Annotated in this window: 36 protein-coding genes and 4 pseudogenes; 20 read left to right on the top strand and 20 right to left on the bottom strand. The window is 59.1% G+C overall.

The window, feature by feature from the left end; genetic code table 11:
* Positions 1-986: IS701 family transposase (locus tag FNJ47_RS13635; RefSeq protein ID WP_163153790.1), on the bottom strand; the 986-nt coding region annotated here is incomplete at its 3' end.
* A 696-nt stretch (positions 987-1,682) separates the two neighbouring features.
* On the opposite strand from FNJ47_RS13635, the gene FNJ47_RS13630 reads away from it, so the two are divergent.
* From FNJ47_RS13630 to FNJ47_RS13620, 3 genes are all read left to right on the top strand, one after another.
* Positions 1,683-1,988, top strand: a complete 306-nt coding sequence (locus tag FNJ47_RS13630; RefSeq protein WP_128970668.1) for a DNA -binding domain-containing protein — start codon at positions 1,683-1,685, stop codon at positions 1,986-1,988.
* Between the two features lie 502 nt (positions 1,989-2,490).
* A complete protein-coding gene (locus FNJ47_RS13625; protein WP_163153788.1) occupies positions 2,491-3,129 on the top strand; it encodes a hypothetical protein in 639 nt (212 codons plus the stop codon).
* A gap of 115 nt (positions 3,130-3,244) precedes the next feature.
* Positions 3,245-4,366, top strand: coding sequence for a type III polyketide synthase (locus FNJ47_RS13620; RefSeq protein WP_163153786.1), 1,122 nt, complete (start codon positions 3,245-3,247; stop codon positions 4,364-4,366).
* A gap of 156 nt (positions 4,367-4,522) precedes the next feature.
* On the opposite strand, the gene FNJ47_RS13615 is transcribed toward FNJ47_RS13620, so the two are convergent.
* The 4 genes and pseudogenes from FNJ47_RS13615 to FNJ47_RS13600 form a co-directional block, all read right to left on the bottom strand.
* A complete protein-coding gene (locus FNJ47_RS13615; protein ID WP_163153784.1) occupies positions 4,523-4,843 on the bottom strand; it encodes an HU family DNA-binding protein in 321 nt (106 codons plus the stop codon).
* A 323-nt stretch (positions 4,844-5,166) separates the two neighbouring features.
* Positions 5,167-6,621, bottom strand: coding sequence for a GntP family permease (locus tag FNJ47_RS13610; protein WP_163153782.1), 1,455 nt, complete (start codon positions 6,619-6,621; stop codon positions 5,167-5,169).
* Between the two features lie 4 nt (positions 6,622-6,625).
* Positions 6,626-7,668, bottom strand: a pseudogene (locus FNJ47_RS13605) (patatin-like phospholipase family protein).
* Positions 7,669-8,334: 666 nt separating this feature from the next.
* Entirely contained in the window at positions 8,335-8,835 is a 501-nt protein-coding gene (locus tag FNJ47_RS13600; protein ID WP_074128601.1) for a DUF1269 domain-containing protein, read from the bottom strand.
* A 626-nt stretch (positions 8,836-9,461) separates the two neighbouring features.
* Here FNJ47_RS13600 and FNJ47_RS13595 point away from each other — a divergent pair.
* The 3 genes and pseudogenes from FNJ47_RS13595 (at position 9,462) to FNJ47_RS54670 (ending at position 12,282) form a co-directional block, all read left to right on the top strand.
* Entirely contained in the window at positions 9,462-11,456 is a 1,995-nt protein-coding gene (locus FNJ47_RS13595; RefSeq protein ID WP_163153780.1) for a methyl-accepting chemotaxis protein, read from the top strand.
* A gap of 299 nt (positions 11,457-11,755) precedes the next feature.
* A pseudogene (locus FNJ47_RS54675) lies at positions 11,756-11,995 on the top strand (ATP-binding cassette domain-containing protein); the annotation flags it as partial.
* Positions 11,996-12,039: 44 nt separating this feature from the next.
* The gene (locus FNJ47_RS54670; protein WP_430649376.1) at positions 12,040-12,282 is read left to right on the top strand and encodes a hypothetical protein; all 243 of its coding nucleotides are present in this window, start codon (positions 12,040-12,042) and stop codon (positions 12,280-12,282) included.
* Between the two features lie 532 nt (positions 12,283-12,814).
* Here the strand turns inward: FNJ47_RS54670 and FNJ47_RS13585 are convergent.
* The 4 genes from FNJ47_RS13585 to FNJ47_RS13570 all read right to left on the bottom strand — a co-directional run bounded on the left by FNJ47_RS13585 (position 12,815) and on the right by FNJ47_RS13570 (position 16,492).
* Entirely contained in the window at positions 12,815-13,582 is a 768-nt protein-coding gene (locus FNJ47_RS13585) for an amino acid ABC transporter ATP-binding protein (protein WP_283811242.1), read from the bottom strand.
* A 53-nt stretch (positions 13,583-13,635) separates the two neighbouring features.
* On the bottom strand, positions 13,636-14,331 hold the full coding sequence (locus FNJ47_RS13580; RefSeq protein ID WP_050420749.1) for an amino acid ABC transporter permease: 696 nt from the start codon (positions 14,329-14,331) through the stop codon (positions 13,636-13,638).
* Positions 14,328-15,119 (bottom strand): amino acid ABC transporter permease, encoded by a 792-nt coding sequence (locus FNJ47_RS13575; protein ID WP_163153778.1) that lies wholly within the window; start codon positions 15,117-15,119, stop codon positions 14,328-14,330. The genes FNJ47_RS13580 and FNJ47_RS13575 overlap by 4 nt, the downstream gene beginning before the upstream one ends.
* A 212-nt stretch (positions 15,120-15,331) precedes the next feature.
* Entirely contained in the window at positions 15,332-16,492 is a 1,161-nt protein-coding gene (locus FNJ47_RS13570; RefSeq protein ID WP_128970666.1) for an aminotransferase class V-fold PLP-dependent enzyme, read from the bottom strand.
* 205 nt (positions 16,493-16,697) lie between these two features.
* On the opposite strand from FNJ47_RS13570, the gene FNJ47_RS13565 reads away from it, so the two are divergent.
* Positions 16,698-17,495 (top strand): IclR family transcriptional regulator, encoded by a 798-nt coding sequence (locus tag FNJ47_RS13565; protein WP_050420810.1) that lies wholly within the window; start codon positions 16,698-16,700, stop codon positions 17,493-17,495.
* 677 nt (positions 17,496-18,172) lie between these two features.
* On the opposite strand, the gene FNJ47_RS51185 is transcribed toward FNJ47_RS13565, so the two are convergent.
* Positions 18,173-18,421, bottom strand: coding sequence for a hypothetical protein (locus tag FNJ47_RS51185; RefSeq protein WP_235999865.1), 249 nt, complete (start codon positions 18,419-18,421; stop codon positions 18,173-18,175).
* A gap of 163 nt (positions 18,422-18,584) precedes the next feature.
* On the opposite strand from FNJ47_RS51185, the gene FNJ47_RS50490 reads away from it, so the two are divergent.
* From FNJ47_RS50490 to FNJ47_RS51180, 5 genes and pseudogenes are all read left to right on the top strand, one after another.
* Positions 18,585-19,106 carry a hypothetical protein gene (locus FNJ47_RS50490; RefSeq protein WP_235999864.1) on the top strand — a complete coding sequence of 174 codons (522 nt, stop codon included), beginning with the start codon at positions 18,585-18,587 and terminating at the stop codon, positions 19,104-19,106.
* A 606-nt stretch (positions 19,107-19,712) separates the two neighbouring features.
* Positions 19,713-20,891: a hypothetical protein gene (locus tag FNJ47_RS13555; protein WP_163153776.1), complete on the top strand. Its 1,179-nt coding sequence runs from the start codon at positions 19,713-19,715 to the stop codon at positions 20,889-20,891.
* 343 nt (positions 20,892-21,234) lie between these two features.
* On the top strand, positions 21,235-21,432 hold the full coding sequence (locus tag FNJ47_RS13550; RefSeq protein ID WP_163153774.1) for a hypothetical protein: 198 nt from the start codon (positions 21,235-21,237) through the stop codon (positions 21,430-21,432).
* A gap of 356 nt (positions 21,433-21,788) precedes the next feature.
* Positions 21,789-22,223 (top strand): SET domain-containing protein-lysine N-methyltransferase, encoded by a 435-nt coding sequence (locus FNJ47_RS13545; RefSeq protein WP_163153772.1) that lies wholly within the window; start codon positions 21,789-21,791, stop codon positions 22,221-22,223.
* Positions 22,224-22,521: 298 nt separating this feature from the next.
* A pseudogene (locus FNJ47_RS51180) lies at positions 22,522-22,749 on the top strand (transposase); the annotation flags it as partial.
* Positions 22,750-22,817: 68 nt separating this feature from the next.
* Here the strand turns inward: FNJ47_RS51180 and FNJ47_RS13535 are convergent.
* Positions 22,818-26,231 (bottom strand): autotransporter outer membrane beta-barrel domain-containing protein, encoded by a 3,414-nt coding sequence (locus tag FNJ47_RS13535; protein ID WP_235999863.1) that lies wholly within the window; start codon positions 26,229-26,231, stop codon positions 22,818-22,820.
* Between the two features lie 853 nt (positions 26,232-27,084).
* Between FNJ47_RS13535 and FNJ47_RS13530 the strand changes: the two genes are divergently transcribed.
* Complete coding sequence (locus tag FNJ47_RS13530; protein ID WP_163153769.1) at positions 27,085-27,600, top strand: MFS transporter; 516 nt, start codon at positions 27,085-27,087, stop codon at positions 27,598-27,600.
* A gap of 608 nt (positions 27,601-28,208) precedes the next feature.
* On the opposite strand, the gene FNJ47_RS51175 is transcribed toward FNJ47_RS13530, so the two are convergent.
* The 4 genes from FNJ47_RS51175 to FNJ47_RS13515 form a co-directional block, all read right to left on the bottom strand.
* Positions 28,209-28,325 carry a hypothetical protein gene (locus FNJ47_RS51175; protein WP_235999867.1) on the bottom strand — a complete coding sequence of 39 codons (117 nt, stop codon included), beginning with the start codon at positions 28,323-28,325 and terminating at the stop codon, positions 28,209-28,211.
* 967 nt (positions 28,326-29,292) lie between these two features.
* Entirely contained in the window at positions 29,293-30,600 is a 1,308-nt protein-coding gene (locus FNJ47_RS13525; protein ID WP_163153767.1) for a type II toxin-antitoxin system HipA family toxin, read from the bottom strand.
* Complete coding sequence (locus tag FNJ47_RS13520) at positions 30,600-30,854, bottom strand: helix-turn-helix domain-containing protein (protein WP_163153765.1); 255 nt, start codon at positions 30,852-30,854, stop codon at positions 30,600-30,602. Before FNJ47_RS13520 ends, FNJ47_RS13525 begins: the two co-directional genes overlap by 1 nt.
* Positions 30,855-31,094: 240 nt before the next feature.
* Positions 31,095-31,277: a hypothetical protein gene (locus FNJ47_RS13515; RefSeq protein WP_163153763.1), complete on the bottom strand. Its 183-nt coding sequence runs from the start codon at positions 31,275-31,277 to the stop codon at positions 31,095-31,097.
* 873 nt (positions 31,278-32,150) lie between these two features.
* On the opposite strand from FNJ47_RS13515, the gene FNJ47_RS13510 reads away from it, so the two are divergent.
* Positions 32,151-32,363, top strand: a complete 213-nt coding sequence (locus tag FNJ47_RS13510) for a hypothetical protein (RefSeq protein ID WP_163153761.1) — start codon at positions 32,151-32,153, stop codon at positions 32,361-32,363.
* 693 nt (positions 32,364-33,056) lie between these two features.
* Positions 33,057-34,388 carry an MFS transporter gene (locus FNJ47_RS13505; RefSeq protein ID WP_163153796.1) on the top strand — a complete coding sequence of 444 codons (1,332 nt, stop codon included), beginning with the start codon at positions 33,057-33,059 and terminating at the stop codon, positions 34,386-34,388.
* Between the two features lie 803 nt (positions 34,389-35,191).
* Here FNJ47_RS13505 and FNJ47_RS51170 read toward each other — a convergent pair.
* Entirely contained in the window at positions 35,192-35,566 is a 375-nt protein-coding gene (locus tag FNJ47_RS51170; RefSeq protein WP_235999862.1) for a hypothetical protein, read from the bottom strand.
* 100 nt (positions 35,567-35,666) lie between these two features.
* Positions 35,667-36,326, bottom strand: coding sequence for a hypothetical protein (locus tag FNJ47_RS13500; protein ID WP_235999861.1), 660 nt, complete (start codon positions 36,324-36,326; stop codon positions 35,667-35,669).
* Between the two features lie 346 nt (positions 36,327-36,672).
* On the opposite strand from FNJ47_RS13500, the gene FNJ47_RS13495 reads away from it, so the two are divergent.
* From FNJ47_RS13495 to FNJ47_RS13485, 3 genes are read left to right on the top strand one after another with little or no spacing between them, the layout of a single operon-like run.
* Positions 36,673-36,927 carry a hypothetical protein gene (locus tag FNJ47_RS13495; protein WP_163153759.1) on the top strand — a complete coding sequence of 85 codons (255 nt, stop codon included), beginning with the start codon at positions 36,673-36,675 and terminating at the stop codon, positions 36,925-36,927.
* Positions 36,924-39,260 (top strand): SbcC/MukB-like Walker B domain-containing protein, encoded by a 2,337-nt coding sequence (locus FNJ47_RS13490; protein ID WP_163153757.1) that lies wholly within the window; start codon positions 36,924-36,926, stop codon positions 39,258-39,260. Before FNJ47_RS13495 ends, FNJ47_RS13490 begins: the two co-directional genes overlap by 4 nt.
* Before the next feature lie 2 nt (positions 39,261-39,262).
* Positions 39,263-40,432, top strand: coding sequence for a Wadjet anti-phage system protein JetD domain-containing protein (locus FNJ47_RS13485; RefSeq protein ID WP_163153755.1), 1,170 nt, complete (start codon positions 39,263-39,265; stop codon positions 40,430-40,432).
* A 690-nt stretch (positions 40,433-41,122) separates the two neighbouring features.
* Here FNJ47_RS13485 and FNJ47_RS13480 read toward each other — a convergent pair.
* The 3 genes from FNJ47_RS13480 to FNJ47_RS13470 form a co-directional block, all read right to left on the bottom strand.
* A complete protein-coding gene (locus FNJ47_RS13480; RefSeq protein WP_235999860.1) occupies positions 41,123-42,928 on the bottom strand; it encodes an ABC transporter ATP-binding protein in 1,806 nt (601 codons plus the stop codon).
* A 796-nt stretch (positions 42,929-43,724) separates the two neighbouring features.
* Positions 43,725-44,054: a Ulp1 family isopeptidase gene (locus FNJ47_RS13475; RefSeq protein ID WP_165445674.1), complete on the bottom strand. Its 330-nt coding sequence runs from the start codon at positions 44,052-44,054 to the stop codon at positions 43,725-43,727.
* A 97-nt stretch (positions 44,055-44,151) separates the two neighbouring features.
* Positions 44,152-44,358: a hypothetical protein gene (locus tag FNJ47_RS13470; RefSeq protein WP_050420731.1), complete on the bottom strand. Its 207-nt coding sequence runs from the start codon at positions 44,356-44,358 to the stop codon at positions 44,152-44,154.
* 444 nt (positions 44,359-44,802) lie between these two features.
* On the opposite strand from FNJ47_RS13470, the gene FNJ47_RS13465 reads away from it, so the two are divergent.
* Both FNJ47_RS13465 and FNJ47_RS51165 read left to right on the top strand, forming a co-directional pair.
* On the top strand, positions 44,803-45,603 hold the full coding sequence (locus FNJ47_RS13465; RefSeq protein ID WP_163153747.1) for an ATP-binding cassette domain-containing protein: 801 nt from the start codon (positions 44,803-44,805) through the stop codon (positions 45,601-45,603).
* Positions 45,600-45,771 (top strand): annotated as a pseudogene (locus FNJ47_RS51165) (ABC transporter permease); the annotation flags it as partial. The gene FNJ47_RS13465 and the pseudogene FNJ47_RS51165, both read left to right, overlap by 4 nt.

Below are 45,771 nucleotides of genomic sequence, written 5' to 3'. Positions count from 1 at the left end.
CCTTTCGGCCATTCGATCAGCAACCACTCCTGCGCTCGCCGGGTGGTTTGCCAATAATCACGATGCGCGGCACGAACCCGCACGCGGGCAAAGCGCGAGGTCAGCTTTTCGTTCGTTCCTTGCCGCCACGTTATGGTGCGCCAAGCTTGGGCCGGCAGGCCGATCGCGAGCGCTTTGACGGCGGCTGGCTGATGCTGACGGTTGCGGCGCATCAGTTTTGGTGGACGGCCGCGGCCCGACCATGGCTTCGGCGGCAAGGGACCGGTGCCGGGCGCCCATACCGTCGTGCTCGACAGAAGACCGGCCACATAGGTCAATCCCAGCGCCGTGATCTCGGTGCGCAGGTCGCTGTTGTTGCCATAGCCAGCGTCCATCAGCACGACACCGCGCGGAAGGCCGCTCGCACAGGCCCACCGCAACTGCTCCAGCGCGATCTCCGGCTTGGTCTGGAAGCCGACTTCGGCAGGAATGCCCACCTTGCGCCGCCGATCGCGGCCCTCAGTCCATTCCTTCGGAAGATAAAGGCGGTAAGCGACAGGCAAGCTGGCGTGGTGGTTGGCAATCGACAGCGACACCGCCACCTGGCAATTATCCTGCTTGCCGAGCTGCCCGCAATATTGCCGTGCAACTCCAACCGAATGTCGCCCCTGCTTGGGAAATCCGGTGTCATCGATGATCCAGGCTTCGATGGGGCCCTGGCGTTCAATCGCCGGCAGGACCATCTCGCGTACCTTGCCCAGCACCTTCTCATCCGACCAGGCGCCGCTGCCGATGAAATGCAGCAGCGATTGATGCTGGGCCGCCGTCCGCTCCGGAGCCGTCACCGCCGCCATCGGCTCCACGCTCTTGCGACCGCCACAGGCCATCAGGCCGACGCAATAGTCGCGCAGCGGCGCCTTCCGATCAGCATGACCGATGACACTGGCAAGCCCTTCCAAATACGCCTCAAATCGCTTCTCGCTCGTCTTCGTGCCACGCCCGCTCATGTCGGCCTCATCGGCTAATGGTCCATGCTGCAACCATCATTGATTCTAGCCGGCGGTTTTGTGACTCAGTCAGACTAGCGCGCTGTCGGGGAAACAGGCCTCCCCAGCACTGCCTTCACGCAGGATGGAGCAAGCCGCCCCTGCGTCCGACAGGGCTGAGGCAGTATTCCCAGCGCTCGGCGAGACTTTTGATGCGTCTTTGTCCGTTGATCTTCCTCCGGCTTGTCAGCGGCGAATTTGAGGCTTCACGACGCTCGCGCTCGCGAACCTCTCGGCACTGCCCGCAAGCATCGGGTTGGCTTTGCGATCGCCCACCAGTCTTCCATCAACTCGAACCAAATATATCGCATGCTGTTCTCGGCAATGTTGCGACGATCATTTCTGCCGGGTCGGCGCCGGGACGGCGCCAGACCTTGCCCGCGAGTTTCACTCCCTTTCATTTCGTTGATTTCCCAGCCTCGAGAATCATCACATGTATCTCAAGCTCATGATCGATGGCATGCCGCGTCGGCCATTCAGTGCAGTGACAATAGGGGTGTAACAGTGAAGCGTTTCGGATGTCGTTGCGTAAAGCGAATCACCTGATGTGCTTTAGGCATCACCAAAACTATTCCACAATCGGAGGATACTGCGACTGCGCACCAAGCTCGCGACGATCCCCTTCGTTGCCCCTAAAGCTGCCCGGGAGACCCATCAGTGCAGGAACCGCTGCTCGATTTGACCGTCGATGACGTTGCACCGTCGGGCGCGAGTCTGACCGTCTATGACGAGGAGCACTTGGCTACATACTGGCGGCTGCTTGACGCTGATGCTGAGGGTACAGATTGGCGCGAGGTAGCGCGCGTTGTTCTTCACGTTGACCCTGCTCACGACTGGGATCGGGCGCGTCGCGCTTTTGACAGTCATCTCGCTCGGGCAAAGTGGATAGCAGATGACGGTTATCGGCAGCTTCTTCGCAGTGGCGCTCGGAGCCAGACGAGTGTATCAACTCGCAACCCATGACGCGTCAAGCCGGCTGAACCGCAACATCGGCCTTTAAAGGCCTAACCCAATCAATTGAGCTCCAATAAGAAGAACGGTCGCTGTCCCCTAGGTTCGCCCTAGCACGGATTGGAATGCCCTTACTGTGAGCCCTTGCGGCCTGCACTAGGCACCTGTTCCGGCGGCGTTGCGGATGACTGGATCCTGACAGGCTCGCGGCTCGTGGCGGGCATCGCCAAAATACTTCACGACGACCCGAGCCGATTTGGTTCGACTATCAGCTACGCGAAATCCCGTCAGTGTATCCGACGTCTACCAGGTATATCGACGATGGCAACACGGCTTGCCGCGACAAACTCATATGAGTCCGCACAGAAGAAGACGGGCCATTCATTCGCTGAGGCGGACACGTTATTTCAAGTCACCTACTAACCTTATCAATTGATCAAGAAGACAGACGCATGGCATGCATCCGCGTCTGTGAACCCCTCAAGAACGTTGAGCTCGGATTGGGTCGAGAAGAATGAAACTGCTGCTCCTGGGCACGATAGGCGTCATCTTGCTGGTCGCGGCTGTCGGCAGTCTGGCCGTGCGGCTCCGCGAGCGAAGCGGTTCTGATATCGGCCTCAATCGCGGCGATGGCCGTCGATGCTGGGAATTCGTCGACGCCGGAGATGTGGTCCGTGCGCCACCTCCTGCCCTGACGTGTCCTGGTGCAACAGGAAGTCCGCTCGGCGGTGAAATCGGCTTCCCCTGGCAGATCGCTAAGTCGGTGTCTGGAATCGCGATGAACGGCAACTGCGCCAGTCCCGAAGGCTCTAACGCTAGATTCATTGTGCCGGGCCTTCTGGCTGCACGCAAAATTGTTACCCGCGGCCCCGTTGAGGACCCGCTCGGTTACGCCTGGAATGACGTCCTGCTCTACGCAAAAGGCGCCACTGCGGCTGCCCGCAATAAATATCAGACCTGCGACCTTGCGACTCCGCTGCCGCTCGTCAACGCCAGCGACGGCCAACAGCGCTGTCCAGCAGGCGTGGACATAAAGGCTTCTTTTCTGCCCAGCTGGCCGTCAGCGCTGAGTACGATTGCGTGCTCATGGGCCCTCCGATCGATGGCTTTTGCTCAATCGGAAGCGCAGGCTTTTCAACGAGCTGCCTCGTAGGAACTGCCCGCGTTGGGCAGAACATCAATGTCGGCTTGGTCCACGCGAAATAACGGCTGGATGTCGCGGGCGTCCTTGTTCGGTGTAAATCCATGTCGAGCGACAAGAGTCACTGATGTCCAGAATTTTGGCTGTTGGGACGGCTTTGCCACCGTTTCGGTTCTCTCAGGCCGACCTCAAGGCTCTAGCGGGTCACCACTTTGTCTCCAGAATGGAGAAGCTGAGGAGATATCTTACCGTATTCGATCATGCGCTGGTCGATCAGCGCTTCTTTTGCGTTCCGCCCGAATGGCTTCTCGACGAGCATCGCATAAGTGAGACCAACCAGATATATTTGGATTGGGCGAAGGAGCTCGCGTGCAAAGCGACGGTGAACTGTCTCGACCGGGCTGGCGTTAAGCCCGAGCAAGTCGATCGGGTTTTGTTCGTCTCGACGACAGGGATAGCGACGCCTAGTCTCGACGTGGACCTGATCTTCAAGGTCGGGTTGCGACCAGATGTGGGACGGACGCCGATTTTTGGCCTCGGATGCGCTGGGGGAGCATCAGGAGTTAGTTTAGCAGGAGCCCTTTGCCGAGCAACGAACGAACGCATTCTCCTCGTTGCTGTGGAGCTGACTTCCCTTACATTCCAACCGAATGATCTCACGCCAAAGAACGTTGTCGCCTCAAGCCTCTTTGGAGATGGTGCTGCCGCGTTATTAATCGCGCCAGCTGAAAGCGGTTCTGGCAAGCTGGATATCGTGAGAAGTACGAGTTTGCTTCACCCGGCCTCGACTTCTCTAATGGGCTGGCATTTTGGCGACGCGGGATTTGAAGTCGTGGTGTCCGAGCGCATTCCGTCAATGATTAGGGAATTGATGCCACGTGCAATGAACTCGTTGCTCGCGGAGGCTGGCATCCTTCCTGGCCAAGTAAGGAGCTTTATCTTTCATCCTGGCGGCAGAAAAGTATTGGAAGTTTGTGAGCGGGGCCTTGGCAGGCCCTCTGAGAGCTTTTTTTCCAGCTATGAGACACTTCGACTTCATGGAAATATGTCCAGCGCAACTGTGCTATTCGTGCTGGAACGCGTGCTGGCGCATGAGGAGCAAGCGCCTGGATCATACGGCATCTTAGGCGCCTTCGGACCAGGGTTCTCAGCCGAACTGACGCTACTGAAATGGGCTGACACGGAAGCAGCACAGCCAAAGCCCGCCCACCTCGAGCAGCCGGGCAACCAATTGAAGTGGGTTGCCTAGTCGTGATCGGCATCACCAAACTGATCGCTTAGTACTGTCGAGCGCCCGCGTGGCCGAGATGCTGCCGCTGATCAGCTCTGTTCCACGGCACCCAGCGGCGTCCGCGAGACCGCTTGCAGTTACAGCATCGCTGCTGCACCGATCCGGCTCTCCCTCTTAGGTAACCTCAGACGGCGAGTTGATCAATATCGAATCTTCGCCACGGTTTAATCGCTCATGCACTGCCCTGCTGGCCTTGAAGACCGGAAAGCGCTTTTGCTCGATTTTCAGGTACTCGCCCGTTCTTGGATTACGGCCTGTGCGAGCCTGCCGATGGCTGACCGAAAATACTCCGAATCCCCTCAACTCGACCCGGCCACCGCGCGCCAATCCCTCGACGATCTCATCGAGGATTGCGCTCACAATATTGTTGACGGCGCTTTGATAAAGATGCGGGTAGTTCTCGGCAATACGTTGAACGAGCGTGGACTTGATCATTGACACCCCCTGTTGCCATTTGGGAAGTCGCCATTTGCTCGAAAGCATTGGCAACCGTCAAGATAACCCTATGCCGGCACTGAGCAAGGAATGTCATCGCGCGACGAAGAACCAGCGTTTGCTAGCTGCCTCGCAGACGAGCACGACATGTCCTCGACCTACGTCTGATCGGCACACGGACATTCAATGCCGCCCCCAAAAATCCATAACGTTGCGCGGCGGCGGGGCGCCTGTTGCGACGATCCCACTATCGACTGCATGCTCAAGCCATTTGCCAGCAACGCTGCATGTCTTTGTGTTGGTCAGACCCCGGCGCGGGTTAACTAAAACGATCCGAGCACCGAACCCAACGCGATAACGATGGCCAAGGCGATGATCGGCCCAACGATATTGGCCATCACCATATCGAAGTAGCTCTTGCGATGGGTCGAGCCGCAGACCGCGAGCAGCGTCACGACGGCGCCGTTGTGCGGCAGACTATCCAGGGTGCCGGAGCCGATCACGGCAACCCGGTGCATGAGCCCCGGGTCGATATGGGCAGTCTGCGCAATTTGCAGGTATGTGTCGCCAAGGGCATCGAGCGCAATGGTCAATCCGCCGGAAGCCGAGCCGGTCAAAGCGGCGAGGATGTTTGTCGCGATGGCGAGAGAAACGAGTGGACCGCCGGAGATCGACAGCATCCAGTCGCGCACCAACGCAAAGGCCGGTAGCGCAGCGACGACGGCTCCAAAGCCGACCAGGCTGGCGACGCTGAAGATGGGGAGCACCGAGGCGTTGGCGCCGGCATCCATGCTCGCCCTTAGATCCGTGAGGCGGGCTCGGTTGAGCGCGATGAGCGTTGCCGTGGCGGCGGCGAGAGCGACTGCGACCGACCACACCCCGGCAACGCCGGCAAGGGAGGTCCCGCCCCAGCGCTCCTGCGCGAGGAACGAGAAATCGACGCGCGGCAGGATCAGGAGCGACATCAGCAGGTTCACACCCACGACCACGAGGAGCGGGACGATCGCCGTGCCGATCGGTGGCGGCACATCGCCGCGCTTGCCATGGGCTATTTCGGCCGGATCGAACTCGTGGGACGATGTAGCGCGCTCGCGGATGAATTGATCGTCAGCGACCGCCCCGCTGACGAGCCCTGCGTCTCCGCCATAGCCTTCACCTGTCTTGCGCGCCGATTCCTCGGCGCGGCGGAGCCACCAGAGCCCGAATGCGAGCATGATCGCAGCAGCGATGATTCCCAATCCGGGCGCCGCAAACGGCGTGGTTCCGAAGAACGGCATCGGAATCGTATTTTGAATCGCGGGCGTTCCGGGCATTGCCGACATCGTAAATGTGGAGGTGCCCAGAGCGATGGCGGCCGGCATGAGCCGATGCGGGATATCAGCGACGCGAAACATTTCCCGTGCCATCGGCGCCAAAACGAAAAAGGCGACGAAAAGGCTTACCCCGCCGTAGGTGACGATCGCGCCGGCAAGTACCACAGCAAGGATCGCGCGACGCGCCCCGAGTTTGGTGCTCATGAACTGGGCGATAGCGTGGACCGATCCGCTGTCGTCCATGAGCTTGCCGAACAGCGCACCGAGCAGAAATAGTGGGAAGAATTGCGCGATGAACTGCGCAGCCCCGCCCATGAAGGTCTGCGTCCAATGGGCAAGCAAGGGCTCTCCGGCGAATGCCGCAGCGACGATCGCGGCAGCCGGCGCCAGGAGCAGCACGCTCCATCCGCGGAACGAGAGCCAGATCAGCAGGCCAAGAGCAACCAGGATTCCGACGAGACCCATGGCGTCAAACCTGCTGCAAGAGCAAATCCAAATCTATCGAGGAGCGCTTGCCGATGTTCTGCTCGTTCGCGGCGAGGAATGCCTCCGCGGTACGGCGGCCTTCGTCGCGCAGCATGCAGAGAAAATCCCACTCGGCATTCAGCTTTGACGACACGCCGAGCTCGGCCAGCACCTTGCTCGCGATCAGGTGAATGCGCATCTCAGCCCATTTGCGTCCCTCGGAGCTGCCGACGTCCGCGACCTGCCGCAGCAGCGCGATCATACGCAACTCCTTGAGCAGCGTGGCGTTAAATGCAACCTCGTTCAACCGATCGAGAATCTCGCCGCGGAGCGCGGTGTCCCGGGTCGCTCGACCGGGTTGACCGCGGCGAGAAGCGTGTCATGCGAGTTGCACTCGCGTACGAGCGGCGTGATCGTCGGGTTCCCGGAGTAGCCGCCATCCCAATAGGGCTCGCCATCGATCTCTATCGCGCGGAACAGAGTCGGCAAGCAGGCGGAAGCGAGCAGAACGTCGGGTGTGAGCTCGGCGTTGCGAAACACACACCCGCGGCCGGTATGAACGTTGGTCGCCGTCACGAACAACCGGATCGGGGAGTTCGCGATCTGTCTAAAATCGACCGACTCGGCGAGGACCTGGTGCAAAGGGTTTGTACCGGCAAGATTCAGGTCGTAGGGCGAAAACACGCGGCTCGCCAGATCGAAGGCGAGATAGAAGGGCGACGTATCAAGGGTCCAGCGACCGAGGATGACGTCCAGCGGGCTTCGCCGCATGGGACTGAACCGCGCTGAGTCAGCGACCCGCCGCCAGAAGGCCTCCAATGCAGACTTGGCACCGGCCGGGCCATTGGTCATAAAACCGCCCGCCAGCACGACGGCGTTCATCGCGCCGGCCGACGTGCCTGATATCGCCTCGATACGCAGCCACGGCTCATCCATGAGCCGATCGAGCACCCGCCAAATAAAAGCGCCGTGCGGTCCACCACCCTGCAGCGCGAGATCGACCAGAACGGCATCGCGCGCGCGTGTTTGCGGCTCCTTCAAGGACATCGCGGGCTCCGACTGGCGTGCGGCCACGTCGCGGCCGGCGAACGCCAGACAAGGAAGCCGTCAGCTCCTGCCAGGGAGCGGTTGCGGGAGTGGCCGCGGACGCTCGATTCCTGGCCGACCAGGTCTCGGAGGCCGAGTGACCGGGCGCTGGCCCGGCCGTCGCCATCCGTGCCATCCCGCCGGACCACCCCAGCCCATGCCGCGCCTTGAACCAAAGCCACACCGATACCAGCCGCCACCGCGCCATCCCCTGCTGTACCAACAGTAGCGCTGGCCCCTCCAGGTGAACTGGACGGTTTCCGCGAGACGAAGCTCGTCGGCGGCCTGGCGCACGCCCAGCGGCGCCATAAGGCCGGCTTGCGAGCGACCGCTGGTCGCCATAATCCCTGCCGAAGCAATCCCAAGTGCGAGCCCCCATAGAAGCAATCTTCGCATAATTTTCTCCCGGCTTTTCACAGCGCGGAAGGCAACCGACTGAGCGGCCGCGGAGCCGCATGGCTGCAGCCGGCCTCCTTCGCGGGCGATCCCGCCCAGGGATCGATGCCGTTGGGCTGATCCCTACGCAAAACTGTAGCGTATTCGGCTGCCACTGCGACTGCCGTGACAGCGCAGCGACTACCGTTCCCGGCGATGCTTTGACGCTGGCGCCAGGCTTTGCCTCACTCGCTAGGCAGCCTTGGCCTGAGTTGCGGCTGCGAGCGTGTCGCGAAGGTGCTGCTCCTTCTTTTCATCGAGCGAGGTCGTCAGGACGATCCCTCCCGCATCCTTGATCGCATTGAGAACCTTGTCTGAGGTCATAGACTTGATCAGCAGGAACAGGACGGCATCTCCCGATTTCACCTTCGACGCGAGATCCTTCATGAACTGGTCTCTGATCCCGAAATCGGTCAGCGCACCGCTCAAAGCGCCTGCGCCGGCTCCGAGAGCCACGCCGAGAAGAGGATTCAGGAAGACCATCCCCAAGAGCAGCCCCCAGAAGCTGCCGCTGGCGGCGCCGGTCATGGTGGTGTTCACAAGCTGATTGAGCTTTACAGAGTCCTCGGTTTTGACTGCGATCACGGCATCGCTGATCGTGATCAGATACTCGCCTTGAAGCTTAAGTATTTTTTGCCGAACTTCCTCTGCTTTGACTTCGGATGGGTACACGATCGCAACGAGATCTGACATTGAACACTCCCTGATGGCTCGAAGTGCTGCCCCTATTCCGCGCGTGATGCACGGCCTAAACTTAGCACAGACCCGAAAGTCTCTAGCTGGCCAATCACGCAAGCAGCTTCACAATCCCGAGATGTTTTTAGCGCTCAGTGCAATTGAGTAAGCGGCATTGTCGCATGTGTCTCGAATAAGGACTTGCCGCAAGCCTGTCTCTGCCGCGCGCTTCTGAGTTCGAACCAAGCGACCAAAAAGCCGTCGGAACGTTGCGCCACAGAGCAGTAGAGCACAATGCCATGGCAAGGAGGGTCATTGACTATCTCACACGTTGATGGCGACCAAACTGGCCAATCGACAACAACAGAGAGCCGAACGTCAGCGCGCCTCAGTCAGGAGGCGTGCGGCTCCCCCTTGCATTCGCTCGCATCATGATTGTGGAGCATTGATAAAAATGCCCCACCCGCACAGTAGGGTTGTACGTAACGTACGGTGCGAGTTCAGGATTTCGAAATCAATCTAGATTAACTAGCCGGTCCATCGACCCGAACGAAGCAGATCAGCTCTCGTTCATTCAAGATGGCAATCGTCCGTCAGCCCCGCGCTAATCAGCGGTTAGGGCATGCAATCATTCAAGGGACACAATGAGTGGTATTGCGACCAGGATCGGCGGGCGAACGAGGGCCCACCGAGGCTTCCGCATTGGCTTGCGCGGCCAACTGGCATTGCTCGGAATTTCTGGAGTCCTCGTCACGGGAGCAATCTGCGGGGCTGGTCTGTATTATGCGAGCCTAGTCCAGAGCGCTTCGAACGAGAGCAACGAATTCAAAGCCCATGTCGCATCGTTGTCGCAAAGCTTCCTAGAGTCGCAGCAAATCGCGATCAACTTCCTGCGTAAACCAAGCGAGATGTTGATCAAGACGCATACCGAGAGTTATGAGCGGCAGCTCGCAGAGCTAAGTCGCGTCGAAGCATTTGTGACGGGTTTGCCCGAGGATGATCCGCTGAAGCAAGGGAGCGTCTTGCGGCCGGCAGTCAGTCTCTACGCAACGCGTTTTCAGAACGTGGTCTCGGCGCAGCGCAACCTGGGCTTTAATGAAGGCGACGGATTTCAGGGCAAGCTGCGCAATGCCGTGCACGTGGTCGAACACCGGCTGTCAGAGCTGAACCAACCACGCCTCATGATCTTAATGCTGATGATGCGCCGGCACGAGAAAGACTTCATCTTGCGCGGCGAAGACAAATATGGCGATCAACTGGCGGATCGGGAGGTGGAATTCGAGACCTCGCTCGCTCAAGCGAACCTACCCGCTGATGTGAAATCCCAGATCCTCGAGCTAATCCGGGCGTACAAGGCGACTTTTGTGTCGTTCATGGTGACACAACAGGCGTTGAGCGATCAGGTCGACGACCTCGGACAGATCTACGATCGCATTCGCCCGGCGCTCGTAAAGATCATGGCTGCCGCGGACGCTCATTCGCAGGCTGCCGCAATGCGAGCCGAAGAAATTCGGCGGAATCTTGTCTGGATGATTGGGCTTGCAACGATACTCGTTGGCCTGATCGCGTTACTGTTCGGCCGCCGCGTTGCCCAGACAGTCGCTTCGATGACGGCGGCCATGCGTCAGCTCGGCGACGGTCGGTTCGACGTCGTTCTGCCGGGACTCGGCCGAAAAGACGAGCTTGGCGAGATGGCAGAAGCTGTCGAACTGTTCAAGTTGAAAGCCCGCGAGAAGGCGCAAGCCGAACTCGATGCCAAGGCCGTGCAGGATCGTACCGTCGCCGAGCTACGTCAGGCCGATTTGGCTCGGCTCGCCGGCGAATTCGAAGCCGCCGTCGGCAAGGTCATCGAGACCGTTTCATCCGCCTCCTCACAACTGGAAGCTTCCGCACGCAGCCTGACCGGTACGGCCGATCACAGCAGGCAACTCTCCAGTGCGGTCGCTTCGTCGTCGGAGGAAGCATCCACCAACGTTCGGCGCGTCGCGGCCGCGACGGGTGAACTGGCGAAAACCATCACCAACATCGGCCGACAAGTCCAAGAAGCGGCCAGTATAGCGGGCGACGCCGTTCTCAAGGCCGAACTCAGTGACCAGCGTATGGCCAGTCTGGCGGCCGCCGCGGAGCGGATCGGCAGCGTGGTCCAGTTGATCGCAACGATCGCACGGCAATCCAATTTGCTCGCTCTCAACGCGACGATTGAAGCCGCGCGCGCCGGCGACCGCGGCAGAGGTTTTGCGGTTGTCGCTCAAGAGGTAAAATTGCTCGCAGCGCAAACCGCGCATGCGACCGTTGAGATCAGCGAGCAGATTAGCGGTATTCAGGCGGCGACGGCTGAGTCGGTCGGCGCGATTACCGAAATTGGCGTCATTATCGGCCGCATCGCGGAGATTGCCCGGATCGTAGTCGACTCCATTGGAGAGCATGAGGCAACAAGCAAAAGCATCGCTTTCAATGTACAGGAAGCGGCGGTCAGGACGACCCAGGTGGCGGCAAGCGCCGGCGAAGTCACCAACCACGCGAAAGAAACCGAAGGGGCATCCTTGCAGGTGCTGACGTCTGCCGAACTGTTGTCTGAGGAAAGCTCTCGACTGAAGCACGAACTGGACAGCTTCCTAGTCGGGATTCAAGCCGCTTAGGTTGACGCGTCAATATGTAAACTATCGCTGAGTTACCCGGCAAACGAGCTCGAAAAGATCACTTCTAACCGATTGCTTCCGATTTTCGCGCGAAGTACGGCATGGACGTAACGAGCTCCCCTCTGCAAGATGCGAAACGGTACGTTTCGTACGGGAGCGAAGACGCCACTGCCGTATTCTTAGTTTGGATGCACTCGGCGTCGTGCCACGAGCGGCGGCGCGCCACATAGATTTGCCAGTGTCCTTCGAATCCGATGTTCGCAAACGTGCCCACCGCAGAATAAAGTGAATTTCGGACAATGGCGCGCTCGTCCAGTTCGACCATGGCACCCGCACCGCTAATTGCCTACGTCCATGTCGGGAAGAGCGCTGCCGGCGGTCACGACGCAGGACGCATCACAGCCGTCGACGATATCTCGCTCGATATTGCCGCGGGCGAATTCCTGGCGATCGTCGGCGCATCCGGGTCCGGCAAATCCGCCTTGCTGCGGCTCGCCAACCGCCTGCTCGACCCCGACAGCGGCCGTGTCGTCGCGGGGGCGAGGATGCGCACAACGTTAATCCGGCGCGCTTGCGCCGGCGAATGGGCTATGTGTTCCAGAGCGGCGGGCTGTTTCCGCATCTGCGCGTCGTCGACAACATCGCCGTCACGCCGAGACTGCTGGGCTGGTCCGCCGCTGCCGATATCACTACGCGGGTCGATGAGCTCCTCGACCTACGAGCGGACGTAAATGGGATGGATACATTAAACCAAATCCTACCCGGGATCGAAGTCGGACCGGTTCGGACCAAAGATCGCACCCGCCGTAAGGTTGATGTCAGCTAGAAATGTCTAGATTGGTTGACTGCAACATGGAGACGACAGTTATCGCCGGGCGGTCTGGTCGCCGCCGGGCGTTCTTCGTTCGGTGTGCTAATTCCCCCACCGCAGTCAACCGTGACGGTTGCGAAACGCCCCCTTTATGTCAAGTCTAGGTACAGTGGATCAAGACAATCATGAATCAATGATGCCAGTGCTGCGCCGCAGCTATGCTCGCATAGCGAGTTGGATTGTGCGCGGCAATCGAACGCCAGAGCCGAGCCGTCAGCCAGAGCCAACGCGCACCGAAACCCCGAACCGATTCCCGCAGGCCTCGCGGCAAACAGAACCGCCGAGGCCGTGATAGCGCCGCCAAGGGCGCGGTCAGTGAGTTTGACATTCTGTCAAACCTAGCTCAGCGCGGCCGGCGAGAACGATCTTTTCTGCAACTGTTATGGGTCGCCCAAATTGATCGGCCGCGACAATGCACAACGCACAACGTCGTCGTCAATGGGTATGCTGACGCGGCATTTCAGGGACGACGGCGCGGGCCGGGATCTCAGTGAATGATCCGGTTGAGGAAGGCCTTCGCGCGGTCCGTGTTCGGCGCACGAAAGAAGGTGCTCGGATCGCCCTCTTCCACGATTGAGCCGAGGTCCATGAAGACCACACGATCCGCGACTTCGCGCGCAAAACCCATCTCGTGCGTGACGCAGACCATCGTCATCCCGTCCTGCGCGAGCTCAACTATGGTCTCGAGCACCTCCTTGACCATTTCCGGATCGAGGGCAGACGTCGGCTCGTCAAAGAGCATGATCTTGGGCTGCATGCACAGGGCACGGGCTATAGCGACACGTTGCTGCTGGCCGCCCGACAATTGCGTGGGATATTTGTGGGCCTGATCATGGATCCGGACTTTCCTCAGCAGCGCCACCGCCCGCTCATGCGCCTCAGGCTCAGCAAGGCCTCTCACCTTCATCGGAGCCAGCATGCAATTTTCGAGCACCGACAGATGCGGAAACAGATTAAAGCTCTGAAAGACCATGCCGACTTCAGAGCGAATGTTGTTGATGTCGCGAATCCGGTCTGTCAGTTCGATTCCATCGACGACGATACGTCCGGAATCGTGCTTTTCGATATGATTGATGCAGCGGATGAGAGTCGACTTTCCGGAACCCGATGGCCCGCAGAGTACGATCTTTTCTCCTTTTGCGACTTTGAGGCTGACGCCGCTCAGGGCATTGAAACTGCCGAACCGCTTGACGAGGCGCTCGACGATAACCATCGGGAACGGGTCAGTTGGGCTGACGGTGCGCCGTTGTTGCATGCTGATCTCCGGATTGTAGCCCAGGGAATGACGGGCCATCGAGTTATGATTGACTATCGGCGAGCGCCCGCGATCGCGTACTTCTTTCGGAGCGAGGCGACGAATTGGGACGCGGCGCAGCTTATGATGAGATAAACAACGGCCACTGCGAGGTACATCTCGACGAGACGACCATGGAGCTGTGCAAGCTTCGAGGCCGCACCAAGGAGATCAGTGAGCGATAGAACGTAAACAAGGGACGTATCCTGAAACAGGATAATGGTCTGGCTCAGTATGATGGGGCTTGCGACCCGAAACACCTGCGGAAGGATGACATGGCGATACGTGTCGAATGTCGACAGGGCGAGAGCCTGGCAAGCCTCGAATTGTCCTTTGTTCACTGCGCGCAATCCGACACGGATGATTTCCGAATAGTAGGCGGCTTCGAATAGCCCGAACGTGATGAACGCTGTATAGGTGGCACCGACCGGAACCGGGCGACCGTTGCCTGACAAGTGCCCCAGAACGATGGGCACCAAGAAGAAGAACCAAAACAGGACTAGAATGAGCGGAATCGATCGCATCAGGGCGACATAGCTACGGACGAGCTGGCTCAGAACGCGGAGCTCAAAGTGCTGTACGAGGGCGAAGAGCGTTCCAAGAAACATCCCAACCAAGAAGGCGGCTGCCGTCAAGGAAAGCGAGAACAGCAATCCTGACCACAGATAAGGCCATGCCTGCAGGACAATCGAGAAATCGAGACTGTTCATTTCACGATCTCCATACCGTTAGGGACGGGGCTTTCCAGCTTCACAGCGTCGAAATCTGACCCGTCGGCCTCCCTACCGGGTGCGGTACCGGGTATGCGCACGGCTTTGTCGATAAGCATCATCGCCTGGTAGGCGATCAAAGCCAAAGCGAGATAGATGAGTGTGGCGGCACCGAATGCCGCGAAGGTTTGGAACGTCGCATCGCTGATTTGGCGCGCTTGAGCGGTCAGCTCCATCAGACCGATGGTTAGAGCAACGGATGTATTCTTGTAGATGCCCATCACCTCGCTTGTCAGGCTTGGCACGATAAGGCGAAGTGCCTGCGGCAAGATGATATGGCGATACGTTAGATAACCGCTCAGGCCGAGTGCGGCAGCGGCTTCGTCCTGGCCCCTGGGCAAAGCTTCGATGCCTGCGCGAACCTGTTCTGCGATGCGTGCGGCGGTGTAGAGGCCCAGGCACCACAGGGCCGGAAAGAAAGTGCCCCAAGGCGGAGGTATCTGCTTTATCCAATCGCCCATGGTCGTTGGAAGAAGCTCGGGCAGGACGAAGTACCAGAGAAACATCTGCACGAGAACGGGGATGTTTCGGAAGATCTCAACGTATAATCGAGCTAGGGCCCGGAAGAACGGGTTCTGCACAGTTCGACCTATGCCGACGACGACTCCGACTGCGAATGCAATCCACCAGCCGAAGAAGGCAAGCGCCAACGTCCAACCGAGACCCGAAACAAGCCAGTCGATGTAACGCTGGCCATCCACGGTCTTTTCAAGAAGAACTGTGAACATCGCGAACCTCACGATTGCGGGTGTGCACGACGACCACGCTCGGCATGGTCGCTCATCGTGCGCGTTGTGTCGGTACTAATCGACCGCGTCATCTTAATGCACGATCCTCTCCTTCAGCGTATCGGCAAGCGGAAAGCCATGACCTTCGCGCTTTGACCCGATCATACCGTCTGCTTCGCGCGCTTTTTCTCGAACTTCTCCCATGCCTAATCCTACGCAGCCTTGAATGACTTTTTTGACAGCCGTCCGCGGATAAGATGCACTAAGCGATCCACATCATCGATCGTATTGAACATGCCGAACGATATACGGATGCCGTCACGCTCTGGGGACACACGCACGCCATTCTCTTCGAAGTAGCTGAGCCATTCTGTCGCAGGAAGACCGACGACGTAGATGTGAGGCGATCGATGTTGCCGCTGACGCGGACCGATGAGACTGACGCCGAGATCGTCCAGCTGGGCGAGCAGATGATCACCTAAATCGAAGCAATGGTTCTGAATGTTCTTCACGCCGATCTGTTCGATCATGTCGAGCGAGGCTCCTAGCGCATGAATTGCAGGAAGGTTGAAGTTGCCTAACTCGAAGCGTCGCGCGGTCGGAGACGACGCCAGGCGATCGGGACGGGCGATAAGGTCGTCAGGAATTTCTGCCAAACTGGCAGCGGCAAGATAGGCGGGCTCCAGCTCCTTCAGAGTCTGGTTCCAATAGAGCAATCCGAGACCTTGAGGGACGAGCAATCCCTTGTGACTTCCGCAGCCCACGAAGGTTGCCTGAATGGCCTTCACATCGATCGGAACTACCCCGATTGCCTGCATGACGTCGACGACGAAGTAGAGCTTCTTATCCGCGCAAAGAGCGCCGATACTCTCGATATCGAAGCGATGACCCGCGTGGAAGGTCACGTGCGACAGCGAAATCGCGCGAGTCGTGTCGTCGATGTAGGGAAGAAAAGCCTCGGCGTTTACGACATCCGTCATGGGAAGGAAGTCGATCCGGACACCCTTCTTCTTCAAATTGAGGAAAGCATAGGTGTTGTTTGGATGATCGCCATGGATCATCAAAACGCTATCGCCGGCTCGAAGAGGCAACGCGTTCGCCGCGATGTTCATGCTTTCCGATGTGTTCTTGGTGAAGGCAATTTCGTCGGCCGACACCCCAAGGAAACGGGCCACTTTGGCACGCGTTTGCTCAACCCGATCGAGCCACACGCTTTTCGGCCCGGCGGTCTCCAAGCCTTCACGAAGAAAGGTTTCGATGGCGGCCATTACGGGACGGGCGAGCGGCGCCTGAAACCCGGAGTCGAGGTAGACTATCCTTTCGGCAGCAGGGAACTCCTTGCGCACAGCTTCCACGTCGTAATGACGAGACATTCCCACTCCCCTTTCAAAACGCGTCGCCCGGACTGCCAAATTTCCTGGGCTTGATCGCCATACCGAGCCCGTGCGGCGCACAAAAACCGATCAACACCCGACGGCGCCCACGATATGAGCATACCTGAGCTCGATCTAGATGATTTCCATATTTCAGTAGCAATAATTCCGAATAATGATAATTTACTTCCACTGGGAGATTGCGATGGCCGACCAAAAAAAGACAGCTGGGCCCCTCGACCGAGCGTTCGCCATAGTTGGCCACGTCGCCCATCAGACAAAGGCCGTCTCGGTCGTTGAGATCGCGAACGCCCTTTCGTTACCCGTTCCGACGGCCCATCGGCTTGTCGGAAATCTGGAAGAACGCGGCCTTCTTCAGAAAGCGCTTGGATCAAAGCGCTACGTGGTAGGCAATCAGCTGGTGATGCTGTCCGCCAGAGTCATCGGCGCGGCTTTCCGCACAGCGCGGCGCCATGCGGTGCTGCGCGCGGTTGCCGGCGAGATCGGCGAACAGTGCGAGATCGGCGTCGTGCGCGACAACCTCGTCACTTACGTTGATAGCGTACGCGTGTCCCAACCACAGGGGCTTCAATTCAATCCCGGCGAGGCGGCTCCACTTCACTGCACCTCGACCGGAAAGATCTACATGAGCCGACTACCCAAGAGGCCGCGTGAAAAGCTATGCCGCTCACTCGCTCTGACCCAGTATACTGATAACACCATCGTGGATTGCGAGACGCTTCTGAAGATTCTCGAGGAGACGCGCCATCATGGGTGGGCCAAGACCAATGAGGAATACGTGAAAGGCGTGGTCGGCTGTGCGGTCCCCATCGTTTCTCCGGACCGCGAGCTGATAGCATGTCTTGGCGTCTCGGTGCCCGCGGCGCGAGTCAGCTTCGCAGAGCTTGACCGATTCATTCCTCCACTCCAAAGAGCCGCCGCACTCCTATCGCAAACCATCCTTCAAACCGACAGCGAGGATGAAACGCTTGAGGATACTTGAGGAAAAGGATCCCTCGGCTTCGCCCCTTCTGGTCGGGAGAAAGCATGAATATCTTGGGAAACGGTCACCGTCTGCTTCGGTATAAGTCGTTGCGGCAGCACTTCTAGTCTCCACAAGATTGGAGCCATCAGAGCTCGAACTGCGCCGCAGCGCCATCGTCAACTAGCATGTCTAGTGGTTGATTGAGATGGAGGATATGCGTCCCGATGCGGAGCGCGCGCCGAGGTTGACGGTCCATTCCCGGAACAGCGCCGCGTCGGCGAGCGTCTCACGCCAGAGGGCTAGTGCCAACGCCGGTCGAGACTCAAGGGCCCGATCGAGCGCCTTGTGATTTATGAAGCAAGCCGCGAATCTGAAAGTGTCGTCAGGTCGTGGCCATCCGCTTTAGTGCCAATCCCTAGAAATCGGGCATGTCGCCCGCGATGTGGAGGGAGAGAATTTGCCGCTCGACATTTTCGGCGATTTTGGAGCGGTAGGCAAAGCGGCTCATGATTGCGCAACATTGGGTGCCGAGATCGCCTTCGCGAACAATGGTCGGCCGCTTTCACGCACAGCCTGCCCGAGGGAGTTCTAATCTCCCTGGCCAGGCTCGTACGCTCGACGAATTGCTACTACAGCAACCTGATCGAGTGGTACGACACTCACCCGGTCGATATAGAACGCGCGCTCAAGCACGACTACAGCGCCGCCCCAAGAAACGCGACCTGCAAAAGGAAACCATCGCCCATATCGCCGTACAGAAGTGGATCGATGAGGGACGCCTCAACGGTCGCGCGACGACGCAAGACGGCATCATCGAAGTCCATCACCGCTTCCGCGGACTGCTCCTGGCAGAACTGCTTTGGGTTGAGAATCCGGACACCAAGGAACGGATCGAGGTCGTCCCCGGCAAGCTGCGCGACCGCGACGTTGCGGTAGGCCGCCATGTGCCGGTCAGCCCGGGTGCCCTGCCGCGCTTCCTCACTCGCTTCGAGGAAGCCTATGCAAAGCTCGGCAGGACCGACGCAATCATCGCCTCGGCCTGCGCCCACCACTGCCTGCTCTGGATTTCACCCGTTCCTGGATGGGAATGGCCGCGTTGCGCGGCTCATGTCCTATGCTATGCAGCGGGAAACGCTCGACACCGGCGGCATATGGTCGATCGCGCGCGGCCTTGCCCGCAACGAGGCGGCCTATCAGCAACACCTTACTGCCTGCGACATGCAGCGCCGCAACGATCTCGACGGGCGCGGCACACTGAGTGAAGAAGCATTGGCGGAATTTTCAATCTTCTTTCTGCAGACCTGCATCGATCAGGTCGCCTTCATGCAAGCTCTGGTGCAACCCGATCAGCTCCGTAACCGCATCCTGATCTGGGCCGAAGAAGAAGCACGGGCCGACCGCCTGCCCCAAAAATCAGGAGCCATTCTGGAAGCGATCCTCTTCCGTGGTGAACTTCCGCGCAACGATGTCACTGCTTTACTTCAAATAAGCGAGCGCAGCGCCCGCAGGGTTACATCGGCCCTGCTTGAAGCGGAAATTCTAGCCTCCGAAAGTCCGCGAGCGCCGCTACACCTCGCCTTCCCGGCAAGGCTCGCGTCCCGTTGGATGCCGGGACTGTTTCCCGGGTAGGATTGCGCGGCAATGACAGCGATAGAAATCAGTTACCCCGCATGTACCGACTACCGCAAGAAAAACGGGCTCGGCCCGCTAGGCATGCAGGACAGCAGCCTCGCTCTCGCGACACGCAACATGTCGCACGTCGGTCCTCCTTTACATCGGTCGCGGCTGAAAGAATTCCTGCACCGTCCGCACCGCGACACGTGCCAAGATTGCTGGATCCGATTGACCCTCTGCGGCCAGAGTCAAGACCTTTTCGGCAAGGCATGCCTTCAACAAAGAGGTCCGCCTCAGTTCGGGCACCATCCCGACGGCAGAGTCAGAACATTTCCCGGCTCAGTACACACTTTATTTTAGGACGATTTTGTAGGTCACATCACGCTGCTCAAAATAAATCTGTTCGTGCCGGCTCCGACTCACCCAGCGAGTGTTTCCGAAAAATGCAATCCGGCATTCCGTCGCGTCCTTCGGGTGAGTGTCGCAGTGATTCAGGCTGGCCAATTTGGCTCTCTTAGGTCTCTAAGCGCGTCAGCTTGTCGACAGCTGATCCCAGTAGAGCGAGAACCAGTGAGCGACACTATCTGCTCGGGATTGCGTACCGACTCAAACGGAGGGGACATGGACCCATTTAACAGCATCAACTCATTCAACCAAAATCGCGCTGCTCACAACGCCGCGGAGCTGCAACAGCAGCAAGTGGAGTTTGAGCCGTACTTGGATGAGGTGGCGCAGCTTGATACCAGTGCGGTCGCAGGGCTTGGCGCCGCTGCGCAGCACAGCGCGCCGCAGGAAGCTTTAGGTTGGCCGAACGAGCTGACTGCGGAACCTCACGGTCAGGATCCGCTGCGAGGGATGATGGGCGAAGCCATCCTAGTATCGTCTCTCATGCCAACCGCGCGCGATCACCAGGCACCGGATCCCGGAGCCGTGCATCACTTCAGCTGGAGCGATAGCTACCAGCCGGCTCCGACCGAATTGACCGGGAGCTCCCCCCTTTCAAGGCACGAGGTCCTCATGGGTGAGGATTACACGGGGCAGTTGAGGCCTGCGAAGAGGCAGAGGACGCTAAATCAGCTGGAAGGGGATGCCATTGGGCGCCGGCTGAGCGAGTCCGGCAATTCAGTCGCTCGTGTGCTGATGGAAGGCGCCGCCCCATCGTCCTCTCGCGAGCCGACCGCGCGCCATCACCAAGACCTGGATTTAGGAGAGGCCGTTCGTACCTTTAACTCGCAGCAAGGCGACCAGCACGCGCCGGCTGCCCTTGACAGTAGCAGCGTCCCGCCGAGCCAGGACAGCCGGACCACCCGTTTCGTGGTTCACAATGACCGCTACACCGCGTTGTTCGTGTCCGCCGCCGAGATGAGGCGAAGCACACCAATCAATCCGCCAGGCACTGGCATTCGTCTCGGATCTCGGCCGGGAAACGTTCCGCAGCTCAGCGCGCGGCCGGCAAATCGAGCCTCGTCAGCGCGGCTTGGACGGTCGATGGAGCAAGCCGCTCCGTCGTCCGCCAGGGCTGCGACGACATCTCCGGCGGCCCGCGAGATTTATGCTGCATCATTCGCCGTTCCCGAGGATTTTTCGCACGGCACCCAACCCGCCTCGGCCACGATGCTCTCGAAGCTCGGCCGCTGGGGCCTCTTGCCGGACGCGGCGCAGCCGGTAAAACAATACGACATTCGCGGCGAGCGCTACTTCGCCATCATGGGGCCGGGAGGGCCCAATGACGTTCGGGTCATCCATGAACCACGAATGGCGCCGACGGACACTCCCGACGCTAGGAGCCCGTCCAGATAGCTCTGGTATCGGGCTTGTTAATGGACGATAGCTTGCTCCAGCGACTCTTACGAGCTTGGCGACCTTATGGGCGGTGCAGATGAGCGCTACCCGTCCCGATGAACTTGCGCGCATCATCGCTCAGCGACTCCTCGTTCAACCGAACGGCCATCGTCTCTTGTTATTGAAGAGCCGGCCGCCGAAGCTGCGAAGAAAAACCTACGGTGTTCTTGACCGCACGTTTGGCGGCATTGCCCTTCGTAAGGCCCTCCTCAAGCCCCGAAATAAAGGAAGCATCCTCGGAGTAAAGAGGCTGCTTCCTGCGTCCCATTGAAACCCCAGTCGAGTGAACTGGTGCCAACTGATGACGACGGTTCTGGTGGTCCATCAACCGCAGATGCACAACCTGGTCGTGGCCTTCCGCAGCTCCTCTGGCCAACGCCGTGCTGCGGCGTCGTCGATTCGCCTCGAGTCTATCAGTGCGGTATCTTCGGGATCAGCAATGGTCGGGATACCGGGTGCGATCGCCGTCGCTTTTGCGCCGACCGACTTCCGCAGCTGAGCCAGTGCTGCGCCGACGTTGCCGCCAACGCCAGTGTCCTGGTTATGGCTCTTGACATCAGTATCCAGCGCCTCTGCGGAAAGCCGGCCAGCAATGCCCTTCCTATTTTTTGAGGCAGATAGTCGCTGAAACCTCTGAGAGCAGTGCATAGATCCTCCCAACTACGCCACCGACGCTCGCTCAGTTCGCTGAGATCCTGATCCGACAATAGCAGCACCGAAAACAAAGCAGAGATCGAAGAAAAATCGAACTTGTGGCGGAGGCGCGATTAAACGACCCTGCCAATTCTTGCAGGAGATTTGCGGGACTTAGGTCAGTTAGCTTGCTGGGTGTTAGTCACTTTTGGAGATATTTCAGTGTTGATTGTTGAAACCATTTTGAAGCCAGACCGCTTTGGCGGCATCGGACTTTTCTCTGCTACTCTCTTACCTAAAGGCACATTAGTTTGGATTCATAATCCAATCGTTGACATTGCCGTGACGCCTGAACAGTACGAAGCCCTACCTCCAACATTTCAAGCTCTACTTGACAAGCATGCCTATCCGAGAGACCGCGATGTTGATGATGGTGTTGTAGAGTACAATGCTGACAATGCCCGCTTCATGAATCACAGCAGTCAGCCAAACACATATCAAGACGATCATTGCGGAATTTTCACGGCCCGTGACGTACAACCTGGTGAAGAACTGACTTGCGATTACTTGTCTTTCGATCCAAGGTGCGACTTATCGTGGGTTAAAGAGCTAGCGCCGAATCCTGGGGCCGGAAGGCGCCAGGCGGCGTTGGATTGAGTTTGCGGTCTGGCGACGTTGATTCCGTCGGCGAATTTGCACCGGGGAGAGTTTCGGCAGCGGTTGTCCCCATCGAGACGGCGCGAGTTGAAGAACGAACGCGCTTTCGATGACGTTGGTAGCGCCCTACGTGGAGTTCACTACATCTGTTGCGCGAACCTAAGGCTTCGCCACTGACTCGCTAATGTCCGCAACGCGTCCTGGCAGCGAAAACACTGGGCTGCTGTTACGATTCCCTCCTGGGTCTTTAAAGGAATTGGTGAGGCGCTCATGAAGAAGCAGATCGTGGGAGCGGACGCTGCTGCCAGAATGCCTCGACGACTTGAGTGACGAGAGCAGCCCGGTTCACGTGATCGACGTATTTGTCGATGCGCTCGGCTGAGATAGGCTTTGAGGTTGAGGAGCCGGCGGCGGTTGGCCATCGTACCATCCCTCGGTGCTCCTCAAGCTTTACATTTACGGCTATCTAAACCGGGTGCAGTCGGGCCGGCGGCTGGAACGAGAGGCCGGGCGCAATGTCGACGTGACGGATGTGGCTGCTGGTTCGGCTCGCTCTGCTGTGCAGTACGCGGGCTGAAATGCATTGCGTGCGTATTAGAACTTCACATTGAAGGTGGCATTCAGTCCGTTCTGGGTAATTCCTGAACCGAACTGACCCTGGTAGGCGATGCCAAGGGTGCTGTTGCTCGAAAGCTGGAAGTCCAAACCGGATTCGACGAGTGCCACGTCCTTTCCAATGGATAGGCCTGAAGCTGCAAAAGGGCTGGATCCAGCAGCAAAGCTGGCTGTCGACAGCGGAATGAGGTCGCCTATGGCATGACGCCAGCCAATATCGGCTCGCGCAGTCGTGGCGATCTCGCCAACTCGAAAGCGCGTGGTCGCGTAGACGCCGAGAGTGGAGAGCGTCGTATCCATCGTGTTAGCGTGAACACTAAGCGCCGCCCCGTTGAATCCCCTTTCGAAAATCCCATCGGTCGCGACTCGAAGATGGGCGAGATTGGCATAGGGCTCGATGACGGAAGACTTGCCGAGATGGATTTTGTAACCCAGTTCTCCAAAGATCTGGAAAGTGCCGGCATCGTAATCCGAGATCAAGTTGTCATTGAACCCTGGGAACCTAACGTTGCGGGTCATCTCGAGATCGTGCCATGTATAGGCAAGGCCTGAGCGGAAGGCGATGGCTCCTTCCGGCACGGTCCACTCGGTGCCGGCATAGGTCCCGAACGTGTAATTGTCGCTGCGGCCTGACGAGGAAGCAGCGCCAACCTTGAAGGTGGAACGGCTATAGCCCGCAAGGACACCGACGCGCCAGTCATCAAATATCGGCGTGTCGATCCCGGTCATGAGGCCGCTAATGGTGGATCTGGTGCTCGCACCATTGCTGTCGCCCGATTGGGTCGTCCATCCGCCAAAGGCAGAAGCCCACGCTGCATACCCCTGCAGGTCATAGGAGGGCGGGCCAGAAGAAGCCGGGCCGACCAGGCCTGTGGCAGAGGCAGAATTGCCGCGCGACCTCTTCTGCTCAGGACCATAACCCATCACCGCCATCGCCGAGGTTGGCGCGCCGCCAAACGCCTGTTCGAGACGGTTGTAGACTGCCGAACGCGCGTAGAAACTGTCGTTGACACGTCTGCCCTGCTCCGACGCATAGATGGACGGCGAAAGCTGACGCAGCCCAGATGTCACCGCCGTGCCGTCCGGCGCGGAAAAGTCGAGCGCCGCGACGAGTGGGTGCAGCCCTATAGTCGCGTTGCCAGCTACTCGATCGAGCGCCGCGCCAACCTGGCGGCTGTTGGCGTCGGCCCCATAACGCGAATAGGCATCGGATGGGCGGGAGAGTGTCAAGGCGTAGGTGTTATCACCTTGAGCCGTGGCACTCGCCAGCAAGGTGGGCGATTGCAGGGCTGTCGTCACGTTCGCGAACGAGCCTGTGAGATTTGTTGCATTCAGCCACTGATCGGAGGAGACGTTAAAGCCGTTACCATACCAGCCACGCTGCGGGGTGATCGTGAGCGTACCGTCGAGCGTCGCATTGCCATTCACCACGAGATGGCTGAACGCGCCAGCATCGTTTACGGCGACCTGCAAGCGACCGGTCGAGGTTTGCAGATAGTCGCCATACACCTTGATGCTGTTGTCAAGGCCGCCGATGAAGGGCGCGACAGCACCGCTGTTGGTGAAGCGACCACTAGCATTGAGCAGATAACTGCCGTTACCGGACAGGGTTGCAGCTTGCGCGACACTTGCGTCATACACCTCGTGATTGCCAGTCAACGTCGTGGCGCCACCGCCGAACTGCAGCGAAAGATTGTTACGTCCGACGATATTACCGTCGTAGCGGGTTGCAAAATTTGCGTCGGGCTCCTGCGTTGAGTGACCGTTCGCATCAGGATTCAACCCGAACGTCAATTTGGTCAGGCGCGGAGCACCATTCTCGTCAACCTGGTTGTAGTCAGACAGGATGTGCCCCGACAGCATTGCGCCACGCATCACATTGATCTCGCCGACGTAACCACTGTTCGACATGTACATCGCTGCATGATTGCCAGCCAGGCGCCCGGTCAGATCGAACTTGCTGACGAGCGGACCGTCGATTTCGCTCAGCATCGTGGCCGGTTTGGTGCCAATCGTGTGAATATACGAACCACGATATTCATAGTCATTGCCAATCGAATTGTTACCAAAATCGAAACTTGTCGCGATGCCATGCTCACCGAGAGCCTGTACGTCCCCGCGCTGAGTCAGCGTGTGATCCTTGCCATAGGCGAACATGACACCGTGCCCATACGCGCCGTCGGCGTACACGCGGGTCCCAGGCGGAATTATGATCTGATTGTTTTCGCCGTCGACGCGGATGCCGGCGCCACCTGCTCCTCTCGAAAGCAGGTCGGCGCGCTGGACCACAGCGTTGCCACTGCCATATACGTGCAATCCCAGTCCGCGCGAAGCCGTATTGTACGTATTTGGCAGATAGGCGGTACCGTCAGCATTCCGAGCGAAAAACGGATTGTCGTTTATCAGATCGCGACCAGTGCCATAGATGGAGTAACCAAATAGATTACGCCGATCAATGCTTTGGCCGGTGTCCTGGAAGGCGGCGATCTCCGCCTCCATCGGGGCGGTGTAGTTCCGGTATTGCTGGTGGCTCAACAGGCTGTTCTTAAGCTCGCTATGCGAGACAAAGGGGACATCCAGCCGGCCGTCCTCATCCTTCACTCGAACCGGAATACCTGGCATGGCACCGGCCAGCACTTCACTCACATGCTTCCCGGCAAAATAGCCCCGATCGTGGCGCAGGTCGAAAACGTCCTCAGCTGGCGGGTTCACGCACAGCGAGCAATAGATCACCTGCCCCGGCCTGGCTTGTTTGCCGTTGTCGTCATACAAATGGTTAGTCCAGGCATTTATCGCCTTAGGGAAGTACGGTGATATCGGCTCGGTGGGCCAACCATCATAACCGTCAATGGTACCGACCATTCCCAGCTGATGAGCGAACTCATGAATCATAACAGGTGCCAGGCCGATCTTCGGCGTCATTGGCAATTGCGAAGGAATGTATGCTTCGGATGAAAATCCCATTTCGCCGATCGCAATCATACCATGCGCGCCATGGTTCAACTCGCCCGGATTCTGACCGGTCACTGCCGCCTGCACCTTGTTCTCGCCATCAGGCGACCACTGGACTGAGGCCCATGCCGTGTTGCCCTGAATTCCGCCGATGTTGACGACGGCCGGCGACTGCCCGGGTTTGACCCTTATGATTTCGGCCCAATAGCGGATCGCTGCGAGCGAATGGTCCTTTTCCCATTGCGGCAGATTCCGAACTGAATACGCCGGCACGCCACCTCCGCCACAACAGAAAGGGCCATCTCCGGGACCGAATATTCGCGCTCGGATGAAGGACACGCCGTTCGAATCCATAATATCGTAAGTTTCAACCGCTCTACTGGGAGAATCCAGCAAGGCACTAACCGCAAGCACGATGGTCGTAATTGTCTTCGTCTTCATTTACAGATTCTGTTCGAGGTCTTGATTGCCGGCGTGCTTCGTCGTCCAACTTGGAGCGCGCGTGCACGCAGATGCGCCAGCGAAGCGCAGCCGTCATTGATCGGACATCGGCCTTGCGCCTTCGTAGCCCGAGTCTGACGGTAGAACTTCAATTCAAAAGGAAGGCTAGTTCTGTGCAGGGAAGTCAGCCTTGATGAAGCCGAGTCAACTCACAAGTATGTCCCTCATTGCTGGTGACTTTGATTTCAATTTCCTCAAGCTCAGCTCTGGCACTTCACGCTTGCCATTTGCGATCCGCCGAGCCGCGGCTCGCCTGAGCGTAAGATGACCGCCCGATGCTTCGCGGCCGTGGCCGATGTCGAGCGTTTTCATGGGCCCCGTTAACAATGCGAGCTCCTATTGTCTTTTGATCGCAGACAGATCCTGCATTCTGCAGCGTCAATCCCGACAAAGCAGGCGACTGCACGCAACTAACAAGCAGCGGAGCAAAAGCCGGGCCAAATCGCCTGATGCCTTCGCCGTGCGCAAACAGATGAACGCAGCAACGCCGCGCGGCGGCCCTTCTGCGTGAAAACGGGCGATGCCTGTTCGTCGCCCGCCAATGTTGTCGCAAACTCGCCATTGCACAGGAGCAAAACGACTGCCCCGCTCGACAAATGCAGCGCGCCCCGTTCATCTTTGCTGGCGATCGCCGTGATCGGTTCAAGGTTTGAATGGGGCGCAAGAGGCAGGCATTTTTGTTGCACTCATCGTCGTGAACTTCGCCCTGGCATGCGTCAGGCAGATGTAGAGCACCGGGACGTAAGCCCGGCCACCTCAAGCTAGACGACGCGTAGGGCAACTGAAATGCAGCGTGCGCGACCTGACTGGTCGAAATGCTCGGCCGGCGATTGAACTCCAGACGGATCGAGGATGGCTAGGCAGTTTACTGGGGGAGAAGCCGGAGCCCGTCCTCTTTCCGGCAGACGAACGCTTGACCGGCCGCGCCGTGTGGGGAGCAACCATCGGCAATATTCTCGAGTTCTACGACTTCGGAACCTTTAGCTTTTTCGCCATCCAGATCGGTCATGCATTCCTCCCGGCAGGCGACCCGCCGATCGGGGCCATCCTGCTCGGCTCGTACTCGGATCGGGCCGGCCGCAGATCCGCGATGAGCGCCAGCTTCACCTTGATGAGGGTCGCCGTCCTCGTGTGCACCTACACCCTCGTACGAGACAATAGGAATTGCCGCTCAGCTGCTGGTCATTTCGCGCGTTTAGTGCAGGGCTTCGCGCTGGACGGTGAGGTTGGTCCGACAACCGCCTATCTGATTGAAGCGGCCCCGGCCGAAGCGCGCGGTCATGCCCAGGCTCTCGTAGCGCTGGGCTAGCGCCTTGGCCGGCATGCTTATCATCTGCGCGACCGCTTGCTCGCGGACCTGGGGCGTCTGCCAGACCTGCGCCAGATCGTGCCAGACGTAATCTGGGTCGAAAGCGCCCAAAATATCGCTCGCCCAGGATCGTATAGGAGCGGGATAGTCCATTGCGACTCGCATGACATGTCCCCGCCCCAGTCTCCACTCTGAACTCAACAGTCTGTGACTTTGACGACCTCTCTACGTCTCCCAGAGCATCTGTGGAGCTACATCTTCCCAAAAAGCCGGCCGCGGACGCTTGCCATTAGAATAATTCCTGTTGATCCTCCGATGCACGGACGCGTCACGCTGGGGCGAAGCTCTCGTTCAGCCGAGCCGCTCTTTTGGGCCTACATGCGAGCCGGCGCCTTCCACGATGCGCACTGCGCCTCATGGCTTGAAAACATCCCGCCAGAAGGATGCTTTGAAGGCGGCTTGCAGCCTATCCGCCGACATTGGCGCGATCCAGGGCAATCGCCCGAACCACCGCACCCGACCGATATCGCAAAATTGCTCTAACAACATCCGAACTAGTTTCGACAACGAAAGCCATAGAATGTCGATCTGGCGTCGTCGGAGCGCGTCTATGGACAGCAGTGAACGATTGATCGCTCCCAAGTTGTGCTCGCCCAGAGCACGACAGGAAGTCGCCATCTCTCCAAGACATCAATGTAAAGCGAACCGCAATTGAGCGGCTCCATGAGCCCGCCGGTCCCCTCGATCACCAGCGGCTGCCCTCCAGGGTCTCACACATTCTATATGCTGATGACGAAAGCAAGACGGCCGACGGCGCTCACATGCGCGTGAGCGCGCCTTCGATCTCGCCTGCCTCGATAGCCGGGCATCTCGCTCGAAGAAGCCCTTGCCGAGATGCGCGTCGTACTGGATTCGGTTCAGTGCTGCGGCTCCCAACGCCACCGGCGCTTCCAATAGAACAAAGCCGTCCGCCATTGTCTTGCACGAGCATGGCAGAGTCCTTTGGCAACTCCTTTACTGTTGTCGCCGTGACGGCAGACAATGTCTCGGCGGACGGGCCAGAGCAGCGAATCTGGATCGCATTCGCCAAACCGAGCCAGGCCTCGACATTAGTGCTCACCGCTGTCCCCGAAGGCTGGACAGCGGAGGTTGTGGACATGGAATTGACGGACAAACAGCGATGAACGTTCGAGGAACTTAACGTCAAGCTCGGCGATGTTTACAGATTGAGGAAGTATAGCCTGCTGCATCGCAGCTACCTATTCAACGCTTACGCCGTTTGCTCTCAGCGTGTTCGCGGCCTTAGGCTGGTCGCGATGTGATCGGAGATGTCGCCTTCAGCTTGCAAGTCGGCCTGGATGTCCGGAAACCGAGCCCGCAATAGCGAGACTCAGCCCGTTCGTTGAATATCTCAAGTGCGGCCCGAATCGAGCTCCTCTGGAGCGATCAGGCCATCATAGCGGGAACACCCTGGAGCGCGCGGGGCTGGCGTTGCTGGTGACCATGATCATCATCGGCGCGCCGATCATCGCGTTCCGGCAATTCTGGCGCCGGCGCCGCCGACGGCGATCATGGGCGCGATGATCGCGCTGTCGACATTGATACCGACGCCGACGATCCTCATCCTGCTGGTGCCGGTGTTGGTGCCGCCAGCGCTGGCCCGCTCGCACGCAGCCCCTTAGGCTGAAAGTGTCAACGGTCGTTTATAAGACCGATGCGGCGAATAGCGGCGACTCTTATCGAGTCTGCCAATTCTTTGGGAAAGCCCTTGGGGAGGCCCTTTATCACTTTCGCAAAGGCTGCCTCGAAGTTTTCGACGAGATCCTCAAAGATTGCGTGGACTACGGCCGGCCCAACGCCGGAGATTTCGGCGGTCTGTAGGAAATGAGGCGGCAAAATATCAGTCATTCCATAGTGGCGATTTTTGCCGACCGACATTGCAAGTTTAAAAGCTTTGCGCTGAATTTGTCCGGCGTCGAGGCTTGGTTGCGCGCTCAAGACATCATAAAGCGGCGTGAGTCGGAAGCGGCCGCCGGCGCTCAGGAATAGGCTAAAATTCTTGGCGTGTCCGTCGGTTGCGCCGATGAGCCAGAACACGATGCTGGCCCGTAAAAATGTCGCGATGTCTTCGGTCGGTTCATCGCTACCCTTGAGCAGTTGCAGGATGTCTTTCATGCCGGGGCTGCCATCCGATTGATATTTCCGGGTGGTGGGTACGGATAGAGCCTGGCAGCAATCTTCCTGAGGAAGGCGCAGCAACCTTTTATCATTGGTCCAGCGCCTATCGAAGCGCTCGACAATCAACGTGCGGCGACCACCAAAATCGGCGATCTCGACGTTCGCCGTTGGCACGCCAAGCGCGGCCAGCAGCTTAAGGCAGAAATATTCGTTCTCGACGCTGTTCGAGAGATCGATCCCGTTCGGCAAACGACCGATTTGCGGTTTGAGAATGTGCGTCGTCGCCGTGGTACCAGTCGGCTTGTACCATTTGCCATCTCGCCGCAGCAGGGCGGTCTTCTCCTGGGCACCAGCGATGGAAATCCGGAAATCGTCGTCTTCCCCCATCCCAAGTGGAGCGCTCGCAAGGTTCTTGATGATGGCGGCGACATCGCGGTCGGTGACAGCCTTCCCTTCGATCGTACCGGCAGGTGCAGGATCGACACGCTGTGGAAGAAACTGGAGTGCACCAACGCAATCATGCCCGAGTGCAGAGAGCATGCTGTAGGCGTCAGTACCTTTTGCCCCCACCCGCTCCGCGACTCGTTTGCGTATCTGTTCGCTATCGGGCAACAGGTTGTCAAAAACGGCGATTACAGGTGCGCCGATATAGCGGTCTTCGCGCAAGGGCAGCGATAGCGAGATTGGGAAGGTCGATTCCCAGGAGAGCCATTGCGGAGTGTAACGAAAATCGATCGCACCGCTGGACTCGCGCCGGAGCATGCCTGCCAGGCGTGCGTTGACGAACACATTCAGGGGCGCGTTTGCTGGAGGCCGGCCCATCAGAAAATGTCCTCGATGTCAGTCGAGGTGGCCTTGCTGCGGGTACGGACCACCAGTTCAAGATTGAGCGCGGCCAGCGCCCCCATGAGGGTGTGGAGCTGAACGGCGGGCTCGCCCGCTTCCAGTCGGGATACGGTACCCTGACGCAGATGGATCTGTTTTCCTAAGCCTGACTGGGTAAGTCCGGCCTGTCGGCGGGCCCGCCGTAGAATGGCGCCGAGTTGCTTTTCCGTACGAGCAATATGCTGCGTCATGTGAATCTCCGCTTTCAATATACGCGAATCCGTATATATTGTCAATATACGCAAATCCGTATATTACAGCAATATACGCGTATGCGTATATGAAAAGGATATACGCGATCGCGTATCGGCTATTCTCGATTGCGGGCCGTGCGGGGTGGTGTTTGGCAAGTCAGTGTTTGGCAACATTCCAAAATGTCATCGATCGCCGCCATCAATGCTGCCGTGCTCGAGGCGTGCTCATCCGTCGTGTCAGATGGTCGCAAAGACGGATCCGCTGTTGGGATCGAAAAATGCGGCTTGCTCGTCCTTCTTGATCTCCTTGCGCTTGGCCCGAAGCAACTGAGCAAGACAGCGTCCCTCAACCGCATTGACCAGAAAGTGGCCGGTCGGTTTGTCCTTGGGTTCGGGTTCGACGACAGGAAATTGCAGCATTCCGAGGATGCGATACTGGCGGCGAGAGCTTCGACTTCAGCCTTTCGAATTTGGCATCTTACGAGCATTCTTGGGCGACTTCTTCAGTTTGCCGCGCGGCACCATCACGACGGGCTGCGGCGGAGGTCTTGGTTCTGTTGTTTTTCTCCTTAAGGCTGAGTTTGTGCGCGGCAAAAAGCCGCCATAACCCCTGCCTCGCAGCGCGTAGCGAGGTGTGCAAGGCGCAAGGGCTGAAGGAAGTTGGAACAACTTTTTGGGGCACCGCGGACCGTGGGGGAGCCAAAACCGAAGGCCTGTCCTTGCGCCGCGCTGAGGGGCGACTCCCCTAAGCTGCTGCTGCGGCAGCGGCGATATATGCTTTATAGAACCAAAGGCGCGCAGGGCTTGGGAATAGAAGTACTTCCAAAGCCTCGGGGAGAGTGGCGCTCCGGCGGCACCGGCCTTTGAGCGGCACCCGTCTGACGCGGCAGCGATAGCGACGGGGGCTAACCGCCGGGCCGCTTCAGCGAGTGCCCCGGCGAGGAGAACCTTATGTCTTGCGCGAGTAATCGTGCCCCGAGGCCGAGACAGCATGCTCGGTGAGCCGGCGCATAGACGAGGTCGTCACCGCGTGTAATGGCGATCTGCGCAGCGCCCTCATCGCTGGCGATTGACCAGGGATGAAATTGATGATTTCAGCCCAATACTGAATCCTGGTAAGCACCTGATCTATCTACCAACGAGACAAATTGCGCGATGAAGATCCCGGATCGGCCTCGTCGGCACTGAGTATGCGGACCCGCATGAACGGCACACCGTTCGAATCAGCGACATCGTAAATTTCGACGGCCCTACTGGGGCGACCCCAGCACCGCTGTAACCGTAAGCACGACGGTGGCAATTGTCTTCGAATTCATACTACCCATTCAATTCGAGGCGTTGATTGCAGCGTGCGTTGCCATCACACGTTCGACCATGCGCACGCGTAATGCGCCTGAGCAAAGCGCGCCTGCCCTTGATCAAACACTGGCTGTGCGCATTCGCGGCGACAGCCTGACGGCCGCGCCGCAATATCAAAGGAAGGCTCCTCCCGTGGAGGTGACCTGATGAATCCGGATCAACTCACAGAGGCGCACTCGCTGATGACGTTTACTCCCTTTTCCTGGAGCTCAGTGTCCGGTGCGTGAGGTTCGCCATGTGCGTCCGGCTGAACGCGGCCCGCCATGAGCGGATATCCTCGACGTCTGCAGCGCAGGCACGAATCCCTTCCTTTAACATTGAGTCGTCAATAATGCGAGCTCATCCTACCTCTGATCGTAGGAAGATCCCTGGTTCTGCAGCGACAATCCCGACAAAGTAGGTGGCCGCACACAATTGGTAAGCAGTGGAACAAAAGCCGGGCCAATTGCCTAATCCTTTGCGCATACGCGCGCCGGCTGACCCCCGCGTGCATGCGCGGTCATCTGTGTGAAAACAGGCGCCTTCTGTTCGGTGCCCACCAAATTGTCGCAAACTCGCCATGCACAGAAGCACAACGAGTGCCGCGCCCAACAATTGCAGCGCGCCTGTTCATCTTGCCGGCGATTACCGCGATCAGCTCAAGCTTTGAACGAGCCGCAAGAGGCAGGCATTCTTATTGCACTCGTGAGCTTCGTCCTGGCATGCGTCAGGAATGTAGAACACGGGGACGCGGGTCCAGCCCACATCAAGCTAGATGACGTGCAGAGTAAATGAGGTGCAATGCGCTCGACCTCGCTTCGAAATGATCAAGCCGGTGATCGTGCCTCGGACGGATCGAGGATGGGCAAGCAATCTACTCGGCGGAAACCGGAGCCGGTCCTCGTTCCGGCAGACGAACCCTTGACCCGCCGCGCCGTGTTGGGTGCAACGATCGGCAATATTCTCGAATTCTACGACTTCGGGACCTACAGCTTTTTCGCCATCCAGATCGGTCAGGCGTTCTTCCCGGCAAGCGACCCGTTCGCCAGCCTCATGCTGTCGCTCGCAACCTTCGGCGCGGGTTTTGTGACCAGGCCGATCGGGGCCATCGTGCTCGGCTCGTATTCGGATCGGGCCGGGCGCCAGCCCGCGATGACCGCGAGCTTTGTCCTGATGAGCGCCGCGATCCTTGTGTTAGCGCTCACTCCCTCATACGGGACAATAGGAGCTGCTGCGCCGCTCCTGGTCATTGTCGCGCGTTTGGTGCAAGGCTTCGCGCTCGGCGGTGAGGTTGGTCCGACAACTGCCTATTTGCTGGAAGCGGCGCCGGCCGAGGGGCGCGGTCTTGCTGTCTCGTTTCAGCCTGCCAGCCAGCAGATCGCTGCGACGGCCGGAGCGCTTGTTGGAGAAATACTCTCGCTGGCCATGACCAGCGAGGCACTCAATGTGTACGGATGGCGGATCGCGCTGCTGCTCGGCGCCGCTACGCTGCCCTTCGGACTTTGGTTGCGGAACTCCCTACCCGAAACGTTACACCGCCCTGAGCTGCCTACTCTGGTCATCCAGACGGTAGGGAAATCGCCTACTGCGTGCCGCACCATGAGATTGGGGTTTGTCATCTTGGCCAGTTGCACGATCATTACCTATGTCACGGGATATATGACCACTTATGCACTGAGCACCCTGCACGTTTCCGCGCCTCTCGCCTTTGGCACCACGCTCGTTAGCAATACGGTAGGAATTGCTGCCGCGCTGCTGGGCGGTTGGCTCGCAGACCGCGCGGGCCGCCGGCACATCATGATATGGCCGCAGATCGCTGCGTTGTTGATGACCTATCCGGTGTTCTTCTGGATCTCAGAGAGCCGCAGTGCCCTCGCACTTCTCGGGGGTCTCGGCGCGCTCACACTTATCGGAACGATTCCGTATAGCGCCTTCTATGTGAGCATGGCCGAAGGTTTGCCCAAGAACATTCGTGGTGGCGCCTTCGCGATCATCTACGCTTTTGCGATAGCGATTTTCGGAGGCACAGCTCAACCAGTCGTCACCTGGCTGATCTATCTTACCGGAAGCGCGCTGGCGCCCGCCTGGTACATGCTTGTCGCTAGCACGGCCGCGCTCTGTGCCATGCTCATGATGCCGGAGACCGCACCGCTCAAAATTAATAGCGCTGTAAACAAGCAAAGCCCGCCATAGCGCTGGACAATATGATCACGGGTCACCAGCCGATCGCGTGACGTCTCATGCGGTCTGGCGAGAATGTAGGCTGCTGCCTTCGCAGGTCGATCGCGCGACCGTCGAGAGCCGATAGCGCGGAGTACTCTGAGAGCACCCAAGACCTCGTCGATGGTTACCAGGCTCATCAGACTGTCGGGCGCCCGCAGCGCTTCACACGACGCGATCGATGACGCAAAGTACCTCAAGGCTCTCGTCGCGAGAGAGCGTCAGGTAAAGTTCAGCCATGATTTAGAAGGGACTGGCTGACGGATTTCGACATCTGAGTAATTTCCAGCGAGTTCGATCCGCATTGGATATGTGCGTGTTTCTGGAAACGTCTTCACCATCAAGGAGTCATCGCGCAACTGCTTCTTGCTCGTTTCCGTCGTGTCCAGTTTTCCCAGCTCTCCCGGCTGCCTCTCGGTAGGTCAGCTCGAACTTCTTTTCGCGACAAAACCGCACGAAGCGGCTCGCGATCTCCTCGTCTGCGAAATGAAATTGAAGTTCGCCCGGCTGCACCACCAACGGTCGGTTTCCTTTGCATAGGTCCTCGCCACCTCATAAAGCTCAGCGAACGCCTTGGTGCTGGCCTTGAGCGTTACCAACCACGGGCAACTTCTTGGCTCAAGATCGGTGGAGCCGGGCGAACGACACCAGCGTCGGACTTCTCTTCAGCTTCTTTGCCATCCGGCCCTTCCGTTTCATGAGCCCGCTCCGAGTGCGCGATGCGCGTTGAGCCTGTTCGCGCACTCGCGCGTCACGCCCCCAAGCCGAGGTTGGGTTTACTTGTCTTTCAGCGCAGCATTTTTCCCGCTCTTGCGCTTGTCTTCCTGCGCTTCATATTGCGCCTTGACCTTTGGATCGGTTGTGTCGCCCGCGACGGTGTCGGCTTCACTGCCATCCAAGCCCGGCGCGGCCTTGATAGCCCCCGCTATGTCGCTCGTCTGCGAGCCCTTGCGGATGAACGGCTTTAGATACGCATCCAGCTTGCCTCTGCCCGGGTCTTGGAGTTCTTCCTTGAACATCGCCGTGGCGGCGCTGATGTCCGCTCTGTCCACGAACACCGCCTCCCGGTCGCGGCCGAGGAGCGCCTCGGCGGCCCCCACCCATTCGGGTTCGGCGACTTCGATGATGTCACAGAGCACGCGCGGGGCCATTCCCTTCTGCCGGAGCCTTCGGCAGAGGAGTTCAGTATCGTCGCCAAGATAGGCCCGCGCCCCTCCGGAGGCGTGCTGTCGGACCCGTTCGAGCACCTCGTCACGCCGGACTCGCAGCCCGGAAAGCTCCGCGATGATCGCCTGACGCGCTTCGTCGATCTTCGGCAGCCATTTCGCACCGCTGGTCGCGAAGGATTTCTCGGCCGCGGAGAGCTCGTCTGAGACGCCCGCTAAGTCTGCCCCGACGGCGGCGGTTATAGTTCCGCACGAACTGCGTGGCCGTCTGGTTGTGATCGAGCGTCATCGCATTGACGATCGACTTTTGCAGGGCGCTTGCGTTCTGCTCGCCGTAGGGCGAATGCGGCAGGAGATGGCGCATGTACTCGCGGACGTAGTCGCCGGCCCGATCGCGGTGGTTGACGAAGTTGCCTTCGCCAACCGCCGCGACGATCCGGGCGCGCACGTCTTCCCACTGCGCCGGGAACTGCAACTTCCCTCGCTGTTCGATGAAGTCCTTGGAGCTTAGAACGGCGCCGACGGTGACGAACAGCGCCAGCACGGTTTCCCTGCTGTCTGACTTCCGCGCCTCGAGCGCCATGCCGATTGTGACCGGCGGCCGCGCGCCTTCCGTGTCTTCAAAACCGAGTGCGATGTAGGTGCGCGCCTCGTCGCGCCGGCGCTGGTCCTCGCCGAGCGTGCCGAGACAGTAGTCGACGACGCTGCGCTTCGAACCGCCCGACGCAGCGGCGTGACGCTTCATTGCGTCGAAGCAGCGCTCCGACAGGACTCGCCATTGGCGCTTCGGACAAAACCGTTCAACGCTGGCTACGGGAGTTTTGTGGAGGGGGCGTCGCAGCTTTGCGAGGGAGTGCCATTCTTGGCAGGCAGACAAAAGATCAGAAAGCTGAGCTTGCCACTTTCATTTGGGCAAATCCCTGGGCTTCTAACGCTCCGTCGACCTTCCAAAGAACTCCGCTCAGATGCAAAAGAGTGGGAGCAATTCTTTGGGTCTTTCAGGGGCTTACGGGCGTACAAAAACCTCTAGAAGGCTGCGGCTCAATGGATTTTCAGCCCTTTTCGTACTATATTGGACGGAAGGAGAATCCATGTCGGCCCAACGTTCCGCGACCAAGCCCCATTACACCGCTGGCGTTATCCAGAGGCTGGCGACCGCCAATAACGTCTCGGTAGTCGTGACCTCGAACGAGGTGTTTGCCCATCACGTGACGCGCCTCTCTGGCGATGATGTGAATTTCGATCCTATCGAGAATACTATCGTCGCGCTTCAGCGCGCCGGGCTTTTGGATCGTGTTCAGGCCGTACGGCTTCAGGCGCGCTATCTTCGCGAAAGCCGTCCGTGACGTTTGATCCGTTCGGGGATTTTGCGACGCGCGGCTATTTGCGCAATGTCGCAAAAGCCAAAGATCCCGAAATCGTTCGGCGCCTCCTGCACAATTCTTTCCTGACCGGCATCGACGCGGCTTTGGATTATCTCAAGGCGCGGCCTTCCCTGAGCTACGACGACGTTCTAAAAACGCATAGAACGCTCTTCGAGGCCGTATTCCCTTGGGCTGGAGAAGATCGGCACACAAACGCGTCCCACATCCACGTGAAAAAGGGCGCTATCTTCTTCGCTCACCCCAATGACATTCGCAAAGCGATCGACTACGCGCTGGAAAAGGGACAGGACAAGGCCTTCATGGCGGAAAAGCCCGGCGAAGTGATGGGCTATCTCGCTTATGGTCACCCGTTCCTCGACGGCAATGGTCGTTCCATCATGCTGATCCATGCAGAACTTGCTAGCCGTGCGGGTATTGGGATCGACTGGGCCGCGACGGATAAGGATAAATACCTCGCCGCTTTGACTGAAGGCCGCCGCGAGTTTCGGCACGCATCCCTCGTGAGCCTGAACAAGCTCGAGCAGTTCCGGGCCAAGCCGGAGCGCGGCAGTTTCCCCTCCATCTTCCGGAGCCAGGATCCGGACGCGATGGCGTTCATCATGCGCCGCTACGGCACGGTCCGTCTCGCCGACACGCTCGATCAGTTTAATAAGCCCGGCCGGGCCATCATGAAGGACGGCCTCTACGACGATGGACTCGTCAGGACCCATCGCTGGATCGAAGCCTCGCAGCACAAGATCGGAAAAGCGGCCCAGGCGAACGCCCTGCGCTCCCTGCAAGATCAGGCCGAGGAACTGGATCGGCTCCTGGCCGACAAGAGCAAGGAGGCCCAAGCCGCGGAGCAGGCCTTTGCCGCTCTGAAGAACATCTGTGAGGGGCGTGACGACCTGAAGACTTTCGCTGCGGCCTTCGCGGCCGCGCAGACCGAGATCGGCGAAGCCCATTCCAGGCTCGATGCGCTCGACGGCGCGGGCGACGGCGGCCTTCGCGACAAGAAGCGAGCGCAGCAGAAGCTGAAGGACAAGAGGCTCGACGAGAGAAAGACCCAGCAGAAGGCATTTGGCGAGCATGACGGCGAACTCAGATCGGCCGAGAGGAGGCTCGGAGATGGGGAGAACGTGCCGGGCTCCGAGCTCAACCTCCGGGTCGCCCGGTCGATCTACCGCAAGACCTTCCCGCTCTACTCCGCCGCGAAAGGCAGGCTCGTCTACCGCGAGCGCCTCGATGCCGCAGCAAAAGGCGGTTTTGTTGAGAAACACCGTGCCATCGCAGACAAGGCGGTTAAAGACGCCGACGCCTCGGACGTCGAACGCGTCCGGATCGAGCGACGGGTCCGCGAGCTCCTTTACGATTACTTCGATCAGTTCGGGATGAGCTCGCAAGTTGGCGCCGAAAGCGAGCCGCTGCGCGAGGTGAAGCCCTGGATGGAGCAGCTCATCTCGGATATCGAGTCCAACGAGCTGCGCCAGTACGAACGGCAGGCCCGAGAAGCGGCAGAAAAGGCCTCGACGCTGCTCCGCGGCGAGTTCATCAACGCGCTCACGGCCCGGATCGGCAAGATGGAGCGGGAACTGCAGTCGTTGAACCGTAGCCTCTACGCACATCCCTTCCACAACGAGAGATATTCGTTCCATCGCACCCAAGTGGTGGAATTCCAGCCCATCCTGAAGATCATCGAGATCGCCAAGACCTCTCCGGAGGCGCTCGACATGCTGTTCCGGGGCGATGTGCCCGATGACTTCCCGCACAAGGATACGATCCTTGCACTCGAGGCGCTGCTAGAGGATCCCGACAAGGACTTCACCCAGTTTGAGGACTACCGCAACTTCTACACCTTCGAGATCCACATGGAGGATGTCGCTACCGGCCGCTCGACCCGCTGGGAGCAGCGGCGCGGCACCGGATCGGGCGCCGAACAGCAGGTCCCCATCTACGTCGCCATCGGCGCTTCGCTCGCCGGCGTCTACGGCAGCGCCGAGCGTCGTACGGGCAAGCCCGCCGGCTTCGCTCTCGCTATGTTCGACGAGGCCTTCTCGAAAATGGATGGCAAGAACCAGCGGCAGATGATGAGCTTCTATAAGAATCTCGGACTCCAATTCGTGATCGCGGCGCCGTTCGAGAAGCGGGTCGCCGTGCTCGAGCACATGGATACGATCGTGGAAGTGGACCGCATTGGCGAGCAGTCCAGAGCCACCGTGGTGCAACTGAAAGAGAAAGCCAAGCGCGAGCTGATGGCCATCGATCCGGACCTGATGTCCGAAGATGAGCTCGCCAGCCGTCTGGCCGCCGAGTAGCCATGGCGCGGCGTTTCACGGACGCGAACGGCCTCTTGAATGACCTGCTCGATCGCTTCGAGGCCGGCGCCGCGAGCCCGATCGCCCACCCGGATTATGCCGCCTTCGCCTCGGTCGTCGCGGCGGACGCCTTCCTCAAACAGATCAGGGAAGCCGAAGCTACCGGCGCGGTGTCCGTTGGCTGGGGCCGAGGCGTCAAGCGGGATCAGGTCGCACACGTGCGGCTGGCCTCGGCGGAGATCCTATACCGATATCTCGACCGCCCCCCCGCGTCGCGGATTGCGCAGGACGCTGCGGCAAGGCTTGCCGCCGGATCGGCGTTGCGCGACTCTCTGAAGAACAGCGCTTCCCAAATCGCCGAGGTCTGGGGACGGGGGAAGACGTGGCACGGATTCGCTTCGTCCGACGTCGAGATGCTGCGCGACGCCTTCGTTCTCGCCCAGGCCATCCTGGACAACAAGCATCTCGACGTCGACTACAAGACCTTCTCGCGACGGACGGTGGGTCACAGCAAGACGCTCGAACGCACCGAGGGTGCGGTCGTGCGGCTCCTGAGCGGCATCCTGGAGTTTCCGCCCGGCGCGCGGCCTCGCGAGGCACTGCGGGCAATTGGACTGGAACGCTTCGCGCCACCGCTGCTGGTCGCAGGAAAAATCGACCTCGAGGGAGCCGATCTCTCCAGGATTTCTCCACATTATCTCGGAATCACTCCCAAGGAAGCAGATCGCGTCCGTTTTCGGGAGCCGCCGGCGTACATTCTGACGATCGAAAACTTCGCAAGCTTCAACCGGCACATTGCCGAGGCGGACCCCGGTCGACTGGGAACGACGATGTACGTCGGCGGTTACCCCTCGCTCGCCACCCAGCAGGCGCTGCGGATGATCGCAGGGTCGGTATCCGAACAGACGCCAATCTTTCATTGGTCGGACATCGATCCCGACGGGACCTGGATATTCCACACCATCGAGCGCGCCATCGGCCGACCGATCCGCCCCCACCTGATGAGCGTCGAAATTGCCGAGCGCTCGGGACAAGTACCGTCCAAAAAATCCGCACCCGCCAGATGCTCACCAGAGTCCGGTATCGCGCGGCTGGCAGCGTACCTGGCAGAAGATGGAGCCAAGACGCTTGAGCAGGAAGAACTCGATCCCGTTTTGCCAGAGCTTCGTTAGAAAATCCGTGTCGGTGTGAGGCCGACATCGCGCCGTCCGCAGTTCAAGGATCTCGGCCGGCGATGGTTGAACAACACCTGTGATCGGCAAAGCGGACGCCATGAGTAAGGCGGCTGCTTGCCGGGATCGAAAAACGCCGTCGGCACGCGCTCGACACGTCCCTAAGCACCGCCTGCTCTCCGGAAGAGATCGCGTCCACCGTTTTTCCTGAGTTGCATACCCACCCTCGTGGTCAAGCGCATGCGTGCAAGGGCGGCGCCTGCGATCCGGGTGACGGCGCAGGACCATGTCCATCTCGCCAATGCCCGCGAACGCATCGTGGCCGATGTTGCCGTCCGGACGCAAGTAACGGGTAGTGGGGCGATGTCTTACCTTGTCGACGAGCTCATCAATCGCGACACATATGCGCAGAATTCCGTCTGGTGCAGCCTGAATTCAGGACGAAGGAGCCTGTTCCGACCGCAAGGCGGCCGATCGCCAACTTACGCCCGCCCCTGCCGCCTGGCGTCGCAGATTGGCAATCGGCACCCTGGAATACTTCACGTCTACCGGAGCACAGGGCCCCGATTCCATCATAGATGCCGAGGATGCTCTCTATGACGTGGGTAGCTCCTTGAACAGCGAAGGCATCTCGTCCGGCGATGCACCTTCTGTGCGGCGTCAACGCGCCGGGCCGATCATTCACTTCGCCTATGTCACTGACAAGCCGCAGTCGGTCAGGTCGACCACGACGTCGCTTGTAGAAACGACGCCCTTGCGGTGAGTGATCGCCAGCACGGTCACATCTTTGGCTAGCGTACGGATATGGTTCATAATGTCCTGCTCGGTTTCTTCGTCGAGCGCGGAGCTGGCCTCGTCAAGAAGAAGGATCGCCGGCTCGCCATAAAGCGCGCGGGCGATAGCAATACGCTGGCGCTCCCCGCCGGAGAGCTTCAAACCACGTTCTCCAACGGCTGTATCAAATCCTTCAGGCAAGGCCTCGATCAAGGGGAGAATAGCGGCTTTTTCCGACGCAGCACGAAGGCGCACTTCGTTGCGGGGCCGCCCTAGCAGGATGTTGTCGGCTAGCGACTCATTGAGCAACATCACGTCCTGCGGCACGACAGCAACTGCGGCATACCAATCCGCGCGTTCGATGCCCGCTATATCGGTTCCATCTACCAGAATACGACCGCGGTCCGGTTCAATCGATTTCAAGACGAGCCTAAAGATTGTCGATTTTCCAGATCCCGATTCACCGACAAGGAAGGTGATCCCACCCCGCCCAGCCACAAACGAGACGTTCGTAACGCCACGACCGTTGTCGTAGGCGTAACCAACGCCCTCGAAAGAGAGCTGGCCATCGGAGGGCGTGAAATCTTGAGCGTGAGATGGTCGCCGCTCTTCGGGTGCGGCCCATAGTCTAGCCAGAGGGATGAGGTCGGCTCGCGACCGCGCCGCGTCAGAGATGGCACGCGCAACCATCTCGAATGGCATATTGAGCTGGAGTAAAAGCGTGTTGAATAGCACCATATCCCCGATGGTGACCGCCCCGACCTGGTATTCAGGTATGAGAAGGAGAAACGTGACCGCAAATTGTAGCGCGACGGCTGGGCCGAGCACGGCAATGAAGGCAACGCGTTGCAACACATAGGCGCGCCAGTTATCACGCACCTCCCGCGCCGTCATCGTAAAGCGCTGGCTCATCCAGGAATGACTGCCGAAATAGCGCAGGGTGTCCATGGAGCTCATGACGTTGCCAACGAAACGCGCATTGTCCTGTCCGGCTTCTCTGGCTCGTTCCAGGAACACGTACGCCCGACGCGTGGAACTCCACGTCAATGTAATGAGGACTGCCCCATAGACGACGACGATTGCAGCGATCTGGATATTGAGGAGCGCGCCGAGAGTAACAAACGTAAGTAGAAGTTGTGTTGCAGCAGGGATGAAGACCACGATCCCAAGCTGGACTAAAGCCGTCAGGGCGCTGCGCCCGCGCGCGGCCGCATTCTGTATTTCTACGGGATTGTGCTCAAGAAAAAAGGCTGCGGTTTTCCTCAGGATGCGATCAAAGAAGCCCGTTGCAGCGATGAAGCCCAGGTTCTCGGCTGTCATGAAGGACAGATACTGCAGCATGCGCTGCAATGCGGAGGCTACCCCAAGTAGGACCGCATAGCCTGCGAACCCCCACGCAAGCACCGACATGTCTTCCTCGCGCGGGAGACGGTCAATGAGACACGAAAATACATAGGGCGTTGCGACGCTGGTCGCGCTTGAGATCAGCACTACTGCGACAACGACGAGAAGCAACCACCGGTCGGAGCGCCAGTACGCATGCAAAATTTCGGAAACCGGTGATAACGTGCTGCCGTTCGACATATCTAGCGGATAGAGGAATGGGCTTTGCTTAGGTTGAAAGAGCCGACATAGCCCTTTCGCACGATGATTCCATGCGAGCGCATGAAGATGCTCGATGAGGACTCGCCAGACTTTCCGTTTACCATTGCTTGGCTTCAAATCAATCGATCCAGCACGGTCATCAACTCACCAAGGCTGGTAGGTTGTCGTCCGCCTTCCCACATGAGAGATCATGTTTTGTGGCGGGGTGGCTAAACGCCAGCTGCGAATTTTGCGATTCTTGTTTGGCGATTGCGAACTCGACGGAGCGCTATGGGATCCACCTTGAAGCGCGCCGAGGCAACGTTAGGCAGGACGTTTTAACTCAACGATTTAACCGCGGTTAAATCTCGTCCCGGCCTTAGTGACAAAGTGGACCTCAGCAGTGCGCGTTGCCTAATCGTTGTTAAGCACCCTGTCCTTATCCGCGCGATCCCAAAGCTCCGGTGGCGAAACTTGAACAGCTTCAGAGACAGGAACGCAACGGCTTTGATCAAAGCGCAGTTGGCTTGGCTTTTGAACAGAGCCGGACGCACACATGTGCTCGGTAAGTTTTGATCTTTACCGGCAGGCGAGCCTTGGAGGCTTAGGGCGAGATAAATGTATTCGGGCGTTCTGAAGTTCGCGGCTATATTGGAAAGTATGGCACCCGGTGTGCTCAATCGGGAACACCGAGTAGCGACGTCCGCCTACATCGTCCGCCTGCCTCTTTGCCTTTGGCGGACCGATTTCGGAGTTGTCGGGATGCTCGCACGCGCGACGCGATCCAGCGCACTTCTTTTCCTGTCCACAGTGCTCCTCACAGACCGGCTGGCCGCGTCACCAAGAGCAGATCCAGCCAGCTCGACCAGGCGAAGCCTCATATGGGACGCGCCGAGTCGGCGAGTCAAGACCGCGTTCAGCCTCTCAGACGGCTCTACAGTGCCCGCCGATCGACGACGAGGTTCCTAAGGTTCAGGTCTGGCTGCGGACCTGCCGCTAATCGACTGACCAGTGCCCGGGTGCCATCAACCACGAAGACGCCGCAGTCATACTCATTCCTCTGCTGGCTTATGGGCGCGTCTTGCAGGTTGGCCCCGACTCGTTCAGCGATCGTTGCTGCGAATCTGTCATTATATCCTAGAACTGAGTCATAGTGATAGGCAACCAGCCGGCCTCGAACGCGGCGATCCACCAGCAGAAACGACCAATGGGAGCCACGGCGATTGAGGTCTGTAGCGCTAGCATCATTCACCGGCAAGAACAGGAAATCGGCTATAGCCGGAGGAGGAGGAGGACGCGGCCGCTGTCCAGCGAGTGGCCGGCGCCTCTATCTTCGTTCTATGCTTGGTTGTCTTCCGTCGTTAGTGCTGCACGCACGACGGATCGGTCAAACAGAAAAATAAGTCGCAGATACCATCCAACGGGTAATCCGCGCATTGAGGATATGACGTATCGGCTACCTGCACCTTGGTGGCGACCGGTTGGGCGGCAACCTCAGCAACAAAGGTCGGCACCGCCGCCGTTCCAAGCGCGAGGGCGCTCGCAGTCACAATCACGAATTTTTTCATTCTAGAGTCGCTTCCCTAGGTTGGCCCCAGCCCGTCCATCACGTCTATATGACCGCACCGCAAGTGGTAAAATTGATTTTCTTGATTGGGTCTATCTACGGAATGGATACGTTCAGATATCTCGGTAGGACCTCGCCTTAAGTCAATCGGAGTCAGTGCGGAGCCGTTTTTGCTCGAGCTCTCGCCCAGCCATCGAAGCTATCGATGCAGCTGTCGAAGCAATGGAAGCACCTTCGTTTGTTGATAAGCGAGTTCAAATTAACTCACGATGGTACATTCCGTACCGAACGACTACGCCATCATCAATTTCGACATCTCAAATCACCATGTCCCCGCGGATCGCATAGACTTGCTAGTGTCCTTCGAGTCCGTAGTTCGCTAACGTGTCCACCGCAGAATGAAGCGAACTCGGATTCGGGACACTCGCGCTGGTCCAGTCCAACCATGGCACTCGCACCGCTGATCGCCTACGCCCATGTCGGGAAGCGCTTTGCCGGCGGTCACGACGGCGAACGTATCACGGCCGTAGACGATGTCTCGCTCGATATTGCCGCGGGGGAATTCCTGGCGATCGTCGGCGCCTCCGGCTCCGGCAAATCCACCCTGCTGCGGCTTGCCAATCGCCTGCTCGCCCCCGACAGCGGCCGTGTTATGGTGGAGGGCGAGGACGTGCGCGACGTCGATCCGGTGCGCTTGCGCCGGCGCATGGGCTACGTGTTCCAGAGCGGCGGGCTGTTTCCGCATATGCGCGTCGCCGACAACATCGCCGTCACGCCGAGACTGCTCGGCTGGCCCGCCGCCGAGATCGCCGCGCGGGTCGATGAGCTCCTCGAGCTGGTGCGGCTCGATCGCTCCCTCCATCGCGATCGCCTTCCGCATGAACTGTCGGGCGGACAGCAGCAGCGTGTCGGCGTGGCGCGGGCGCTCGCCGCCCGTCCCCGTATCATGCTAATGGACGAACCCTTCGGCGCGCTCGATCCGCTGACCCGCGACACCCTCGGCGATGAGTACCGCGCCCTGCATCGCAGGCTTGCCTTGACCACGGTAATGGTCACTCACGACATGACGGCGGCCTTGCTGCTTGCCGATCGCATCGCAGTGATGCGTGCCGGACGGGTTGTGGCGCAAGGCCAGCCGGCTGAGCTGTCAAACAACAACGAGCCCTATGTGGCGGAGCTGTTGCGCACGCCCAGGCGGCAGGCCGAGCGGCTGAACGCCGTGCTGGCGGGAGCAAGCGCGGGATGAGTTTCCTGTCCGACCCCCGCTGGCGCGACGCGGCGGCGCAGCTGCCGGACTATCTTGGCAGCCATGTTCAGGTCAGCCTGGCAGCGCTGGCACTCGGGCTCGTGATCAGCCTGCCGCTCGCGATCCTCGCACGCAACCATGCCGTGATCCGCGGCATCCTGCTGGGCC

It is taken from the genome of Bradyrhizobium uaiense (genome assembly GCF_010811875.1).
In the GTDB taxonomy this organism is placed as follows: Bacteria; Pseudomonadota; Alphaproteobacteria; order Rhizobiales; family Xanthobacteraceae; genus Bradyrhizobium; species Bradyrhizobium uaiense.
This window is presented reverse-complemented; position numbering and strand designations above follow the sequence as displayed.

What these genes read in the sequence shown, in the direction of transcription:
- FNJ47_RS54670 (WP_430649376.1), top strand. Translation starts at nt 12,040, where the DNA reads ATGGGCTATGTGTTCCAGAGCGGCGGGCTGTTTCCGCATCTGCGCGTC.
- FNJ47_RS13505 (WP_163153796.1), top strand. Translation starts at nt 33,057, where the DNA reads ATGGGCAAGCAATCTACTCGGCGGAAACCGGAGCCGGTCCTCGTTCCG.
- FNJ47_RS13525 (WP_163153767.1), bottom strand. Translation starts at nt 30,600, where the DNA reads ATGGGCCGGCCTCCAGCAAACGCGCCCCTGAATGTGTTCGTCAACGCA.
- FNJ47_RS13570 (WP_128970666.1), bottom strand. Translation starts at nt 16,492, where the DNA reads ATGTCTCGTCATTACGACGTGGAAGCTGTGCGCAAGGAGTTCCCTGCT.
- FNJ47_RS13615 (WP_163153784.1), bottom strand. Translation starts at nt 4,843, where the DNA reads ATGATCAAGTCCACGCTCGTTCAACGTATTGCCGAGAACTACCCGCAT.
- FNJ47_RS13535 (WP_235999863.1), bottom strand. Translation starts at nt 26,231, where the DNA reads ATGAAGACGAAGACAATTACGACCATCGTGCTTGCGGTTAGTGCCTTG.
- FNJ47_RS13625 (WP_163153788.1), top strand. Translation starts at nt 2,491, where the DNA reads ATGAAACTGCTGCTCCTGGGCACGATAGGCGTCATCTTGCTGGTCGCG.
- FNJ47_RS51170 (WP_235999862.1), bottom strand. Translation starts at nt 35,566, where the DNA reads ATGGCCCCGCGCGTGCTCTGTGACATCATCGAAGTCGCCGAACCCGAA.
- FNJ47_RS13585 (WP_283811242.1), bottom strand. Translation starts at nt 13,582, where the DNA reads ATGCAACAACGGCGCACCGTCAGCCCAACTGACCCGTTCCCGATGGTT.
- FNJ47_RS13520 (WP_163153765.1), bottom strand. Translation starts at nt 30,854, where the DNA reads ATGACGCAGCATATTGCTCGTACGGAAAAGCAACTCGGCGCCATTCTA.
- FNJ47_RS13500 (WP_235999861.1), bottom strand. Translation starts at nt 36,326, where the DNA reads ATGAAGCGTCACGCCGCTGCGTCGGGCGGTTCGAAGCGCAGCGTCGTC.
- FNJ47_RS13515 (WP_163153763.1), bottom strand. Translation starts at nt 31,277, where the DNA reads ATGCTGCAATTTCCTGTCGTCGAACCCGAACCCAAGGACAAACCGACC.
- FNJ47_RS13595 (WP_163153780.1), top strand. Translation starts at nt 9,462, where the DNA reads ATGAGTGGTATTGCGACCAGGATCGGCGGGCGAACGAGGGCCCACCGA.
- FNJ47_RS13470 (WP_050420731.1), bottom strand. Translation starts at nt 44,358, where the DNA reads ATGAAAAAATTCGTGATTGTGACTGCGAGCGCCCTCGCGCTTGGAACG.
- FNJ47_RS50490 (WP_235999864.1), top strand. Translation starts at nt 18,585, where the DNA reads ATGTCCTATGCTATGCAGCGGGAAACGCTCGACACCGGCGGCATATGG.
- FNJ47_RS13580 (WP_050420749.1), bottom strand. Translation starts at nt 14,331, where the DNA reads ATGAACAGTCTCGATTTCTCGATTGTCCTGCAGGCATGGCCTTATCTG.
- FNJ47_RS13610 (WP_163153782.1), bottom strand. Translation starts at nt 6,621, where the DNA reads ATGGGTCTCGTCGGAATCCTGGTTGCTCTTGGCCTGCTGATCTGGCTC.
- FNJ47_RS13555 (WP_163153776.1), top strand. Translation starts at nt 19,713, where the DNA reads ATGGACCCATTTAACAGCATCAACTCATTCAACCAAAATCGCGCTGCT.
- FNJ47_RS13465 (WP_163153747.1), top strand. Translation starts at nt 44,803, where the DNA reads ATGGCACTCGCACCGCTGATCGCCTACGCCCATGTCGGGAAGCGCTTT.
- FNJ47_RS13485 (WP_163153755.1), top strand. Translation starts at nt 39,263, where the DNA reads ATGGCGCGGCGTTTCACGGACGCGAACGGCCTCTTGAATGACCTGCTC.
- FNJ47_RS51185 (WP_235999865.1), bottom strand. Translation starts at nt 18,421, where the DNA reads ATGGCGGCCTACCGCAACGTCGCGGTCGCGCAGCTTGCCGGGGACGAC.
- FNJ47_RS13575 (WP_163153778.1), bottom strand. Translation starts at nt 15,119, where the DNA reads ATGTTCACAGTTCTTCTTGAAAAGACCGTGGATGGCCAGCGTTACATC.
- FNJ47_RS13600 (WP_074128601.1), bottom strand. Translation starts at nt 8,835, where the DNA reads ATGTCAGATCTCGTTGCGATCGTGTACCCATCCGAAGTCAAAGCAGAG.
- FNJ47_RS13550 (WP_163153774.1), top strand. Translation starts at nt 21,235, where the DNA reads ATGACGACGGTTCTGGTGGTCCATCAACCGCAGATGCACAACCTGGTC.
- FNJ47_RS13565 (WP_050420810.1), top strand. Translation starts at nt 16,698, where the DNA reads ATGGCCGACCAAAAAAAGACAGCTGGGCCCCTCGACCGAGCGTTCGCC.
- FNJ47_RS13620 (WP_163153786.1), top strand. Translation starts at nt 3,245, where the DNA reads ATGTCCAGAATTTTGGCTGTTGGGACGGCTTTGCCACCGTTTCGGTTC.
- FNJ47_RS13495 (WP_163153759.1), top strand. Translation starts at nt 36,673, where the DNA reads ATGTCGGCCCAACGTTCCGCGACCAAGCCCCATTACACCGCTGGCGTT.
- FNJ47_RS51175 (WP_235999867.1), bottom strand. Translation starts at nt 28,325, where the DNA reads ATGGAGCCGCTCAATTGCGGTTCGCTTTACATTGATGTCTTGGAGAGA.